This is a genomic window from Flagellimonas onchidii, assembly GCF_004804315.1.
Taxonomy (GTDB): domain Bacteria; phylum Bacteroidota; class Bacteroidia; order Flavobacteriales; family Flavobacteriaceae; genus Flagellimonas; species Flagellimonas onchidii.
In genome coordinates, this window is the sequence record NZ_SRXX01000018.1 from 1 (window position 1) to 57,671 (window position 57,671).

General features: G+C 39.4%; 45 protein-coding genes, 2 tRNA genes and 1 pseudogene (1 of these 48 running past the window's edge). 22 read left to right on the forward strand and 26 right to left on the reverse strand.

What is annotated here, in order from left to right; genetic code table 11:
- Positions 1 to 139: 139 nt before the first annotated feature.
- The 4 genes from E4661_RS16010 to mce form a co-directional block, all read right to left on the reverse strand.
- The gene (locus E4661_RS16010; RefSeq protein WP_136468474.1) at positions 140 to 814 is read right to left on the reverse strand and encodes a hypothetical protein; all 675 of its coding nucleotides are present in this window, start codon (positions 812 to 814) and stop codon (positions 140 to 142) included.
- 2 nt (positions 815 to 816) lie between these two features.
- Positions 817 to 1,830, reverse strand: coding sequence for a hypothetical protein (locus E4661_RS16015; RefSeq protein ID WP_136468475.1), 1,014 nt, complete (start codon positions 1,828 to 1,830; stop codon positions 817 to 819).
- Positions 1,831 to 2,000: 170 nt separating this feature from the next.
- Positions 2,001 to 2,074 (reverse strand) — tRNA-Ile (locus E4661_RS16020).
- 59 nt (positions 2,075 to 2,133) lie between these two features.
- Positions 2,134 to 2,541: a methylmalonyl-CoA epimerase gene (mce, locus tag E4661_RS16025; protein WP_136468476.1), complete on the reverse strand. Its 408-nt coding sequence runs from the start codon at positions 2,539 to 2,541 to the stop codon at positions 2,134 to 2,136.
- 101 nt (positions 2,542 to 2,642) lie between these two features.
- Between mce and rbfA the strand changes: the two genes are divergently transcribed.
- On the forward strand, positions 2,643 to 3,035 hold the full coding sequence (gene rbfA / locus E4661_RS16030) for a 30S ribosome-binding factor RbfA (RefSeq protein ID WP_136468477.1): 393 nt from the start codon (positions 2,643 to 2,645) through the stop codon (positions 3,033 to 3,035).
- 2 nt (positions 3,036 to 3,037) lie between these two features.
- Positions 3,038 to 4,249 (forward strand): ABC transporter permease, encoded by a 1,212-nt coding sequence (locus E4661_RS16035; RefSeq protein WP_136468478.1) that lies wholly within the window; start codon positions 3,038 to 3,040, stop codon positions 4,247 to 4,249.
- On the opposite strand, the gene dusB is transcribed toward E4661_RS16035, so the two are convergent.
- Positions 4,246 to 5,238, reverse strand: coding sequence for a tRNA dihydrouridine synthase DusB (dusB, locus tag E4661_RS16040; RefSeq protein WP_136468479.1), 993 nt, complete (start codon positions 5,236 to 5,238; stop codon positions 4,246 to 4,248). The two genes, E4661_RS16035 and dusB, sit on opposite strands and share 4 nt — an antisense overlap.
- 50 nt (positions 5,239 to 5,288) lie before the next feature.
- A complete protein-coding gene (locus E4661_RS16045; RefSeq protein ID WP_136468480.1) occupies positions 5,289 to 7,706 on the reverse strand; it encodes an outer membrane beta-barrel family protein in 2,418 nt (805 codons plus the stop codon).
- 154 nt (positions 7,707 to 7,860) lie between these two features.
- On the opposite strand from E4661_RS16045, the gene lepA reads away from it, so the two are divergent.
- The gene (gene lepA, locus E4661_RS16050) at positions 7,861 to 9,657 is read left to right on the forward strand and encodes a translation elongation factor 4 (protein WP_136468481.1); all 1,797 of its coding nucleotides are present in this window, start codon (positions 7,861 to 7,863) and stop codon (positions 9,655 to 9,657) included.
- Between the two features lie 109 nt (positions 9,658 to 9,766).
- Here lepA and E4661_RS16055 read toward each other — a convergent pair whose 3' ends face one another.
- Together E4661_RS16055 and E4661_RS16060 are read right to left on the reverse strand one after the other, a co-directional pair.
- Positions 9,767 to 10,027 (reverse strand): hypothetical protein, encoded by a 261-nt coding sequence (locus E4661_RS16055; RefSeq protein ID WP_136468482.1) that lies wholly within the window; start codon positions 10,025 to 10,027, stop codon positions 9,767 to 9,769.
- A 125-nt stretch (positions 10,028 to 10,152) separates the two neighbouring features.
- Positions 10,153 to 11,979, reverse strand: coding sequence for a cation:proton antiporter (locus tag E4661_RS16060; RefSeq protein WP_136468483.1), 1,827 nt, complete (start codon positions 11,977 to 11,979; stop codon positions 10,153 to 10,155).
- Positions 11,980 to 12,164: 185 nt separating this feature from the next.
- Between E4661_RS16060 and E4661_RS16065 the strand changes: the two genes are divergently transcribed.
- The 14 genes and pseudogenes from E4661_RS16065 to E4661_RS16135 all read left to right on the forward strand — a co-directional run bounded on the left by E4661_RS16065 (position 12,165) and on the right by E4661_RS16135 (position 29,661).
- Complete coding sequence (locus E4661_RS16065) at positions 12,165 to 12,953, forward strand: universal stress protein (RefSeq protein ID WP_136468484.1); 789 nt, start codon at positions 12,165 to 12,167, stop codon at positions 12,951 to 12,953.
- A gap of 29 nt (positions 12,954 to 12,982) precedes the next feature.
- Entirely contained in the window at positions 12,983 to 15,187 is a 2,205-nt protein-coding gene (locus E4661_RS16070; RefSeq protein WP_136468485.1) for a SulP family inorganic anion transporter, read from the forward strand.
- A 71-nt stretch (positions 15,188 to 15,258) separates the two neighbouring features.
- Complete coding sequence (locus E4661_RS16075; RefSeq protein WP_136468486.1) at positions 15,259 to 16,125, forward strand: MBL fold metallo-hydrolase; 867 nt, start codon at positions 15,259 to 15,261, stop codon at positions 16,123 to 16,125.
- Positions 16,126 to 16,152: 27 nt separating this feature from the next.
- Positions 16,153 to 17,799: a S8 family peptidase gene (locus E4661_RS16080; protein ID WP_136468487.1), complete on the forward strand. Its 1,647-nt coding sequence runs from the start codon at positions 16,153 to 16,155 to the stop codon at positions 17,797 to 17,799.
- 1 nt (position 17,800) lies between these two features.
- Complete coding sequence (locus E4661_RS16085; RefSeq protein ID WP_136468488.1) at positions 17,801 to 19,657, forward strand: M1 family metallopeptidase; 1,857 nt, start codon at positions 17,801 to 17,803, stop codon at positions 19,655 to 19,657.
- A gap of 134 nt (positions 19,658 to 19,791) precedes the next feature.
- Positions 19,792 to 20,196 carry a ribonuclease P protein component gene (gene rnpA, locus E4661_RS16090; RefSeq protein ID WP_136468489.1) on the forward strand — a complete coding sequence of 135 codons (405 nt, stop codon included), beginning with the start codon at positions 19,792 to 19,794 and terminating at the stop codon, positions 20,194 to 20,196.
- Complete coding sequence (locus E4661_RS16095; RefSeq protein WP_136468490.1) at positions 20,174 to 21,802, forward strand: S41 family peptidase; 1,629 nt, start codon at positions 20,174 to 20,176, stop codon at positions 21,800 to 21,802. The genes rnpA and E4661_RS16095 overlap by 23 nt, the downstream gene beginning before the upstream one ends.
- A 115-nt stretch (positions 21,803 to 21,917) precedes the next feature.
- Positions 21,918 to 23,672 carry an arylsulfatase gene (locus E4661_RS16100; protein WP_136468491.1) on the forward strand — a complete coding sequence of 585 codons (1,755 nt, stop codon included), beginning with the start codon at positions 21,918 to 21,920 and terminating at the stop codon, positions 23,670 to 23,672.
- A gap of 116 nt (positions 23,673 to 23,788) precedes the next feature.
- Positions 23,789 to 25,234 (forward strand): sulfatase family protein, encoded by a 1,446-nt coding sequence (locus E4661_RS16105; protein WP_136468492.1) that lies wholly within the window; start codon positions 23,789 to 23,791, stop codon positions 25,232 to 25,234.
- Positions 25,235 to 25,320: 86 nt separating this feature from the next.
- Positions 25,321 to 26,271, forward strand: coding sequence for a DUF2157 domain-containing protein (locus E4661_RS16110; protein WP_136468493.1), 951 nt, complete (start codon positions 25,321 to 25,323; stop codon positions 26,269 to 26,271).
- A gap of 160 nt (positions 26,272 to 26,431) precedes the next feature.
- A pseudogene (locus tag E4661_RS16120) lies at positions 26,432 to 27,344 on the forward strand (DUF4401 domain-containing protein).
- On the forward strand, positions 27,331 to 27,819 hold the full coding sequence (locus tag E4661_RS16125) for a GDYXXLXY domain-containing protein (RefSeq protein ID WP_136468495.1): 489 nt from the start codon (positions 27,331 to 27,333) through the stop codon (positions 27,817 to 27,819). Before E4661_RS16120 ends, E4661_RS16125 begins: the two are co-directional and overlap by 14 nt.
- A 14-nt stretch (positions 27,820 to 27,833) precedes the next feature.
- Positions 27,834 to 29,075: a DNA (cytosine-5-)-methyltransferase gene (gene dcm / locus E4661_RS16130; RefSeq protein ID WP_136468496.1), complete on the forward strand. Its 1,242-nt coding sequence runs from the start codon at positions 27,834 to 27,836 to the stop codon at positions 29,073 to 29,075.
- Entirely contained in the window at positions 29,047 to 29,661 is a 615-nt protein-coding gene (locus E4661_RS16135) for a hypothetical protein (protein WP_136468497.1), read from the forward strand. The genes dcm and E4661_RS16135 overlap by 29 nt, the downstream gene beginning before the upstream one ends.
- A gap of 21 nt (positions 29,662 to 29,682) precedes the next feature.
- On the opposite strand, the gene E4661_RS16140 is transcribed toward E4661_RS16135, so the two are convergent.
- The 3 genes from E4661_RS16140 to E4661_RS16150 all read right to left on the reverse strand — a co-directional run bounded on the left by E4661_RS16140 (position 29,683) and on the right by E4661_RS16150 (position 32,000).
- On the reverse strand, positions 29,683 to 30,375 hold the full coding sequence (locus E4661_RS16140) for a nitroreductase family protein (protein WP_136468498.1): 693 nt from the start codon (positions 30,373 to 30,375) through the stop codon (positions 29,683 to 29,685).
- Positions 30,376 to 30,500: 125 nt separating this feature from the next.
- The gene (locus E4661_RS16145; RefSeq protein WP_136468499.1) at positions 30,501 to 31,109 is read right to left on the reverse strand and encodes a hypothetical protein; all 609 of its coding nucleotides are present in this window, start codon (positions 31,107 to 31,109) and stop codon (positions 30,501 to 30,503) included.
- Positions 31,110 to 31,142: 33 nt separating this feature from the next.
- On the reverse strand, positions 31,143 to 32,000 hold the full coding sequence (locus E4661_RS16150) for a HEPN domain-containing protein (RefSeq protein ID WP_205728970.1): 858 nt from the start codon (positions 31,998 to 32,000) through the stop codon (positions 31,143 to 31,145).
- A gap of 240 nt (positions 32,001 to 32,240) precedes the next feature.
- Here E4661_RS16150 and E4661_RS16155 point away from each other — a divergent pair, with 240 nt between their 5' ends.
- Positions 32,241 to 32,744, forward strand: coding sequence for a hypothetical protein (locus E4661_RS16155; RefSeq protein ID WP_136468500.1), 504 nt, complete (start codon positions 32,241 to 32,243; stop codon positions 32,742 to 32,744).
- Positions 32,734 to 33,126 carry a hypothetical protein gene (locus E4661_RS16160; protein ID WP_136468501.1) on the forward strand — a complete coding sequence of 131 codons (393 nt, stop codon included), beginning with the start codon at positions 32,734 to 32,736 and terminating at the stop codon, positions 33,124 to 33,126. The genes E4661_RS16155 and E4661_RS16160 overlap by 11 nt, the downstream gene beginning before the upstream one ends.
- 146 nt (positions 33,127 to 33,272) lie before the next feature.
- On the opposite strand, the gene E4661_RS16165 is transcribed toward E4661_RS16160, so the two are convergent.
- From E4661_RS16165 to rpiB, 11 genes are all read right to left on the reverse strand, one after another.
- Entirely contained in the window at positions 33,273 to 33,845 is a 573-nt protein-coding gene (locus tag E4661_RS16165; RefSeq protein WP_136468502.1) for a GrpB family protein, read from the reverse strand.
- A 75-nt stretch (positions 33,846 to 33,920) separates the two neighbouring features.
- Positions 33,921 to 34,418 (reverse strand): VOC family protein, encoded by a 498-nt coding sequence (locus E4661_RS16170; protein ID WP_205728971.1) that lies wholly within the window; start codon positions 34,416 to 34,418, stop codon positions 33,921 to 33,923.
- Positions 34,419 to 34,491: 73 nt separating this feature from the next.
- Positions 34,492 to 35,307 (reverse strand): AraC family transcriptional regulator, encoded by an 816-nt coding sequence (locus E4661_RS16175; RefSeq protein ID WP_136468503.1) that lies wholly within the window; start codon positions 35,305 to 35,307, stop codon positions 34,492 to 34,494.
- Entirely contained in the window at positions 35,304 to 35,693 is a 390-nt protein-coding gene (locus E4661_RS16180; RefSeq protein WP_313779662.1) for a GNAT family N-acetyltransferase, read from the reverse strand. Before E4661_RS16180 ends, E4661_RS16175 begins: the two co-directional genes overlap by 4 nt.
- Positions 35,694 to 35,855 carry a GNAT family N-acetyltransferase gene (locus E4661_RS19640; RefSeq protein ID WP_313779661.1) on the reverse strand — a complete coding sequence of 54 codons (162 nt, stop codon included), beginning with the start codon at positions 35,853 to 35,855 and terminating at the stop codon, positions 35,694 to 35,696.
- A 51-nt stretch (positions 35,856 to 35,906) separates the two neighbouring features.
- Positions 35,907 to 36,302, reverse strand: a complete 396-nt coding sequence (locus E4661_RS16185) for a VOC family protein (protein WP_136468504.1) — start codon at positions 36,300 to 36,302, stop codon at positions 35,907 to 35,909.
- 44 nt (positions 36,303 to 36,346) lie between these two features.
- On the reverse strand, positions 36,347 to 36,739 hold the full coding sequence (locus tag E4661_RS16190) for a helix-turn-helix domain-containing protein (protein ID WP_136468505.1): 393 nt from the start codon (positions 36,737 to 36,739) through the stop codon (positions 36,347 to 36,349).
- A 92-nt stretch (positions 36,740 to 36,831) separates the two neighbouring features.
- Positions 36,832 to 37,593, reverse strand: a complete 762-nt coding sequence (locus tag E4661_RS16195) for a nuclear transport factor 2 family protein (protein WP_136468506.1) — start codon at positions 37,591 to 37,593, stop codon at positions 36,832 to 36,834.
- A gap of 22 nt (positions 37,594 to 37,615) precedes the next feature.
- A complete protein-coding gene (locus tag E4661_RS16200) occupies positions 37,616 to 38,059 on the reverse strand; it encodes a GNAT family N-acetyltransferase (RefSeq protein WP_136468507.1) in 444 nt (147 codons plus the stop codon).
- Entirely contained in the window at positions 38,059 to 38,976 is a 918-nt protein-coding gene (locus tag E4661_RS16205) for a cation diffusion facilitator family transporter (protein ID WP_136468508.1), read from the reverse strand. Before E4661_RS16205 ends, E4661_RS16200 begins: the two co-directional genes overlap by 1 nt.
- 11 nt (positions 38,977 to 38,987) lie before the next feature.
- The gene (gene rpiB, locus E4661_RS16210) at positions 38,988 to 39,419 is read right to left on the reverse strand and encodes a ribose 5-phosphate isomerase B (protein WP_136468509.1); all 432 of its coding nucleotides are present in this window, start codon (positions 39,417 to 39,419) and stop codon (positions 38,988 to 38,990) included.
- Between the two features lie 593 nt (positions 39,420 to 40,012).
- Here rpiB and rnr point away from each other — a divergent pair.
- From rnr to E4661_RS16225, 3 genes are read left to right on the forward strand one after another with little or no spacing between them, the layout of a single operon-like run.
- Positions 40,013 to 42,211 (forward strand): ribonuclease R, encoded by a 2,199-nt coding sequence (gene rnr, locus E4661_RS16215; protein ID WP_136468510.1) that lies wholly within the window; start codon positions 40,013 to 40,015, stop codon positions 42,209 to 42,211.
- Between the two features lie 34 nt (positions 42,212 to 42,245).
- Positions 42,246 to 42,926, forward strand: a complete 681-nt coding sequence (locus E4661_RS16220) for a head GIN domain-containing protein (protein WP_136468511.1) — start codon at positions 42,246 to 42,248, stop codon at positions 42,924 to 42,926.
- Between the two features lie 3 nt (positions 42,927 to 42,929).
- Positions 42,930 to 43,604, forward strand: a complete 675-nt coding sequence (locus E4661_RS16225) for a LysE family translocator (protein WP_136468512.1) — start codon at positions 42,930 to 42,932, stop codon at positions 43,602 to 43,604.
- A 17-nt stretch (positions 43,605 to 43,621) separates the two neighbouring features.
- Here the strand turns inward: E4661_RS16225 and E4661_RS16230 are convergent.
- The 4 genes from E4661_RS16230 to E4661_RS16245 form a co-directional block, all read right to left on the reverse strand.
- A tRNA-Cys gene (locus tag E4661_RS16230) sits at positions 43,622 to 43,692 on the reverse strand.
- Between the two features lie 48 nt (positions 43,693 to 43,740).
- Complete coding sequence (gene folB, locus E4661_RS16235) at positions 43,741 to 44,100, reverse strand: dihydroneopterin aldolase (RefSeq protein WP_136468513.1); 360 nt, start codon at positions 44,098 to 44,100, stop codon at positions 43,741 to 43,743.
- 41 nt (positions 44,101 to 44,141) lie between these two features.
- Positions 44,142 to 45,092: a PorP/SprF family type IX secretion system membrane protein gene (locus E4661_RS16240; protein WP_136468514.1), complete on the reverse strand. Its 951-nt coding sequence runs from the start codon at positions 45,090 to 45,092 to the stop codon at positions 44,142 to 44,144.
- Between the two features lie 18 nt (positions 45,093 to 45,110).
- A protein-coding gene (locus E4661_RS16245) for a T9SS type B sorting domain-containing protein (RefSeq protein ID WP_136468515.1) crosses the window boundary here: on the reverse strand, positions 45,111 to 57,671 show its 3' portion. 1,803 nt of this gene lie beyond the right edge of the window; the window shows 12,561 of its 14,364 coding nt (coding positions 1,804–14,364); the start codon falls outside the window, past its right edge; the stop codon is at positions 45,111 to 45,113.

A 57,671-nucleotide genomic window follows, 5' to 3' on the forward strand; every position in this document is an offset into this window, starting at 1 on the left:
TGTTTGGCAAGTTCTAATAATCCTAACTTTGGTTTGATGATCTTTTCTTCTGTACTCATCTGACAAATCTAATTTAAGGGTTAAACTAATTTATTAAGATTGTCAGATTAAGTCTTAACTATTACAAATTATGCTAAGTTTATTTTATTGAGAGTATCTTTTTGATTCTAAGAATATCATCTTCTCCTTTTTCCGAATGGATATTTGCTTTCCAGTTAGAAAAACTTGATTCTAAAGTTCCTTTATTAATGGGGTTTCCGTTCATTAAAAAAGATTCATAAAGAAGCTCAAAGAAGTCTTTTTTACGCCTACCTATATATTGATCGATACCATTTTCAATAATCAAATGAAACAATGTAAAAAGCAATTTATAATTAGCGGCAGTTTTATTTTTATTAGGTAGTCTAAAATCAATTTTATCCTTTGGCTTTTTGTTCCTAATTAAAAGTTTTAGATTCAATGCCGAATCGCTATCAAGCATCAGTTCTTTGTAATCGACAGAATTAAAAAGTAGTCTCTTAAACTTAAAGCCATAAAGAGCATTTTTCTTTATTCTTTGAACTGAATAATATGCTGCTACAAAAATTAGAAGAATAAAACCCACCCCAACATAACCAGCAATAAAATAAGGCTTGTTTTCCATTGAGATAAATCTATTCGGCACAATCACCATTACAGATATAAGCAATACAACAAATAACAAAAAAGCTATCTTAGTTGTATCATTTTTTAAAATTTTAGATTGTATAAAATCATCAGTAATTAACTCAATTTTATATATAACCTTTCCTAAAAAATTGATTAGATGCTCCATAATTAATCAGTAAAAAATTGTTTTATTTCCTCCCGATTTAGGTCATCGACTTCATCCAAAATTAGACCACCTAGAACTTCTTCCTCAACTTCTATCTCAAACTTATCTATCTTAATCCCGTAAAGACAATTAATCTGTTCCAAAATAAAATTCAAAATCCAAGTATCGAGTAATTGACCTTGTTCTAAATAATGAATTTGTTTTTTTAGCCATTCTATTAGATGGACTTTTATCTTCTTGTTTTTTTCATCAACAATAGATTTTACAATCATTGCTAAATTATCAATAAACCTAACCTTTTCTTGTTTAGCTAAATTGCTAAAAGGATTTGAAATGTTGTCCAAAAGGGAATCACCTTTATAATTTGAATAAAGGTTAAAAGTTAAATACTGCGGAAAAAACCCTAAAACTAAATCCCTCTTTAATATCTTTATTGTTACATAGCCACCAACGGTATTGGCATTATTATTTAAAGGTAAAATATCTAAATCTCTTCCTTTTACAATTTCTCTAAGAATAATATTATTTATAACAAACAAATCATTTTCTATTTCACTAGAATTATTTCCTTTTGCATCTTTAATCAATTGGTTTTCTATGGATTCAATTCCTTTATGACTTAAGTTAGGTTCATTGAACCTATATTCTTTCCTATCTAAATAAACTTTTGACATTCCATCGGAAGAAGGGGGCATATGTTCAAAAAAAGATATTCCAAAAAAACCTCCTTTTACTCCAAAAACTAATACATCCTTATTTAAAGACTTTATCATTCTCTTCGAGACACTTATTTTATTGTAACTTTTTCGAAGTTTGATTTTAAATTCTTTCAAATTTTGCTCCCGTAAATCATCCCAATTTCCTAAAAAGGAAAACATCAAATTATTCTTAAAATGTTCTATTTTGTTATAAAGGGTTCTTTCACATATATTCCTGCTTCCATTAAAATGAGTAAGTTGTGAATCTGAACCTATTATTGCATATTTTTTTGTTTTTGATCCTATTATAAGTGTCATCTATAATTTTACTTGTAACCTTTAAAAAACAAGTTAAGGAAAAGTAAGCTTGAAGTTACTTCTATTTACATAAAATGAGAAAATAGAACGTTAGAAATGTTGTACCTATGTTGTACCCGTCCTAAAAAACAAAAGCTCCCGATTTCTCGGAAGCTTTGTCTTTACTAGTGTGGTCCCACATGGGCTCGAACCATGGACCCCCTGATTATGAGTCAGGTGCTCTAACCAACTGAGCTATAGGACCCGCAAAATTGCGGATGCAATATTACTACTTATTTTTCTTCACCGCAAGGTTTTACCCCGCTACTCTTCCTTTATTTCTTGGCAAAGTTCCACTAAAACGCCATTTGTGCCCTTTGGGTGCAAAAATGCCACCCATTTATTGTCCGCACCTTTTTTGGGTTTTTCGTTCAATAAAACAAAGCCCTCTTCTTGTAAACGGGCCATTTCTTTTTTAATATCCTCTACAGCAAAGGCAATATGGTGGATGCCCTCTCCTTTTTTCTCTAAAAATTTGGCAATAGGGCTTTCGGTCGTGGTAGCCTCCAACAACTCCACCTTGTTTGGACCAGATTTGAAAAAGGAGGTACGCACCCCTTCCGAAGCAACTTCTTCCATCTTATAGGGTTCCACTCCCATTAATTTGGTAAACAGTGCATTGGAATCTTTCAAGTTTTTGACCGCAATGCCTATGTGTTCTATCTTATCCATAACACTACTTTTTAACCGATTGGCTTCAGCTTTTCATCAAAAATAAGCACTGTTGTGGTTTCAAGTCATGAGGTTCGTCATTTATTCCGTTATTTTGCACTATGGAAACACAACGGCAAAGAAAAATAGCTGGAATCATTCAAAAGGACATGGCCGACATACTGCAGCGTGCGGCTACGGATGGAGGCCTTCAGGGGACTTTGATATCCGTTTCCAAAGTCTATATCACGACCGATCTTTCGATTGCCAAAGTGTACGTTAGCATTTTTCCGAACAAAAGTGCTTCAGAGTTACTTGAAGGGATTCAGTCCAACAAAAGTTTGATCAAGCACGAGTTGGCCCAACGTACCAAAAGCCAACTACGCCGAGTTCCCGAACTCAATTTTTATCTGGACGATTCGTTGGAATACATTGATAAGATTGAAAAATCCCTTAAAGGCGAAGAAAACCCGATTGAAAATAGGGACTTGCTTGACAAACGAAAGAAATCCTGATCTTGAATTTCCCTTTTTACATTGCCAAACGCTATATCCGTTCCAAAAGCAGCCAAAATGCTGTAAACATTATCAACTTTATTACGTTTTTGGTCATTGTCATTGGGTCAGCAGCTTTGTTCATCGTGCTCTCAGGTTTTGCAGGATTGAAGACCTTTAGTCTGTCGTTCACCAATGTTTTTGACCCAGATTTAAAGGCGCTGCCGACTACGGGAAAGCACTTTTCCATAACACCGAGTGAAGAAGAAGCGCTTCTGAATATTGAAGGTCTTGCCAATTATTCCAAAGAACTTGAGGAACGTGCCTATATGACCTTTCGTGAAAAAAGTTGTATCGCTTACATCAAGGGTGTTGATGAAAATTACAGATCGGTTACGGGCGTAGATAGCACCCTGTACTTTGGAAATTGGGGTGTGATGGAATATAACGGTGTTGCCGGAATCGGAATTTACAATCAGCTCAACGTTCCTATTGACAACTACCAAAACCCAATGACCATTTTGGTGCCAAAACCGGGCAAAGGTTCGTTTTCGCCACAAGGGCTGAACGCTCCAAAACCCTATAACGAACTTCCCATTGTCTTAAGTGGTGTCTATTCTATTGAAGAAAATCTGGATAAAAAATATGTTTTTGCCCAACTCCCATTGGTTCAGGCTTTGTTGGAAAAAGATAGCACTCAAGTTTCAGGTGTCAACTTTAAGTTGGACAATTCTGCGTCGGTCGATGATATTAAAGAGAGGGTTAGGACAGTTTTGGGCAATAAGGTAATCCTTTTGGACCGCCAAGAACAGAATGGTACTTTGTACCGAATGTTAAACACTGAAAATTTAGCTACATACCTCATATTTACCTTGGTATTGATCATTGCTCTTTTTAATGTCGTAGGGGCTATTATCATGATGATATTGGACAAGCAACAAAACTCGAAAACCTTATTTGGTCTAGGGGCCACTATCAAAGAGTTGCGAACTATTTATTTTACCCAAGGGGTTTTAGTGACTTCGCTAGGAGGACTTATCGGCGTTTTAATCGGATCTTTATTGATTGCTTCGCAATTGGCGTTTGGATGGTTGAAAATAACTCCTTCCCTTCCCTATCCGGTTGAATTTGATATCATGAATGTGCTAATCGTACTGGTCACCATAGTAGTACTTGGTTTTATCTCGTCCAAAATCGCTAGTAGCCGAATAAATAGAAGACTGGTCTCGGTCTAAACAAATTGATGGTCTCCGAACTTCTCCAAAACCTCATCAAAGGCAGCAAAAACATCTGCGGATTCATCGCTGGTCACCATTTTCATGCGGTACTCTTTAAAATGCGGAATACCTTTAAAGTAATTGGTGTAGTGTCTTCTAGTTTCAAAAACACCTAGTTTTTCCCCTTTCCAGTCAATGGACATTTGTAAATGCCTCCGGGCAGCATCTACCCGTTCCTCCATTGAAGGCGGCGCCAAGTGCTCCCCTGTTTCAAAAAAGTGTTTCACTTCTTTAAAAAACCACGGGTTTCCAATGCTTGCCCTGCCAATCATGGCCCCATCCAAGCCAAAATCATCACGCATTCTTACCGCTGCTTCGGGAGTGTCCACATCGCCATTGCCAAAAACAGGAATGTGCATTCTTGAATTGTTCTTGACCTCCGTAATCGGTTTCCAATCAGCATAGCCTTTATACATCTGCACCCTGGTACGACCATGAATGGAAATTGCTTTGATACCCACATCTTGCAGTCTTTCTGCAACCTCAACAATTTTAATGGAATCATTGTCCCATCCCAATCTGGTCTTAACGGTAACGGGTAGTTTGGTGCGCTTTACAATTTCCTCGGTCAACTTTACCATCAAGGGAATGTCCCTTAGTATGCCCGCTCCAGCATTTTTGCTGACCACTTTTTTTACAGGGCAACCAAAATTGATGTCTATAATATCTGGATTCGACTTTTCAACAATATCCACAGCTTGCAGCATAGAATCCAGCTCTGCTCCAAATATTTGGATGCCAACAGGTCTTTCCTTTTCGTAAATGTCCAGTTTGATGACACTTTTGGCCGCATCTCGAATCAATCCTTCGGAAGAAATGAATTCTGTATATACCACATCGGCCCCTTGCTCTTTGCACAAAGCACGAAAAGGTGGGTCGCTAACATCTTCCATTGGAGCCAGAAGCAACGGAAAATCAGGAAGTTCTATGTTTCCAATTTTTGGCAAATCCTAAAATTTTTGGACTGCAAAAGTACAAAATGCCATAAAAACAGAAATTACTCGTCGGCTTCTAACCGTTCCCTTTCATTTTTATCAATTCCTCTTTGGTTGTCATCCAACTTGAAGTTTCCAAAATTATAGGTGAAGCCGAATCGAACGAATTGCGTTTCGGGACGTCTTCGGTAAAAATTATCTTGGTTCAAATATTGGGAAGTGTATGTAGGCACATATTTTTGAAGAACATCTTCCGCGGCGACGGAAACGGTTACCCTATCATTCCAAAGTGATTTTCTTAATCCCAATGACAGGTTCAACTGATCATCCACGAGATATGAACCAAACAAGGATTTGGAAATATAGGTCATGGTCGCCTCTCCTGTAAATGATCCATCTTTTGAGAGTGTCAGATAGTTGGCCAGATATAGGTAAACGCCATCTACGGCATTAGTGAACTCCTGATTATTGCTTTCTTCGGCCAAAAAGGTTTCCTCTTCATGAAAAAGTGAAGCATAAGCATACACAAACCAAGGTGGTAAAATACCTTTGCTAAGCGTTAAATCCAACCCATAAGACTTGCTTGCCAAAACATTCTGCTTTAATTCAACAAGGGTTTGGTCATCATTGTCCTGAAACACCAAATAGGCAATGTTTTTACCATTATCCCGATAGTAGAGATCTAAGAACAACTCGCTGTTGAATGAATAATTTAAGTTGAAGTTATTGCTAAAGCTGGGTCGAAGTCCGGGGTTTCCTTCTTCAAAATCATTTTCATTAAAGAACACCCTAAAGGGGTTTAGGTCATTGTACTTTGGTCTATCCACATTTCTCCCGTAGTCAAAAGTGAAACTATGTTTGTCCGAAGGCGAATATAATATAGAAGCCGAAGGAAATGGCTCAAAAAAATCAATGGTATTGACCTCTCCCGATGTAAGGGATGTTCCTATTGCCTTGGTCAATTCACCTCTCAACCCCAGTTTCATGGACCACTTTTCCCAACTTTTAACAAAGCTCAGGTACCCCGCATACACCTTCTCGTCATATTCGTAGTCATCTGATAGGGAGGTGTTGGCATTGTTGTCCGTTCCCGTAAAGTTTAAAAAATCGATAGTGTTTTTTGACGCTATGCTCGAAACCTTCAAACCAGTTTCAATGGAAGAAGTGCCAATGGGCGAAGCATAGTCGGCTTGACCAGTAAAAATATGAATGTCTTGTTGAGCATTCGTGTCGAATCCGAAGTCCCTCAAAAACGTCCCAGAATCATCTAAATAGGTAGAGAACAGGTTTTGCATGGAGGACCCATCAAAAAAGGTATAATGACCGTTTAAAGATACTTTTGCTCCTGGTTTTTTCAGTTTGTGAACATAAGTAAGATCAAAAGCCAAATTAGTGTTATCTGTATCCTCAAGGTTCCGGGTGGTAAATGTTGAATCTATCTGTCTTTGTCCGTTCCTAATTACTGCATCCAGATTCGTTATCCTTTCTCTGTTAGGGTTAATCGCTAAGTTTGAAGTGAAATTTAAGCTGTTTTGATCATCAAAATCATAGTCCAAAATCAGGTTTGCATTATGCGCTTTGGACCTTGTAATTTCGTCGTAATCCGAATTCCATCTAGAGAAAATAGACCGTGTATCATCAATAAAATTGATTCCTTTAATAGCTTTCCTGATTTCTTTCTTAGGGTTTATGCTATAATTGGTAAATATGTTCAGTTTATCCGTTTTAAAGAAATGGCTTGTGCCAAAAGCAAATTTTGGAAAGACCGCTTGGGTGTATGTCCCATTAATGCTGCCCTTGTACCCGGGAACAATATTTTTGTTGGTTACAATATTTAAAATCGCCCCGCTTTCTGCTTCAAACTCGGCTCCAGGATTATGAATGGCTTCAACAGATTTTATGGTTGTGCCAGACAAGCCTTCCAAAAGGTCTTTAATTTCATTATCCGATAATTGGACTTTTCTATTGTTGACATAAATTTCAGCTCCTCTACCGCGAATAAGAATATCTTCCCGGTTCACTATTATTCCAGGCATTTTCTTTATGATATCCCATGTATTGCCTTGTGAAACTACTGTGTTTTCAACTGAAAAGACCAGTCTGTCTGCCAATCTTTTGAGCTTTGGGCGCTGTGACGTCACCACAACCTCATCCAATAGGTTTTCGGCTAGCGGAATTACCAATGCTCCGAGGGAAATATCGTTTTTAATATCCAACGCCTGTGGTTTAGAACCTGTCCCCACATAGCTGGCCTGTAATAAGTATATATTCGGTTGAACCCCGTCCAGCTCAAATAATCCATTCTCGTTTGCAGAGGTTCCACTCACAAAAGTAGAATCAATGGCCTTAAGCAGTAAAATATTGGCAAAGGGAATAATATTGTTTTCGCTATCCACAACCTTTCCCTTGATCTGAAAAGTCTGGGCAGTTAAGTTTAAAGCCGTCAAAAACACCAATAAAAAAATACAGGTGATTCGCATTAGTTGAGTTTGGGGTTCGTTCCCAAATCTAAGAAAATATTTTAGAGGGGTAAATCCATTAGTTTTTCATATTTTAAAAAATGCAGTTCGCTGGCACTGAAAACAACTATATTTGCATTTGCTAACATCCCAGAATATTGGGTAATGGTTGTCAATGAAGAAGATTAGAAATTTTTGCATAATTGCCCATATCGATCACGGTAAAAGTACTTTGGCAGACCGCCTGCTCGATTTTACCGGTTCTGTCACCGAACGTGAGAAACAGGACCAGTTGCTCGATAATATGGATCTTGAGCGTGAGCGTGGTATCACTATTAAAAGCCATGCTATTCAAATGGAATATGAGCATAACGGCGAAACCTACATACTCAATCTAATTGATACTCCAGGGCACGTTGACTTCTCCTATGAAGTATCCCGCTCTATTGCGGCCTGCGAAGGCGCACTTTTGGTTGTAGATGCTGCACAAAGTATTCAAGCACAAACCATTTCCAATTTATACCTAGCACTGGAAAACGATTTGGAGATTATTCCCGTACTGAACAAGGTGGACCTTCCCAGCGCAAATCCTGAAGAAGTTACTGATGATATTGTTGACCTTTTAGGCTGTGATGCGGAAGAGGTGATTCCTGCAAGTGCGAAAACCGGGATTGGGATTGAAGATATCCTGACCGCGATTATTGAAAGGGTTCCGGCTCCCGAAGGAAACACAAACGAACCTCTCCAAGCCTTGGTCTTTGATTCTGTCTACAATCCTTTTAGGGGGGTAGAAACCTATTTTCGGGTTGTAAATGGGGAAATCAAAAAAGGCCAAAAGATAAAATTTGTCGCTACGGACAAAGACTATTTTGCTGATGAAATCGGAACCTTAAAGCTAACCCAGGTTCCTAAGAATACCATCTCAACGGGCGATGTGGGTTACCTCATCACCGGTATCAAAGATGCCCGAGAAGTCAAAGTGGGTGATACCATTACCGATGCCAATACACCCACCCAAAATGCCATTGAAGGTTTTGAAGACGTAAAACCTATGGTTTTTGCAGGGATATACCCTGTGGACACCGAAGATTTTGAAGAGCTTAGGTCTTCCATGGAAAAACTTCAGCTGAATGATGCTTCCTTGGTATTTACCCCAGAAAGCAGTGCCGCCTTGGGCTTCGGTTTTCGATGCGGGTTTTTGGGTATGTTGCATATGGAAATCATCCAGGAGCGATTGGAGCGGGAGTTTAACATGACCGTAATTACCACCGTTCCCAACGTAAGCTACCATGCCTATACAACCAAGGAAAAAGAAACTGCGCTTATCGTAAATAACCCTTCAGATTTGCCAGACCCTTCAACGGTTGACCGTGTAGAGGAACCTTATATTAAAGCCACAATCATTACCAAGTCAGATTTTGTCGGAAACGTGATGTCTTTATGTATTGAAAAACGGGGACAAATCACCAATCAGACCTATTTGACCACAGAGCGTGTGGAACTCACTTTCGATATGCCCTTGGCCGAAATCGTCTTTGATTTTTACGACCGGTTGAAAACCGTTTCAAAGGGGTACGCTTCTTTCGATTATGCGCCAATAGGCATGCGAACCTCCAAATTGGTCCGAGTAGATATTCTTTTGAATTCGCAACCTGTCGACGCTTTATCTGCATTGGTCCATTTTGATAATGCTCACACCATTGGTAAAAAGATGTGTGAAAAGTTAAAAGAGCTTATTCCAAGGCAGCAGTTTGATATTCCTATCCAAGCTGCCATCGGCTCCAAGATTATTTCTAGAGAAACCATAAAAGCCCTGCGTAAAGATGTTACCGCCAAATGTTATGGAGGTGATATTTCCCGAAAACGAAAGCTGCTCGAAAAGCAGAAAAAAGGGAAAAAACGTATGCGCCAAGTGGGCAATGTTGAAATTCCTCAGCAAGCTTTTATGGCCGTACTTAAATTGAATGATTAGTCACCATTTACTTCAACCTATGCTTCGAAAGTTGTAAATCCGGCATCATCCAATAAACCATGTTGGTGTTACTGCCAATGAAAGTGTTTTTTTCATCATTTTAGTTTTCCTAAAATTCCAGCCCCATATCTAATTCGCAATCGAGTTCAATGTACAGCTTTGGGGTAAGTTCAAGCGCATCTAGTTGATCTTGGGAAACTGTAATTGATTTATCCCTCGCTTCTGCAGTATATGTTCCATCTCCATTATTGCAGATTTCAAATTTGGCGCCTAGGTCTGATATACAAGATTCACAATTATATCCGTCATCTTTGGAACATCCCACAAAAAGCATGGTTAAAAGAACCACTGACAATACACTCCTTTCCATTTTAGAATTTTATAGTTAATACAGCGGAATGTAGCATCATCAGAGGGGTTTATTCCTTGCCAATTGATGAATGCCCTGTATGAATTGACGGATGAAGAGATTTGAAGAAAAGTATAGGCGTCCTATTATTCTATATCGAACGTTTTCCCCAAATAGACCAATTTGTACCCTTCCCCTTTAGGGGAAAAATCCTTGCTGTTGGGTGGAATAATATCTATGTTTCCATTTGGAGCCTTGGTAAAGACGGGAATAATGTCATTATCCTTTTGGGCAATGTTTATAAGGTTGTCGTAATGTGCTTTGTCTTTTAAATCAATTTCTTGGATAGATGGATATTTTCTAACGGCATCCGTCAATTTAATAAAGTCATCATTATAGGAAAACAGCCCCTCACCGAGGCCTATGTCCGGGTCGTTCATTTCTTCCGTATTTACCAAACGGAAGGCTCCGTTCTCTCCAAATTGATGCTGAAATTTTTCTATTGCAAATTTGTTGATGTCCGAATTCCCCGTCAATGCCATCAAATAACCCATATCGTTCAACTCAATGTTATCGGCTATAGAATCTGAAAAAATATTAGCTGTCATAGCCTCTAATCCTAATTTTTGGGCTTTTTCCACGTTGGTTTGATTATTATCGATAAGCACCACGTGCCTTTTGTTCTTTTTGAGATAGCTTCCGATAAGCCGCGAAACTTTCGAAGCGCCGATAATCAAAATCCCTTCAGATTTAGTTAAAAACACACCCACCAATTTGGCAAACAATCGTGCAGTTGTAGCATTCAATAGAACCGTTCCCAGCACGATCATAAATACCAAAGGGGTAATATATTCAGCTCCCGGCTCTCCTTTTGCCAGCAACTTTGACCCAAAAAGTGAAGCGATTCCTGCCGCAACAATCCCTCGTGGACCTACCCATCCAATAAATAACTTTTCATTCAACTTTAAATCTGATCCTTTTGCACTGAGAAACACGCCCAAGGGTCGAATCACAAAAACGACAACAGCAAAAAGAATGGCCGTGTTCCAATTGAAAATCAACTCCATGTCGCTCATATTTATATTGGCCGCCAAAAGAATAAAGAGAATCGAAATCAGGAGAACGCTCAACGACTCTTTAAAATAGAGCAATTCCTTAAAATTGGGCAGGTTCATATTGCCCAATGCCATACCCATGACCACAACCGCCAAAAGTCCCGATTCGTGGGCAAAAAGGTCGGATTCTACGAACACAAAAAGAACAACGGATAACGAAACCACATTTAGCAGATAATGCGGAATAAGATTTCTCTTAATGGCAAAAGCTAACGCATGGGCAAATGTGAATCCGAACGTAGTCCCAAATAACAAGATTTTTCCAAACTCAATAAGTGCTGTTTTGGTAAAGGCCTGCCCCTCCCCAACACTTATAAATTCAAACACCAATACGGCGACCAAGGCACCGATGGGGTCGATAAGGATTCCCTCCCATTTTAAAACTGCCGATACATCTTTTTTAAGCGGGATGTTTCGGAGTATGGGTGTAATAACCGTTGGACCGGTTACAATAATCAATGCGGAGAACAAAAAAGAAATCTGCCAAGTAAGTCCAAAAATATGATGCGCAGCTATACCAGCTCCAAAAAACGTGACAACAGAACCTAGTGTGATCAGCTTGGTAATCACAGGCCCCACATTTTTAATTTCAGCACGTTTTAAGGTCAGTCCTCCCTCGAACAGAATAATGCTAATGGCCAGTGAAACAAAATAATACAACCCATCACCAGGGAAAAGACCTTTTGTACCATTCCATACCGGTTCAATTAACTTAGACCCATCCTCAGTGTACAATGTGGCTATGGGCCCCACCAACAAACCAATCAAAATCAACGGTAAAATAGCCGGTAATTTGAAGCGCCATGCCGTCCATTGGGCAACAATTCCTAATATTATGATTCCTGCAAGCTCTAGCATTGTTCCACTTTTGTTGAAATTTACAGTTTTTCGTTCAAAAATGTAAACAATCCTACAAAGCAGTTTTATCTCTTTTGACATTAAGTGTTATATTGGCCCCCGATCCGTAAAAAAAATCCTTGAACCAGCCCTTTAAAACCGTCTTATTTGGATTTGCGTTTTCTCCTTCGCTAAAAATCAATATCATGGAGACCTCAAGGATTGCGCATTTTTTCAATGCGAAGCTTCTTTTGTTGCATGTAGGAGAAAAAACAACAGAAAAAGAGCAGCAAATACATCAGATTATCTCGCAAATAGACTATAAAGACCTAGACATTTCCATTGAATGGAAGCCAGGAAAGCCTGATAAGGTTTTATTGGAAACCTGTGAAAGATTGAATGTAGACTTGTTGATTCTTGGCGCGCTCCAGCATGAAAATCTATATCAATTTTATGTGGGCTCCATTGCCCGAAAATTGACACGAAAAGTTTGTTGTTCCGTATTGTTGCTCATAAAACCTTCTGAGAAACGAGTGCCCTGCGAACATGTTGTTGTAAATGGATTGGAAGATGACGATACCCCATTTGCCATTTCCAATGCCTGTTATGTTTCCCATTCTCTTGGAGCAAAACAGTTGACCATTGTTGAAGAAATAAGACAAAAAGAAATTGCTGTAAGTGTTGAAGATGATAAATCCCTTAAAAAAGCGACGATTTTAAAGGAACGCTTACGACATCGTGAAGATTCACGAGTTCGAAAAATCTTGAAATCCATTCCTGTTGAGTTTCTAGAAAACCTTAAGATAAAAACACAAAGTATTTTTGGAAAAAGAGGCTATTCTATTGGTCATTATGCCGAAGTGGTACGTGCTGACCTTTTGGTAATGAACGCCCCAAAAAAAACAGGATTATTAGATCGTATTTTTCCCCATGATATTGAATATATTTTATCCGATTTACCAACCGACCTACTGATTGTTAGAAAAAGAAATTGACCGCTAAGACCGACCATACAAAGCTGTTTATGAAAAACCTGCCCAAAAACCTTTTTTCGGGCTTTGTGGTTTCGCTTATTGCACTGCCTTTGGGTCTTGGATTGGCCATAGCCAGTGATGCTCCTCCAATATCGGGTATCATCGCAGCCATTGTAGGCGGTTCAGTTGTTGCATTATTAGGTGGTTCAAATGTTACCATTACGGGCCCTGGAAATGGATTGGTCATTGTGCTTTTGAGTGCTATAACCACATTAGGTGCCGGTGATTTGTACCAGGGGTATCTTTACACGCTTGCGGCCATAGTTGTTTCTGGTGTTTTAATGCTGCTTTTGGGCTTTTTGAAAATGGGTCGTTTGGCCGATTTCTTTCCCGCTTCGGCAATCGAAGGAATGCTTGCTGCTATTGGTTGGGGCATTTTTGCCAAACAGTTTCATATTATGATAGGCCATAACAACGAACATGGAAGCATCGTAAAGTTGTTGGCGCAAATCCCTAATGGTTTAATTGATCTATTCCAAAATGGATCCATTGAAGAACTTATTGCGGCGGGAGTAGGCATCGTGAGCTTGGGAATTATGGTGTTCTATGGCAAAATTAGAAATCAATATTTTCAACTTATTCCTGCACCCATGTGGATTTTAATCCTGTCCATTGGCTTCACTTATTCCTTTGGATGGCTAAATATTCCTTTTCCCCTTGATGCTAATTATTTGATTTCGATTCCAGAGAATGTATTGTCCAATTTAGCCTTTCCCGATTTCTCGAAATCGCTTCAAAAAGATTTTATCCTCAGTGTATTCGCCATTACGCTCATAGCAAGTATTGAATCCCTATTGAGTATTAAAGCAGTTGATAAGCTTGATCCTGAAAGTAGGCGTTCCAATGTGAACAAAGATTTGAAGGCTCTTGGACTGGCAACTTCCTTGAGCGGACTCGTGGGGGGGTTGAATGTGGTCACGGTGATAGCACGAAGCTCTGTAAATGTAAACAATGGCGCCACTAACAGGTCCGCAAACTTCTTCCACGCAACTTTTTTGGTCATTTTTATCCTTTTGTTCCAACAACAGATCAAGCAAATACCGTTGGCTGCATTGGCTGCAATTTTGGTGTATACCGGCTACAAGTTGGCGACCCCTAAGACTTTCAGTAAAGTGGCTAAAATTGGAAAAGAGCAGATTGTCATCTTTTTGGCCACCTTGCTTACGACACTATTTACCAACCTGATAACGGGCATTGGTGTGGGTATTCTCACAACCTTGGTCATTCATATGTTCCTGAATAAGAGTATTTTTCTTTTTCTTGGAAATGTTTTTAAACCGAATGTACTCTTGTTTCAAGAACATGAGGAAAAAACTTATTATGTAAGTGTAAAATACTTCTGCAGCTTTTTAAATTTTTCAAGGCTCAAAAACAAATTGGATGTTATCCCCGAAGACCAAAATGTGATTGTTGATTTTTCCATGTGCGGATTTGTAGATCATACTGTGATGGAAGGATTAGAGGCTTATATGCATGTTTTCTTAAAAAAGGGAGGAAGCATTGAAATTGTCGGTCTAGATAAACATGACGCAGATTCCAAACACCCTTTTGCCATTAGAAAAATACTTCCATTAGGTTCGCTAAAACCTATCGAAAAATACTTTACGCGAAGACAGGTACATTTGGAAGAAACATCCAACGAATTGGGTTGGACGTATGAGCCCAAAAAAAATACACAGGCCTCATTTTTATCGGACTTCATCTTTTTCCGAACTAGGGAGGTAAGTTATTTGTACAATCAACTTTTCACTGGTGAAAAAGGCTGTGCTGTTTTTGATCTTGAGTTCACCGAAGGTGCCTTTGTTGCCAAAGAAGTCGTAAAAACGACTGTTTTCTATATTGATCTACCGCAAGAGATTCCGGTTTTCTCGTTGGATAAGGAAGGACTATTGGAACGATTGTACAAACTAGCTGGGTTTAAAGATATTATGATTGACAATCATTCGGATTTCAACCGCAGGTTCTTTTTAAGTGGTGAGAAGACGGCTGAAATCCAAGACCTTTTCCATGATGAACTTATTTTATTCCTGGAGAGCAATCCATATTACCATATTGAATCAAATGGGCATTCCTTGCTCATTCTCAAAAAAGAGCGCTTATTGAGCGTTCAAGAAATTAAGGCCATGATTTACTTTGGTCAACAGTTGCAAAAACTGCTCAAGCCTTCTTACACAGCCCAATATTTGTTAAAATAGGGCCAATAAACCCATGTTTTTTAACAATTTGCGTGCGGGTTTTCTTATTTTGCACGGCATTTGTTTTCTGAATGACGATTTATCCCATTGAAACTGGTAATTTTAAGTTGGACGGAGGTGCCATGTTCGGCGTGGTTCCAAAATCTATTTGGCAAAGGACCAACCCTGCCGATGCCAACAATATGATTGACCTTGCGGCCAGATGCCTCCTGATAGAAGATGGCAATAGACTTATCTTGATTGATAATGGGATGGGAGACAAACAATCTGAAAAGTTTTTTGGCCATTATTATCGTTGGGGTGACCATTCGCTGGATAAATCCTTAAAAAAATTGGGTTTTCGTAGGGACGATATCACCGATGTGTTTTTGACCCACTTGCATTTTGATCATTGTGGTGGAAGCATTCAATGGAACAAGGATAAAACAGGATACGAACCCGCTTTTAAAAATGCGCATTTTTGGTCCAATCAAAATCACTGGGACTGGGCAACAAATCCAAATGCCCGCGAGAAGGCCTCTTTTTTGAGGGAAAATCTTCTTCCGATGCAAGAAAGCGGCCAACTTCACTTTGTGAAGAAAAATGACCATTCGTTTCTCGAAAATTCAGAACTGGGATTTGGTATCCTTTTTGTTGATGGACATACCGAAAAACAGATGCTGCCACATATAAGCTATCAAGGGAGAACTATAGTCTTTGTTGCGGATTTACTTCCAACAGTAGGACATATTCCCCTTCCATATATAATGGGGTATGATACTAGGCCTTTACTGACTCTGGAAGAAAAAGCCCGGTTTTTGAACAACGCAGCTGAAAATAACTGGCTTTTGTTCTTTGAGCACGATGCACATAATCATTTGTGTTCCTTAAAACAAACCGAAAAAGGTGTACGGTTGAACGAGACCTTCTCCTTTAATGAAATATTTAAAACACAATAAAGTTTTACATTTTATAAAATATCAAATATGAATATCAAATACCTTAAGTTTCCGTTTGCCCTGTTTTCTATTTCTATTCTAATGGGTTGCGGTGCCACTACTTTGGTCTCCACTCCAGTGGAAAACATAGATGCCGTTCCACTTAAAATCTCAGAGCTTTCAGAATCCCAGAAAAAAACATGGGGGCATGCCGACCTTGTTTCCGATACGATACCTGGAATGAGCGTTGATAAGGCTTATAGGGAAATCATTAAAAACAGGCATGGAAAGACTGTTATTGTTGCTGTGGTGGATTCGGGAATGGACTTGGAACATGAGGATTTGGACGATGTGCTATGGACCAATAAAGGCGAACGACCAAACAACGGTAAAGACGACGATGGCAATGGCTATATTGATGATATTCATGGGTACAATTTTTTAGGTGAGGCGTACAACGAGCAATTGGAATATGTTCGTATGCTTCGTTTAAATGTGGGTGACGCTTCGGCCAGAGCCAAAGCCAGATTGAAACTTGATGAAGAATATCCCAAAGCCCTTCAAAACAAACAGCAATACGAGCAAATCTACCAAGTAGTCAAAAATGCGGATGAGGCTGTTAAAAAAGAACTAGGCAAAAACTCCTACACCAAAAAGGAACTTATGGGCATTGAGGCCAAAACCGAGCAAATGAAGCAAAACATAGCCGTCCTCAATCAAATGTTCTCGTATGGAGAAAGCATTCAAAGTGTTATGGAAGAGCTTTCTGATGGAATTAATTATTTCACCGAGCAGGTCAACTATAATCTCAACAAAGATTTTGATGGAAGAAAACCTGTTGGTGACAATCCATATGACGTAAAAGATATGTCCTACGGCAACGGAAATCCAAAAAACAGGGTAGATACTGAAAGTCATGGTACCCACGTTGCCGGAATAATCGCCGCAGAACGAAATAATGGAAAAGGTGTCAACGGGGTGGCCAAAAATGTAAAATTGATGAGCGTTAGAGCCGTTCCCAATGGCGATGAATATGATAAAGATATCGCCAATGCCATCCGCTATGCTGTGGACAACGGTGCAAAAATTATCAATTGTAGCTTCGGAAAGTCATTTTCACCCAATGCCCAATGGGTATACGATGCTATAAAATATGCGGCTTCCAAAGATGTTTTAATTGTGCACGCGGCTGGAAATGATGGAAATAACTTGGACAACCCTGAAAACCCAAACTTCCCAAATGATCATAATTTCGGTAATTCAGAATTTACCAATAATGTTATAACCGTTGGTGCTTTGACAAGTAATTATGGGTCAAAAATGGTTGCCAATTTCTCCAACTATGGAAAACAAAATGTTGATGTTTTTGCTCCTGGAGATGCCATTTATTCCACCTTGCCCAACAACACATACGACTTTCAAGGAGGTACTTCAATGGCCGCTCCTGCCGTATCGGGAGTTGCTGCATTGATTCGGTCATATTACCCACAGCTTTCGGCATCTCAGGTAAAACAAATTATTATCGAATCTGGCTTGCGATCAAAAGCATCGGTAATCGTTTCGGGTGACCCAGAAAAGGCAACAACTTTTGATAATATTTCAAAATCAGGAACCATGGTCAATGCCTATAACGCCTTGCTTTTGGCTGACAACATTTCCAAAGGAAAAACGACCTTGTCCAAAAACACAAAATAAAATGGCAAGAACCTTTTTTACGTTAGTTGGCTTCATCGCAGGCATCGTGCTTCTTAGCGCCCAGAACAATTCATCCTATTGGCAACAACATGCGGACTATACCATGGATGTTAAAATGGATGTCAAGACCTTTCAATATGGAGGTACCCAAAAATTGGTCTATACCAATAATTCGCCTGATGAATTGAATAGGGTATATTATCACTTATACTTTAATGCTTTTCAACCGGGCAGCGAAATGGACGCTCGCCTACAAAATGTAAAAGACCCAGATAAACGTATGATGTCGGATGACAAAAGTAGAATTGCGTCTCTGTCCGAAACTGAAATGGGTTACCTTCATGTGCAGTCCTTGACCCAAGACGGTAAGCCGGTTAAATTTAATGAGGAAGGGACCATTCTGGTTGTCAATCTGGCAAAACCAATTCCATCCGGTGGTAAGACCGTGCTGGAAATGGAGTTTAAAGGCCAAGTTCCGCTTCAAATTCGAAGATCTGGAAGAAACAGTAGCGAAGGTGTGGCGCTTTCCATGAGCCAATGGTATCCAAAGCTTTCCGAATATGACTTCGAAGGCTGGCACCCAAACCCATATATTGGCAGAGAATTTCATGGGGTATGGGGCAATTTTGATGTAAAGTTGACCATCGACAAAGACTATACCGTTGGAGGGTCTGGATATCTACAAAACCCTCAAGAAATCGGTCATGGATATCAAGCCCTGGGAACCATTGTCAAAACCAAAGGGAAAACCTTGACTTGGCATTTTAAGGCTCCTAACGTGCACGACTTTATGTGGGCGGCAGATCCAAACTATATCCATGATGTGGTTGAAATGAAAGATGGGCCAACGCTACATTTTTTATATAAAAACGACCCGGAGATTCTTGAAAATTGGAAAAAACTACAGCCAAAGACGGAAGAGACCATGCGTTTTTTCAGTAAAAACATTGGGAAGTATCCATACAAGCAATATTCGGTGATTCAAGGAGGAGACGGCGGTATGGAATATGCCATGAGCACCTTGATCACAGGAAAAAGAAGCTTTGGAAGCCTTGTTGGCGTAATGGTTCATGAAATGGCACACTCTTGGTTCCAACACATTTTGGCTACTAACGAGTCAAAATATGAATGGATGGATGAAGGTTTTACTTCATTTATTAGCAGTTTGTGTATGAACGAGATTATGAATGAGGGAAAAGAAAACCCATTCGAAGGGTCATATAAAGGCTATTACGCACTTGTAAATTCAGGTCTTGAAAAACCTCAGACCACACACGCAGATCGTTTTGCCACCAATTTTGCCTACGGAATAGCTGCTTATAGCAAAGGATCAATATTCCTTTCGCAACTGGGTTATGTAATTGGTCAGGACAAATTGATGGAAACCATTCAAAAATACTATGAAGATTTCAAGTTTAAACATCCCGTACCCAACGATATCAAAAGGACTGCTGAAAAGGTTTCGGGAATGGAGCTTGATTGGTATTTGACAGACTGGACCCAAACCACCAACACCATTGATTATGGTATAAAAAGTGTTGAGTCCGAAGGCGGAAAAACCAAGGTACAATTAGAACGTATTGGCGAAATGCCAATGCCCTTGGATATTTTGGCGGTATATTCAGATGGCACTCAGGAAACCTTTTATGTTCCTTTGCGTATGATGCGTGGGGAAAAAGATAATCCTTACCCCAGTTTAAAAAGAACCGTTTTGGAAGATTGGGCTTGGGCTCACCCCACATATGGTTTTGTTATTGATCGGCCTGTAGAAGAAATTAAAGCAATTGTAATTGATCCTTCGCAGCTAATGGCTGATGTCGATGGAGAGAACAATGTGCATCAAAAATTACTGGATTAAGAGAACTATTTAGTGTCATCCTGAGCTTGTCAAAGTATATCCTCTTAAGGAGACCTTAGGGGTGTTAATTGTAATTTACTTGTACCTTGCAAAATAAAATGTCCCCTTAAGGGAACAAGGCTCCTCCCTTTCATATGGAAAAGACTAAATCATTCACCTTTCCAAAAAAAGAAAAACTCAAAAGCAAAAAGATTTTTGAGCAGCTTTTTATGGAAGGGAACAGTATCAAAGCTTTTCCAATAAAACTGATATACAGCAAGGCAAATTTTGATGACGATACAAGTTTTAAAGTTGGTGTGGTCGCTCCAAAGAAAAAATTTAGAAGCGCGGTAAAGCGCAATCGTATAAAAAGGTTGTTGCGAGAAGCCTACCGGCTGAACAAGCACATTGTTTTTAACAAGATAGAGGGAAATTTTGCGTTTCTATTTTTATACCTTGGTAATAAAGCTCCATCCTTTGATGAGGTTGACCATACAATGCAGAAGCTTTTGGAAGCTTTTCTAAACAAAGAGTCCTATGAAAAAAATAATACGCAGTAAAAAGGTTCTTATTCCGGTTGTTGCTGTTGCGTTTTTGGTAATGAGCAGCAGCTTTAAAAGTGACTTCTTCGAAATTGCAAAGCAAATAGAAATATTCACTACCCTTTTTAAAGAGCTCAACATGAATTATGTGGATGAGACCAATCCTGCAGAGCTTATGGATTCTGCCATTAAAAACATGTTGGATGAATTGGATCCCTATACGCGATTTTTGAACGAGCAAGATGTTGAAGCGTATAAAATCAACAATGCAGGTGAATATTCCGGAATTGGGGCTTTGGTCCGTTCCTTCGAAAGCAAATTGGTGATTGTTGAACCCTATAAAGGTTATCCCGCGGACAAGGCCGGATTAAAAGCTGGTGATGAGATTATTAAAATTGGGGATATTAAGGTCGCTGATTTCGACGATAACGCTAGTGAACTCTTAAAAGGAGCGAACAACACCAGTGTAGACGTAACTTTCGTTAGACAAGGAGAAACCAAAACAGCTACGCTCAATCGTGAAGGTGTTGAGGTCGATGCGGTCCCGTTTTACGATATGATCGATGCTAAAACCGGATATATTGTACTTTCCAAATTTAATAGAAAAGCATCAAGCCAGACCAAATCAGCATTGCAGGACCTAAAAGGCAGGGGAGCCGAAAAACTGGTCTTGGACCTTCGAGGAAATCCTGGTGGACTTCTTTCGGAAGCCATAAATGTAACGAACCTTTTTGTTCCTAAAGGAGAACTCATTGTAACCACCAAATCCAAGGTCAAAAAATTCAACCAGGAGTACAAGACCAAAAATCAACCTGAAGATTTAAAAATACCCTTAGTGGTTTTAGTCAATGGCAGAAGCGCCTCTGCAAGTGAAATAGTCTCCGGAGGGCTTCAAGATTTGGACCGTGCCGTTGTTATGGGGGCAAGAAGTTTTGGAAAAGGCTTGGTACAACGCCCCTTAAAACTCACCTATGGCACACAACTAAAAGTGACCATTTCTCGATACTATACCCCTTCGGGGCGCTGCATACAATCCTTGGATTATTGGAATCGAGACGAGGAAGGTAATGCCATCCGAAATACAAACTATAAAGAATTTACCACAAGAAATGGACGTAAAGTGCAAGATGGTGGTGGCGTAATGCCAGATATTGAAATTTCCTCGCAAAAGACCAACACGCTTATTGACGCTTTACAGCAAAATAATATTGTGTTTGATTTTGCAACGGACTTTTATTATGACAATAGCTTCGGGTCTGTTGATGATTTTGTTTTTTCCGACGCAAATTATGATAGCTTTAAACGCTATGCGCAAAACCAAAATTTCTCTTTTCAGACTGAAACAGAAGAACTTTTGGAAAACGCCATTAATAACGATGAACATTTGTTGGGGCCAGTGGTTCAAGAAAAATACAAGGATTTGCTTCTGGCTGTCAATAAGGGAAAAATCTCAGCCTTGGATTCTTATCGCAGTGAAATCAAGAAGAATTTAGAAGACGAGATCATAAAAAGGTATTTCTATCGTGAAGGACTTTATCAATATTATTTGAAGCACGATGAAGCCATTTTGGCCGCAACAGAATTGTTAAGCAACAATTCAAAATACAATAGCATCCTAAACTAGGAATCTGTTTTTCAATAAAATCCTTACACTTTCAAAAAAGTATGTGATATAGCTTCTGTATGCTATGATGTGCTGGTTAAATTTTGCTATCTTTTAATCCAAACACATCAAACATATGTATCTCAAAACAAAGGGGTTGCTACTCTCTTTCATCTTTGCCGTAACATTTTCTGTTGTGGCCCAAGAAAACAAACACCCAAATGTCATTTTAATTATCACGGACGATCAAGGGTATGGGGATTTGGGGATTACCGGAAATGACCAAATCAAAACGCCAGTTCTAGACCAATTTGCCAAGGAAAGTGTTCGGTTCAACAATTTTTACGTTTCTCCTGTGTGTGCTCCCACGCGGTCAAGCTTGATGACGGGTCGTTACTCACTTCGAACGGGCGTAAGAGACACATACAACGGCGGGGCCATAATGGCACCAAGTGAAGTTACCATCGCTGAAATGCTGAAACAGGGAGGGTACGAAACTGGCATTTTTGGAAAATGGCATTTAGGGGACAATCACCCGAGCAGACCAAATGACCAAGGTTTTGATGAGTCTTTGATACATCTTTCTGGCGGAATGGGTCAGGTTGGAGATTTTACCACTTATTTTCAAGGTAATCGAAGCTATTTTGACCCTATTCTCTGGCATAATGGAGAAAAAGAAAAATATTCGGGCTATTGTTCCGATATCTTCGCGGACAATGCCATTCAATTTATTGAAAAGAATAAAGACAATCCTTTTTTCTGTTACCTCTCTTTCAACGCACCACATACCCCTTTGCAAGTACCAGAAAGCTATTATCAACAATATGCGGACATAGACCCATCCATCTCTTTTGAGAAAAACAATTCCGCTACTCGGCAAATGAGTGAAAAAGACAAGGAAGATGCACGTAGGGTCTACGCCATGGTGACCAATATTGATGATAACATTGGGAAAATGTTGCAGAAACTTGATGACCTTGGAATTTCCGAGAACACCATTGTAATCTTCATGACAGACAACGGACCTCAACAACTGAGATATGTTGGAGGAATGAGAGGCCGCAAAGGAAGTGTATATAGAGGCGGTGTCCGCGTTCCTTTCTTCTTTAGATATCCATCTCGGTTTAAAGATGACAAAGACATCGAAACAACTTCGGCCCATATCGACATCTTGCCAACGCTTGCGCAATTGTGCAATGTAAAAGTGCCTTCGGATAGAAAAATCGATGGTAAAACCCTTTTGCCTCTTCTGGAAGGTAAAAAGGTTGATTGGGCAGACCGGCCCTTATTTTTCTGTTGGGCAAGAAGGTATCCTGAGCTTTATAACAACATCGCCCTACAGCAAGGTGATTTTAAATTAGTGGGTCAGACCAATTACAATGCTGGTCTTAATGGTTTTGAACTCTTCAATGTTAAAAATGACCCTAACGAGCAAGAAAACCTCGTAAAGCAAAACCATGACTTGGCAAGTAATCTTAAAGGTCAATTGGATGCTCTGTACAAAGAACTTATAACTTCCGAAAACATCACGAATCAACCTTTAATTTCAGTTGGAAATGTTGCTGAAAATCCCATAATACTGAATAGAAATGACGCTTCGGGCCAGCGGGGTATATGGGATCAAGAAGAAATTTATGGTAAATGGGAGGTTGATATTTCAGAGGGCACTTATAACGTCACGTTTAAGTTCATAAAACCTGTAGCCGCTTCTGGCCGAATGTTTTTGGAAACTGGAGCTGTGGTCAATCAAATGAAAAATAACACCGCTACCGATGTCATTGAAATGAAAAATGTGCAACTTCCAGAGATAGAAGGTTCACTTGTTCCATTTTATATGGTTGATCGCAAAAGAGTTTTCCCATTTTGGGTGGAACTTGAAAAAATCAATTAATGCTCCGTGCATATTTCATTTTGTTATATTTTCAAATTATCTAATCATTCAATTAATAGGTTTATTAACTTCATTGCTGCTTTGTTGAAATATTAAATAACCCAAGCCATTAAAATATGACCACGTACCGTTTGCTTTTTTTTATCTCTTTAGTGTTATCCTTGCTAATTTCAGGGTGCAAGCAAAAAGAGCCTAAGCCTTCTCAACCGAACAAACCCAACATAGTTTTCATTTTTGCCGATGATCAAGCATACAATACCATCCGAGCTTTGGGCAATGATGAAGTATACACCCCCAACCTTGATAAGCTAACTAAAAGAGGTGTGACCTTTACACACTCTTATAATATGGGTGGATGGAATGGCGCCATATGTGTGGCTTCAAGGGCTATGTTGTTGACAGGACAATATATTTGGAACGCCCACAGAGCGGATTCCCTGATGCGCGCAAAAAGTTACCAAAATCCATTATGGGGCAACCTTATGTCCCAAGCAGGATATGACACTTATATGACAGGTAAATGGCACGTGACAAAGCCTGCGCAAGAAGTTTTTGATAATGTGGTTCATGTAAGGCCAGGGATGCCAAATCAGACAGAATCAGGTTACAACAGGCCTTTAAGCGAAAATGATACGTTATGGAGACCTTGGGATAAATCTAAAGACGGTTTCTGGAAAAGAGGCAAGCACTGGAGCGAAGTTGTTGCGGATGATGCTTCTTCATTTATCAATCAAGCAGCCCAAAAGGACAATCCTTTTTTCATGTATTTAGCGTTCAACGCGCCACATGATCCTAGACAATCTCCAGAAGAGTTTGTAAACATGTTTCCTTTAGACAGTGTTGAACTCCCCGAAAGCTTTTTAACTGAGTATCCGTACAACGAAGAAATGGGAAGTGGAAGAAAGTTGCGAGATGAACGTTTGGCACCTTTCCCTCGCACGGAACATTCGGTAAAAGTGAACCGTCAAGAGTATTATGCCATTATTGCGCATATGGATGCCCAAATCGGGAAAATTCTCGATGCATTGGAGGCTTCAGGCAAAATGGATAACACCTATATTGTTTTCACAGCTGATCATGGATTGTCAGTAGGACAACACGGTCTTTTGGGTAAACAGAATATGTACGACCACAGCGTCCGTACACCTTTGTTTGTAGTAGGTCCAAACATCCCGGAAAACGAGAAAATCGATGGAGATGTTTATCTGCAAGATGTTATGCCCACAATTTTGGAAATGGCAGGCGCTGAAAAACCTGATTTTGTGCAGTTCAAAAGTCTCATGCCATTGATCAATGGAGAGCGGGCAAGTAATTACGAGTCCATCTACGGCTGTTATACCCAAAAACAGCGTATGGTGCGAAAAGACGGTTTTAAACTGATTGCTTATCCCAATGCTGGAAAATTAAGATTGTTCGATTTGGAAAACGACCCTCTTGAAATGAACGATTTGGCTGAAAATACAGATTACGCTACTACCAAAAATGAGCTTTGGAACGAATTGCTGGCGCTTCAAGAGTCTATGAACGATCCTTTGGATTTGAGGGAATTTGATTTTAACTGATTTTTAATCCATCGGTCAAGTTAAACGGTTTATACGTCAGATCATCTCGCTGTAGCTAGTTCTTTTTCGCTATATTTCGGTATACCATGACAAAAATTAGCCGAAAGGACATCCAGGTAATCAGCAGACACAGCAATTGGTCCGAAAGTGGTGTTGACCATGTTTTAAAAAAACATATTTATCACGGTCCCAGAGATTGGAAACGATTTTTATCGCTTTTCTTTCTAGGTCTTGGGGTTTCCTTCACCTTAGCTGGTATTATTTTCTTTTTTGCCTATAACTGGGACAACCTTCACAAATTTGTGAAAATAGGCCTTGTTGAGGGGTTGGTTCTTGCCCTCATGCTAACAGTCCTATTTTCCAAACTTGATCAGTTGATCAAAAACATTCTTGTAACCGCTTCGGCTGTACTGGTTGGTGTTCTTATGGCCATTTTTGGACAGGTCTACCAAACTGGGGCCAACGCCTACGACCTATTCCTTGGTTGGACCTTGTTGATAACCCTTTGGGTTATCGTTTCAAATTTTGCGCCCTTATGGCTCCTCTATATTGTTTTGGCAAATATTTCCATCATATTATATGACGAGCAAGTGGCTAACGACTGGCCTAATGGTGTTATGCACACTATTCTGTTTACAATAAACAGCGCATTTGCACTTTTCTTTATTCTATGCCATAGGTTTACCGATAAAATTAAACCTCCAAATTGGTTTACCTCAATCTTGGTCATAGCTTCCGTTAGTATTGGAACCATTGGCGTGGGCAGAGGAATAGAGGATAGTTTTCACCCTTCTTATGGGGTTTTGTTCATAATTGTATTCGCGCTTTACACATCTGGCTTTAGATATGGCATCCAAAACAAGCAAATCCTATATCTGTCCCTGATACCTTTTAGTGTTATCCTAATAGTTTCAAAATTGCTGATGAAAATATTAGATGGTGCTACCATGTATCTTACGGTGAGCCTTTTTATCGTATTTAGCGTCAGCCTATTGATTAAAACTCTAATCAATCTTCAAAAAAAATGGAGAAACTAGTCACGATCAAAAACATACTGGAACAAGTCAAATCCTCACAAGAGGGGAGAACTTCCATTATGATGAAAGTGCCATTATCGAAACTATTGAAAAACAGGAAAGTGAAAAATCGAACTTAGCGATAAAATTGCTTTCTGCGGCCGGGGGTTATTTAGCAGCTTTGGCCTTTAGTGGTTTCCTAGGCATTATGGGAATTTTTGACACGGATTCAGGGTACTTACTGATTGGTGTTGCCTCTATAATCATTGCGCTGGTGCTAAATAGATTTGTCGACAATTTGCTCATTGATACTTTTAATGTTTCCATATATTACAGGCCTTGGTTGTCTGACATTTGGTTTGCTCCAGCTGAATCTTGATGAAAGCCTCGTAGCGGTTTTAGTATTGCTTGTGGCACTTTTGGGCTTGTTCGTTTCCCAAAACTATTTGCTGTCATTTATCGGAACGCTCACCATAGCCTGTTGTTTAATGGCTTTAATCTTTATCAATGACAGTTACAACCTAATTCATTTATACATCTCCTTTTATGCATTATTATTGGTGTTTTGGTGTTTGAATGAGGCAAAATTTTTGGTCCAAAACTCATTTTTAATGCGGTTATATAATCCCATTCGCATAGGCCTTGTGTTTTCATTACTATTTGGTCTGATTACCATCGGGATAAAGGGGATAAGGGGTCTTTTTGAAATTTCTGAACATTACCTTTGGATTTCTTCCGTAGTGATTTTAGCAGCTATCATTTCGCTGATTCCCCGAATTTTGAAAGTAGTGGGCCTGCAAAACCCAAAACAAAAAAATGTGGTTTATCTGCTCAGTGTGCTGACTTTGTTGCCCACGCTTTTTTGTCCCTCCATTTCAGTTGCGGTTTTAATTGTGCTAATCGGTTTTTACATCAACCATAGGGCCATTTTGGTTATTGGGATTGCGGCCCTGGTTTATTTTGTTTCTCAGTATTATTACGATCTAAGTTTTACCCTGCTCACCAAATCAATTATCCTTTTCTCATCCGGATTGGTCTTTATCATCTTTTATCTATTTACCCGAAAAATGCCGAAGGAAGATGAAAAAGGTTAAATGGATCATATTATTGCTGAACCTGGTGGTTCTGCTGGTTGTTTTCAATAACAGTGTGGTGAAAAAGGAAGCACTCTTGTCCGATGGCCAGCTTATTTTGCTGGAATTAGCCCCGATAGATCCCCGGTCTTTGATTCAAGGAGATTATATGCGATTACGCTATGCCATTTCCGAAGACATAGATAACGACACTATTTCCAAACGAGGGTTTTGTGTGGTAAAATTGTTGCCCAACGGCACCGCGGAAAGGGTACGATTACAGGAAAACACAACTCCCCTGAATGAAAACGAACATCTTATTGAATACTCTGCTAAAAATTGGTGGGGTATCAACATTGGGGCGGAATCCTTTTTCTTTCAGGAAGGAATGGGTGAAAAATATGAAGATGCGAAGTACGGAGGCGTCAAGGTCGATGCAAAGGGAAACAGTCTTTTGGTAGGCCTTTTTGATGAAGACTTAAAACTAATAGAATAGCACTACTTTTGAACATGCAGAAACTTAAGGTGTGCGAACTTTTTGCCGGTGTGGGCGGTTTCCGATTAGGATTGGAAAATACAGGCAGCTACGAAGTTGTTTGGAGCAACCAATGGGAGCCCTCTACCAAAACACAGCATGCCTCTATGGTTTATGAAGCCCGTTTTGGATCCGAAAATCATTCTAACACCAATATTGAGGAAGTACCCACTTTGGAGATTCCGAATCATGACATTTTGGTCGGTGGATTCCCTTGCCAAGATTATTCGGTTGCGACAACACTAAAAAACTCCAAAGGACTCATCGGAAAAAAGGGAGTATTATGGTGGTCCATCCATCGGATTCTTTCTGAAAAAGAAAACAAACCTAAATATCTCTTTTTTGAAAATGTTGACCGTTTGTTGAAATCGCCTTCTTCACAACGAGGGCGTGATTTTGCGGTGATGCTCAAAAGCTTGAACAATTTGGGTTATGCCGTAGAATGGCGGGTAATTAATGCGGCTGAATATGGCATGCCCCAGCGCCGAAGGCGCGTTTTTTTTCTGGGATATCACAAATCAACGGAAATTTACAAAACACTTCAAAGGACTTCGCCCGCTAAATGGATTTTGGAACAGGGAACTATCGCTTCATCTTTTCCTGTTAAAAAACAAAGCACTAGCACTTCTTTTTCTTTAGAAAAAGATTTGGTCTCCTTATCCAATTCGTTCAATTTGGAGAAGGGGCATTCCCCTTTCCTAAACTCCGGAATCTGTCTAGAAAATGATGTGCACACTATTAAAACTGCTGCAGATTTTTATGGATCCAGAGCGGTTCTTTCAGATGTTTTAGAGGACACTTCAGAAGCTGAATTTTATATTTCTGAGTCAGACATTCCAAAATGGGAATATCTCAAAGGAGCAAAAAAAGAAATACGCAAGACCAAAGCTGGTTTTGAATATAATTATAGCGAGGGGAGCATGGTTTTCCCTGACGCACTTGATCAACCTTCCAGAACAATTATAACCGGCGAGGGCGGTAAATCCCCTTCTCGGTTTAAGCACGTAGTCCAAACCTCAACGGGACTGCGAAGACTTTCTCCTGTTGAATTGGAACGGTTGAACATGTTTCCAGAAAATCACACCAAATTGGACGGTATATCCGATACCAAAAGAGCCTTTTTTATGGGCAACGCACTGGTGGTGGGCATAGTGGAACAAATGGGCAATGCCTTGTTCCAGAAAATAAATGCCCTTGAAGAGCAACTTCAAAATTGATCTGACCAAAGAAAAGCACCTTTCTTCTTTATTGGATTCGTATTATCAAAAACATTTACGGTTTTATAATTTTAAACGCATGCACGCCCTAAAACAGCAATTGACGGGTATTGACCTTGTGCTAAAACACAAAACAAGTCCACAGACCTTCTTTCTGGACGAAAAAGCACAATTGGACTATATAAACGAATCCCTCCCCACTTTTGCTTTTGAACTTTTCTATCAAAAAAATGGCATGGACAAACCCGGTTGGTTATTTGATTCAAACAAAGTCACCCATTTTTATGCTTTGGTTACCAGTATTTTTTCGGATGAAGCTGGAAAGTATACCTCTTGCAACATCACCTTTGTAAATCGGAGAAAATTGATTTCCTACTTGACCAAAAGAGGTCTGACCCAATTATTCTTAAAAGAAGTTATTACCAACAACAAAGATTTTCATGGAAAACTGATTCTCGAAAACCTAAACCCTAAAACAGAAGGCTATTTGTTCTTTTCCAGAAAAAATAAAGTGGAAAGCCCAATAAACCTCGTTTTAAAGTTGGAGTTTTTATGTCGGGTCGGAGTGGCTAGGAAATTTGTTTAGTCCGCGTTCAATGAAGTCTTGCTATTCATAGAAAACAGCGACCTCGTCCAACGCTTTCCTTTTTATGTCGGGGACATATGCTGGATTCTTGGGGTAGCCCACTGGAAGCAACAAAAAAGCCCTCTCGTTACTTGGTCGGTCTAGAAGTTTAGTCAGAAAATTCATTGGGCTTGGGGTATGCGTAAGGGTGACCAGACCAGCATTGTGAATCGCTGATATCAACATGCCACAAGCTATGCCTATAGATTCATTTACATAGTAATTGTTATGTTTTACCCCATTTTCATCAAAAGTGTAAGCCTTTTTAAAAGCAATGATTAGCCAGGGCGCTATCTCCAAAAAGGGTTTGTGCATATCCGTACCCAGAGGTTCCAAGTCCTTTTTCCAGCGTTCACTCATCCGGTGTTCGTAGGTTTCTTTTTCCTCTATTTCTGCCGCTTTTCTGATTTCGGTTTTTAAAGCTGGGTTTGAAACGGCACAAAACGTCCAAGGTTGTTTGTGGGCTCCGGATGGTGCCGTGGAGGCACTCTTAATCAGATTGTCGATAATCTGTTTGGGCACGGGCCTATCTGAAAACTCTCTTACTGATCTTCTTTTGTTCAGCCAATCATGGAATGCCGCGCTTCTTTGAATCGATTCACTTTGTGAAAATGTCTCCGTCTCAAAGGAAACGTGTTTGTATCCATTGATCAAGATATGGTCTTGTGGTTTCATAGGGTCTTTTTTGTAAAATATAGGTCGTGTCGAGGATGGAAGTTACATAAAAACTGAACGTTGTTTTGAAGTGACTTTATCCAATCGACACTCATTTCACCTTTATTGGGACGATAGTTATATCCTTATCTTATTGGTTTGGCCGCAACTTTATATGGTGTTTCCGGAAATCCAAATAGCACTGCTTTTTCTTCATCGATTTCTTTGATTCCAATCAGTGTTTGCCGATTACCATTGTCATAAATTGAGGCAAAATACGTGCCTTGAAGCTGCTCCAGTACAAATTTTTGTCCTTTCCGCTTTAAGCGCTTGTTCACTTCTTGAATTGCAGGGCTGTCCAAACATGTGTTAAAAACCAATGGTCCAAATTCTCCATTCCATTCGATGTTAAATCTCAATTTTTCGATTTCTTTATCGGTTAAATTGGTTTTAGTCGGCTCAATCCTCTCATAATCGGTTAAGAATTCGATGTCTTCTGAAATGGATTCTGTATCGCTGATAACGGTCAGCTTTTTGCCCATTCTATACATTCGAATCCGGCTCTTACTTACAAATTTATGTTTGGTTTCAGATAGTTTTTCGATGAAGTGTTGTTTTTTCTCCAGCAGTCCGTTGTTGGTTTTTTCCAGTAGTTCAAAATGGATGATCTCGTCGTTTTGAAACTCGATAAACTCAGGACTGCAATATGTGTTTGCATCCCTAATCATTAACCAAGTGCCCTGGTATCTATCCATTTTAAATTATATTATCTATTTACATTAACCTGTCTAGCTATCTCCTATCTCCCCAATCTTAGCCGTGCAAATCTCCTCCGTAAGCCGTTTAAGTTCGTTTACCCGTTGGGCCAACTCCTCCAGTTCACCTTTAGTGATCTCGTACTCGTCCATCTTGTAGCGGGCATCGATATAGGCGCGTTTTAGGAGTTCAAAAAGGTGTTTTTCGGTGTCGGTGGTCTTGAGAAAAACGGCAAAACGCTTGTCGCACATTTCCACTTTTATGCCCAGGTTCTCCAGATTATGGTCTTTGGGGCGGTAATCGGTAAAAACGAGCAAAATGGTGGTGTAGTAACGCTCCACAGCTTGATGAAGTTCAAAGGCTGCTTTTAGAAATCTTTTTTTACTCATTTCAAATTCAAACGTTTCCAAAAACTCATTTGCACTCTCAAACCACTGGTCAAAATGGCCCTGTGCTTTTTGTTTGTACTGCGCAGCAGTCAGTTTTTTGGGGTGGGCGAGCTTAATCTTTTGGGAATCGTACAGGACCAAACCTTCTTCTTTTATGTCCTTAAAAAAGTAGTTGCCCATGGTCAAAGAGGCGTTCAATTGTTTTATACCATGAAAAATAAGGCTTACGGGTGTAGTGACTTTTCCAGTAGTAATGAGTTCGGCCTTAATCTTGTCCTCTATTCGAAACTTTTGTTTGAGGTCTTCGTGGGTAATTACCACGAGAATGTCAAAATCGCTGCGGTATTCGTAGGTGATGCCTTTTTCCACATATTGATCCTCTACCCAGTTGCCCCGGGCGTAGCTGCCAAAAAGGATGATCATTTCCACCAATTTATGCGCGGAAAGCTGCTCGGTGAGCAGTGTAAGTTCTTCTTGTTTGGATTTGGGCAAATGGTTCACAAACGCAAAGTAAGGAATTATTTGGGTTGGTGAGGTTATGATATCTTTCTTTGGCAACCTATGTAGAAGGCACCTCTTAATACAAATGCACTTTTTCAACTAATTTGACGTTCTAACTGTACGTTTTGGCCTTGTTTTATAAATATTTTATATACATTGTGGGGCTAAGTTTTTTATTATTTTAATTTATAATACTTTTGTCAACAGTTATTATATTGGTTAATAACTCTTTCCGAACAGATGGCAGCAACTAAAATTAAAAATCAAAACGAAAAAAGTCAGGAAACTTGGAGTTTGTCCGTTGACAAAAATTCTATTTTCACAAATGACGATGTTATTGATGCGTACTTAAAAGGAAAGGAAGATGGTGTAAAAGAGAAAAAACAGATTTTTATTGATAAGCTCAATGAGAATTTAACCAAATCTGCTACCCATACTGAAAGAATGCTTTCTTTTCTAAGAAAGCGAAAGCTAAATCCTGTTTCTGCCCATTTAAAAATCAATGCATACGACGATTTTGTTATTTTGATAACTCTCCCCGAAGATCAGTTTATAGGAGAGGATTTTTTAGTTTCTTATGACTTTGCTGCAACCATTGAAGAAGAAGTTCAATCTGACAGGTATTATAATGTAATGTTCATGTTTTCCGACAGAGAGGAAGACGATAAGTTATTTAATAAAAACTTACTTGTCAGTGATGGTTTTTTTATGGATTATAAAATGAATAAACCTATTGAAGCATAAGACCCATTCTGAACATAATTATCAAGTTTGTGAATTTTTATTGGAAGATGGTAGATTTTATGACTGGGTCATAACTACATCTTTTTATTCAGCTCTTCATTTAGTTCAAGAAGAAATTTTCCCATTTACAGATGACGAGCAATTTACTTATTCCAGTTTTGAACAATATTTTTCAAAGTCTATACACGACGGACAAAAAATATCAAAACACCAATCTACCATAAAGCTAGTTGAACAACGAATTAATGGTGCGGGGACTTTATATCGTCAATTACATGACATGTGCAAAACATGTCGATATAAAAATTACAACGTAAGTTCTAAAAAGGCCAAGGTAGCAAAATCTTATTTGGATAAGATAAGACTTTTGGTTAACAAATAATATTAAACTTGCTCTTCTATCCCATAAGTATTATACCCAACCTTCACCTTCCTCATATAGAGAATACTATATTCCAAATATTCTTCATCTTGGGTAACAAAATCAAGGTATGGAATTACTGGAATAAGCCTGTTTATGCAAAATTTTTACTCTACTATTAATTTCAAAGTTTCTTTGACAAACTCCGTTTTACCTAGCACATAGGCTCCACGGTCATTCTTATATTTTAAGGCCAAATCACGTTTTAAGTTTTCATATTCCTTGGCCCTTTTTTCATTGGCGTTCAAATAATCGCGGAAGTCAATCTGTTTCCACATTACATTGTCTTTTGGACACATATGAATGTGAAAAATCTGTTCTTTTGTTCCGTCTAGGTTATATCCCTTTCCAAAGGTTGAGTATGCCTCAATGTCCTCCCTTTCCGGCACCACAAAATGCGAATAGCCCAATTCGGAAAACTGAGCAATGAGCTTGTCATCAAACAATTTTTCCTTTGGAATTTCAATCATTAGGTCAATGTACGGTTTTGATTTAATACTTGGAATGGAGGAGCTCCCGAAGTGTTCAACTCGTAGAATTGTTTCGTTTCCAACCTTTTGAAGTATTTGTTCTTTTTCTTTTTTAAAGATGTTTATCCATTCAGGATTGTGGTCGACCAATTCAATAGGAAAAAGGGTATTCCAGTCCTCTTTGGTGAGGTCATTCAGGGTTTTCTTCATTGTTGGATGTAGCAAATGGTTAGAAAACGCAAAGTAAATGCTTTTTTCATCCTTTTAAAGCAAATACGCCACTGTTTAATTCGGAGAATGTAGTCCAATTTTATTGCCTTCAGAATCAATAAAAATCGCAAAGAAACCTACCTCATCTGCATGTGGCGTTTTGGGGATTAGGATCTTTCCGCCACTGCTTTCAACTTTATCCAAAATTACCTTAAGGTCGTTACCCCCGTTCAAGTAAACAGTAACACCATCTGGTGATGGGGTGTATCCTTCGCCTTTCATAATCACTCCAACTACCATTTGATCTTCCATGGGTAAAAGGCCCATTTCCACTTCTGGAAACTCCATTTTCTCTATGTCAATTGCTAAAATGGTTTCGTAAAACTTAATGGCCCTTGAGATGTCAGAGGCAGGAATTTCGAAAATGGATACATAACTTTTCATAAGCGTTGTTTTTTGCGTTTCTGGTTTTGGTGCTGGCTGCTTTTCGAGCTCAGGTTTAGGCTTGTTTTGGCAAGCGGTATAGCCCAAGATAATAAGGGCTGCCGATAGGCCGTATAGGATTCTTTTCATGTTCTTTGGTTGAAATGAATCACAAATCTAAAGCGACTTTAATCCGTGTAATTGTAAAAATGCGACACCCTTTCTATTTATAGAAAGCAGCGGAAAGTGCCATGTTTTCGTTCCCTAAAAATTCCTTTGGGCTAATACCTGTAAACTCCTTAAAGTCCTTGATAAAATGTGCCTGGTCGTAGTACTCATTTTCGTAAGCAATATTGGTAAGGCTTTCCCCTTCTTTGTTCAACAACATTTTTAAAGCACTCTGTAATCGAATTACCTTGCCCAATTGTTTTGGACTCATGCCTATTTGCTTGGCGAAGTTTCTTTCCAGTTGTCTTCTTTTGGACGGATTTTCTTTTAGGATGGCATTTATAGAGGTGTTGCCCCTGGTTTCCAAGAGCGCATCTACGGTAGATTTTACAATAGTGTCCACGGTGGCCGTTTCATTCAGTCTTTTTAGCAGAAACTCTTCAACAATTGCTATCCGTTGTTGGGTGTCCGTGCCTCTAATGATTTTCTGTTCAAATTTTGTAGCTACTTCTTCTCCAAACAAGGCTTTAATAGGTGTTTCCTTATTGGCTAAGGTTTTAATGGGCACCGAAACAAAATTGGCAAAACCGTAGGGATAAAAACTGACGGAAAAAGAGTTAACATACCCAGTGGGTTCTACATAAAAAGGCTCAAGCGTCTGCCCCAGAACAAATGCTCGGGGTTGAAGGATAAAATTGCTTCCCGTGGTGTAGCGTTTGATGTCGTCCCCAAAGATAAATGCCATTTCAATTTTACCATCCGGGATTATCCGTTGTCTTTGAGCCTCGTCAGCCGCAGGGACTTCCAAGGTCCAATAGCAACTGACTAGGGATTCTAAATCGGGATGGGGTTGATAGGTTTGGTAGTTCATTCTTCGTTGTTCAAATCCGTTGCTAAAATAGCGTAATGAAAATTATCCGACCAGCCATCTTTTAAGGGCAACACTTTTCTTTTTCTGCCCTCTCGGGTCATTCCCGCTTTTTCCAAGACACGGATACTGCCCAGGTTTTCCACTGCACAGCCTGCTTCAATACGGTGCAAACCAAGTTCACCAAAACCAAACTCCAAAATTCGGTTCAGGCACTCCGTAGCATAGCCCTTGCCCCAAAAATTGGAATGTAGCTTATACCATACCTCCGCAATTCTAAATTTGGGCATCCCTAAATTTAAGGCGACAAGACCAATAAAGTCTTCGCTTTCGGCTTGTTCAATTTTGAAGGTGAAGTTTGTGTTGTTTCCTGAATTGTTTTTTTCGATTCACCCAGTAATAATGTTTTTAGTCTCGTCAATGTTTTTTGGAATGCCCAACGTATTGAATTTGTCCGTCTCGGGCAGCGAATGCAGTTCATGAATGTTCTCTAAATCGTCCAAAGTAATTGGACCAATCAAGAGTCTTTCTGTTTCAAGTCTTAAGTTCATTAATTCTGCAACTTGCTATAAAGTTACAGTAATGTTTTTAAGACTCTACTTTTATAGTTCCTGTACCAACTGGATATTATTACCGCAGGTATCATTAAAAACTGCAACTTTTACCGTTCCCATTGCAGTTGGCTTTACACTAAACTGTACTTCAAGATCAATAAGTCGCTCATACTCTTTTTGAACATCATCAACATTAAACTGGGTATATGGAATTCCTGCTTCCATTAATGCGTCTTGATACACTTTTGAGGGTTCAAAATGATTTGGGGCCGGCTCTAACAAAACTTCAGGTCCGTCTTGCGCTTCTTTGGATACAAGGGTCAACCATCGATTGCCCTCTCCCAAGGGAACATCACGCTTTTTGATAAAGCCTAATTTTTCAGTGTAGAATTCTAGCGCTTTTTGCTGATCTCTTACAGGAATGCTTAATACGGATACTTTCATGCTGTTATTTGTTAGAAATGAAGCGCCAAAGTTCTAAAATCCAACTATTGCATACTTCTTGAAAGTTGCTCTTTTTGATATTTGTATGGTGACTTACCTGTTTTTCTTTTGAACAAGGTGCTAAAAGACCCAAGACTTTCAAACCCAACAGCAAAGCAGGTTTCGGTAACAGACATTCCATCTACTAAATGTTCTTTCGCCTTTTCAATTCGCTTATCAATAACATATTGGGCAGGGGTTAGTCCGTAATATTTTTTGAACAAGCGCAACAAATGATATTTTGATATGGATTGAGCGTTGGCCAGCACATCTAAATTCAAATCGGATTCATAATTGTTGTCCAAATATTGCCGCGTTCTTATAATTGCGTTGATTTGCGGTTGGTTAGCATAAACAATCCGGCCGATTCTATGTATTTCCTTTTCGTAAAATGTCATTCTTTACTACTTCGAGATTTATAAAGTTAACCATAATACGCGTTTGAACACTTTATTTGTTTTTCATCATCCGAATATTATTCATCAGAGATTTATTTTTCCCTTATAACTTCCTCTATTGGTTTTCCATTTTCATAAACAACCAATTTCTCAACTTTCCCTTTATTTTTTATAAACCTGATTTGAATATTATTCTGGTTCAAATAGAAAGTATTCTCGGTTTCAGCAAGCATTTCGGAACTCCACACTTCTTTTTTGTCCACTAAATCGGTCATCCTAAGAATTTCTCCTTCTTTTTTTATGTTAACTATTCTATCAGGGGCTTTGTAATTTCCTTCATATAACCTCAAGGTTTCATCATCCAACTGAATTTTCCCGTATGGAATGTGATCATAACTTATTGTTCTTGCCAGTTTCCATTCCTTGTTGTCCAATCTCCAAATACTTGTGAATTTAGCTTTTGAAATAGGTTTAGTTGTATTGTCATCCATTACCAAATGAAAAATATGTTCTCCACTTTCAATAGCCCCATAATTATGGATTGGATATACTTCAAGGCTTCCATTTATAAGCTTTCTTTTTATTTGCTGTCTTTCTCGTTGTTCCCCACAAAACAGGTTCATGGATTTCATTTCGTTCCCTTTGGAAACAGTTAAGCCTTGTTTGTCATGATAAAACTCATAATCAAAAGCTAAAAAGGATTCATACTTTTCAAGGTCGCAATCATTTAGTGCTTTAAAAAAAGTGCTATCGAGTTTTGAAATGGTGTTATAAAGCTCTCCGCTTTTTTGAGCATAGCTCTTTGTACACAAAAAACTTAAAATACATAGGCAGCCTAAACGTGTTATTTTCATTTGCTTCTTTACTAGGGTTGTTTTATCCTTTTTTCACCATCCGAATATGCGGAATGTCGTCCTCCAAATACTCCTTACCCTGAACAACAAAGCCCAGATTTGTATAAAACTTTAAAAGATAGGTTTGTCCGGAAAGTTCTATGGTGCTTTTTGGGAAGCTTTTTCGGATTTCATCCATAGAAGTCTGCATTATTATTTTGCCATAACCGTATTTACGTTCTTCTTTGGCAACCACTACTCTTCCGATACTGGCATTTTCAAAATAATCCCCTGGCTTAAAAATGCGGGTGTAGGCCGCCACTTTTCCATTTTTGGTGCCTACTACATGTATTGCTTTTTCATCTTTGCCATCCAAATCCTGATATACACAGTCTTGCTCTACTACAAAAACTTCGCTTCGCAACTGCAAGATTTGGTACAGTTCTTTTGTGGTCAGTTTATCAAAAGTTTTTATTGAAATTTCCATTAATCTTGAACTATTACACTTTTGGAATCACATTTATCAAACTCCGGTTGAATGTTCACATGGTTGATTCCGTGCTTATGGTACACATGTTCTTCAATATCTACAAGAATCTTATCGAACTCGGATAGTTTGATATCCTCCTTAAAATCGATATGCGCTTCCAAATGGATTTCTTCTTCATTCAATTGCCAAATATGTACATGGTGAACATTCTTTACTGGTTTCAACGTACAAATGGATTCAACAATTTCTTTTACTTCAATGGATTTAGGTGTAAATAACATGAGAACCTTTGTGGATTCCTTTAGTAAATCGTAACCCATATAAATCAGGTATACCCCTATAGCCATGGTCAAAGCAGCATCAACCCAATAAATCTGGAAGAATTTCATCAATAGGCCCCCTACCAACACCGCTACGGAAGCCATCATATCTGTAAGTAGATGCAAATAGGCAGATTTCATATTCATATTGTCTTCAGAATCCTTTTTTAACAACAGAACACTGAACCCATTGCCCAAAATGGCTATCAATGATAACCAAATTACCAAATTGGAACCTATTTCCTGCGGGTCAAAAAATCGTTCCACCGCCTCAATCATCAAAATAACAGCTACAACCATTAAAGTTGCTGCATTTATAAATGCAGCCAAAATTTCGGCTCGTTTGTATCCAAATGTTTTGTTCTTCGAGGCTTTCTTTTTTCCCAACAATGCGGCCACATAACTTATAATCAAGGAGAGTACATCACTAAAGTTGTGAAGCGCATCTGATAACAGCGCAAGACTGCCAGAAATAAGTCCACCGATTACCTGAGAAACGGTAATGGCTATATTAAGAACAATGGAGATGAGAAGATTTCTTCCCTTTAAATCATTATGGGAGTGTTGGTGGCCATGATGATGATGGTGACCCATACGCCATTGAATTATCTACACGCAACTTTTTCAACCCTTCTTTCATGTCTGCCACCTTCAAATTGAGTTTTCAAAAATGTTTCAACCATATCCAATGCCTGTGGCAAAGCAATAAAACGAGCAGGAAGGCTTAGAATATTGGCATTGTTATGTTCTCTTGCCAAAACAGTGATTTCTTTGTTCCAACATAATGCGCTTCTTACCTTTTGATATTTGTTAGTGGTCATGTTGGCACCATTACCTGTTCCACAAATTACAATTCCCATATCGACATTTCCATTTTCAATGTCTTTTGCAACGGGATGCGCAAAATCAGGGTAATCTACACTGTCAGTGCCATCAGTGCCGTAGTTTACAACCTCAATTCCCTTAGATTTCAATAATCCCATAATAGCCAATTTATAATCGGTTCCTGCGTGATCATTGCCTATTGCTATTTTCATGGTTTCAAATTTGATTTTACATTTTACAAAGGTACAATTCTTTTGATGGAGCAATGTTGATAATAATCAGTAAAAAATTATATAAAACTAGTTATCAGATACTTACAAATTCATATAAATTGTTGATCAATTCTTTAAAAGTTGAATAAACTAAATTTTGATTTTTTAAGTTATTCTAGTAATGCAGATAATTTTTATACGATAGCATAGCAATCAATAAAAAATTAATCAACCTTAATCACCGATTTATCGAAGGTAATTAACATTAAATCCATATTAAGTTTTCAAAAAAATCATGTTGAAAACAGTTATTAAAAATCGTTCATAAAAAATCTAATGTTCTGATTTATACTTTTCTTACGTCTGGAAAAATTGTGGACAAAATCTTCTTCTTGTTCAAGGCAAATTTTTCAGGAAAAAATTATTCCACATTTCAACATACCATCATCATAACCATTTTTATAAATTTTAAAAAAGAAGAAAAAAGTATATATGATATAAATGTTGATAAAGTTGACTCCTTTTGATAATAGATTTAATTCTTGCATACCTCAAGGAGATTAATTTGTATTTTTCAGCAAACTAAGATGTAAATGTCTAGGAAAAAGAAGCGAGCCAGAAGTCAACGGAAGAATGAGATTACCAAAGGCATTTTTACGATTCTCGAAAAAGAACCTTCTAAATCTTTCAACTACAAACAAATAGCTGCCAAACTTGGTATAAAGGAGACTAAGGATAGAAATGATCTTATAAAACGTTTAGGGCAGCTTAAAGCAAGTGATCGGATTTTGGAAGTGGAAAGAGGGAGGTATAAAAAGAAACCTTCACTCCACACTTATTTTACAGGCACGGTAGATTTGACTACAAGTGGAAACGCTTATGTCATTATCGAGGATATGGAAGATGATGTGTTTGTCCCATATAATAAGTTGAACAAGGCTTTTCACGGTGACAGTGTAGAGGTATTTTTAAAACCTAAAAGAAATGGTAAACGGCCTGAAGGGGAAATTGCCAAAGTTCTGGAAAGAAGAAAGAAATCCTATGTTGGTATTGTTGAGAAGCAAAAAACCTTTGCTTTTGTAAGACCTTCTGACCCAAAAATGTATACGGATATTTTTGTTCCCATTGAAAAACTGAAAAAAGCGAAAGATGGGGATAAGGTATTGGTAGATTTGGGTGATTGGCCCACAGATGCTGATTCTCCATATGGTGAGGTTACTCAGATTTTAGGAAAGCCAGGAGAGCATGATACGGAAATACATTCCATTCTGGCTGAGTATGGACTCCCTTATGAATTTCCGTATGAGGTAGAACAGTTTGCGCAAAAATTGGATACTTCAATTAAAGAATCTGAGATTGCCAACAGAAGGGATATGCGTGAGATACTTACCTTCACCATAGATCCAAAAGATGCCAAGGATTTTGATGATGCCCTTTCTTTTCAAAAATTGGAAAATGGCAACTACGAAGTTGGAATTCATATCGCTGATGTATCCCATTATGTGCAGCCGAACACTATTCTTGAAGATGAAGCCTACGAACGGGCAACCTCTGTTTATTTGGTGGATAGGGTAGTTCCTATGTTACCTGAAATCTTGTCGAACAATGCCTGTTCCCTTCGACCGAATGAAGAGAAGTACACTTTTTCGGCGATTTTTGAGATGGATGAAAAGGCCCAATTGGTAAATCAATGGTTTGGAAGAACAGCAATAAATTCCGACGAACGATTTGCCTATGAAGAAGCACAACATATTATTGAAACAGGGGAAAAGAAAATACCTGAAGAAATTTCGATAAGAGATGGTGCTTATGTGGTTTCCGATGATGTGGTTGAAGCCATTTTGATTTTTGACAGGCTTGCCAAAATTATGCGCCAGCAAAGAATGGATGAAGGCGCCATTTCTTTTGATAAAATTGAGGTTAGATTTAATTTGAATGAAGCAAACGAACCTGAGAGTGTATATTTCAAAGAAGCAAAGGATGCCAATAAGCTTATTGAAGAATTTATGCTGTTGGCCAATAGAAAGGTGGCTGAATTCATTGGGAAGCAGAAAAAGACCTTTGTGTATCGAATACACGACGAACCGGATGAAGAAAAATTAATAGCCTTAAATGGGGTTATTTCCAGATTTGGTCATAGTATAAACCTTAAGGATAGAAAGAGCATTAATACTTCCCTGAACAAGCTTCTGGAAGATGTAAAAGGCAAGAAAGAACAGAATTTGGTGGATACCTTGGCCATAAGAAGTATGAGCAAAGCTATTTATACTACTGAAAATATTGGCCATTATGGTCTTGGTTTTGAGTATTATACCCATTTTACATCACCTATACGAAGGTATCCTGATGTAATGGTGCACCGTTTGCTCCAACATTATTTGGATGGCGGAAAACTTCCCAAACCAGTTCAGTATGAAGAAAAGTGTAAACATTCTTCCGATATGGAATTATTGACGGCCAATGCAGAAAGAGATTCGACCAAATATATGCAGATTAAGTTCATGGAGGACCATAGGGACAAAAAGTTTCTTGGCGTAATATCTGGAGTTACCGAATGGGGTATTTATGTGGAAATTTTGGAGAACAAATGTGAAGGTATGGTAAGGATTCGCGATATTCGAGATGATTATTATGTTTTTGATGAACGCCAGTTTGCAATAGTTGGGGAACGATATAATCGTATGTATCAATTAGGTGATGAGGTGTATGTAATAGTAAAGGATACGGATTTAGTAAAACGCCATTTAGATTTTTCTTTATTGGGCAAAAAAGAGAAGGTTACTTTGGAATAAAATTTGTTATCAATTGATTTTCAATTTATAACCAATGAAAACAAAATATTTTTTTCTTGTATTTCTTTCGCTTCAAGTTGTTATATCGCAAAGCGATAAGATAACTCATGAGTTAGATAATTTTATCGAGGTTAAAGGTTTTGATGGACTTTCGATTAACCTAGTAAAGTCCAATACAAATAGGGCGGTAATTACAGGAGCCAACACAAATAAAGTTGCCGTAGTGAACAATGATGGGGTGTTAAAACTCCGAATGGAAATTGATAAAATGTTCAGTGGATATAGAACTTTTATTGATTTGTTTTATACGGAAGAACTAAAAGTTATAGATGTAAACGAGGATGCACGAATAGCTTCTGAAGATGTTTTTGAACAAGAGATTTTGGATGTTAGAGCTCAAGAAGGAGGGGAATTGGTGCTAAAATGCCAAACCGAGCAACTTCTGGTCAAAAGTGTAACTGGAGGAGAAATTGAGGTTAGTGGATTTTCTGATAATCAAGACATCATTATCAATACCGGTGGTTCTTATAATGGAAAAGCATTTAAAACAAAATTTACCACTATTGCAGTGAATGCTGGAGGAAATGCCGAAATATATGCCACAGATTATGTGAAGGCCAATGTAAAGGCAGGAGGAGAGGTTTTGGTATATGGAAATCCGATAAAAATGGATGAAAAGAAAGTTTTTGGTGGAAAAATCAAACGCATGGAATAAGATATGATTGAAGATGTTCAGGCAGCGATTCCCTTAGGCTTGGTCCTGAGTATTATGATTGGTCCAGTTTTTTTTGTTTTGCTCGAGACCAGTGCAACAAAAGGCTTTAGAGCCGGTGTTAGTTTCAATATCGGGGTGATTGTAGCTGATATTGTTTTTTTGTTGATAGCTTATTTCAGTAGTTTTCAGCTATTGGAAAACCTCAGCAACCAACCAGGTCTTTTTGTATTTGGAGGTACAATCTTGTTGATTTATGGCGTAGTTATTTTTGTCAAAAAACCGGCAAAAAAAGAAAATGTAAAGGCCTCAAAGGGGACATATCTTGGGCTGATGATAAAGGGTTTTTTACTGAATTTTATAAATATAGGGGTCTTGGTTTTTTGGCTTGGACTTATTGTTATTGTGGGTCCAAGTCTCGAGAATAGTCCAAATCGGATACTGGTTTTCTTTAGTTCAGTAATACTTGTCTATTTTATCACCGATTTATTTAAAATTTTGCTAGCTAAACAATTAAAGAGGTATTTGACGCAAGAAAAGATTGTATTGATTAAAAAAGGACTTGGAGTAATATTAATTGTTTGCGGGATAGTATTAATTACCAAAGGATTTTTACCTAAAGAAAAATTTAATATTAAAGATGGTATTGAACGGATAAGTGAACAAAAAAACCCAACATAAATGCTGGGTTTTTTTAGAGGCATCGAGCGGATTCGAACCGCTGTACAAGCTTTTGCAGAGCTGTGCCTAGCCACTCGGCCACGATGCCGTTTCAGGGTGCAAATGTACTACTTTTTTTAGCTTACCCAAAGATACTTCAAGGTCTTTGGTGCTTTAAGGAAACTGCTACGCTTTCAACATCTCCTCCCATTGGTGGGTTAATTTTAGCAACTTCCACCTGAGCTTTGTTAACAGTGGGAATTTCCAAGAAAATACGGTCGATAATACGTTTGGCAACATGTTCCAATAAATTAGAACGAATAGCCATTTCCTCTTGTACTATTTTATTTAAATGAACATAATCAACAGTTTCACTAAGCTTATCAGATTGGGAAGGTTTAGCCAAGTCAGCAAAGACATCCAAGTCTACACGATAATCACTACCGATTAACATTTCTTCTTTCAAACATCCATGGTTGGAATGTACTCTAATATTATTTATCCTGATCCTGCCCACAATTCGAAAAATTAAGTGGGACAAAAATAAGTTAAACCAATCTAATACATGCACCTACAATTGCTGATACCTTGAAAGAGGTCCATGCCAACAGTAAGAACATGTGTTCCTGTACTGTATCCTAAAATTTCATTGGTGATGACCTGGTACGAATATCCAAAATAGAAGTTGTTCTTCTTTAAGCCTGCAATAGGAGCAATGTAAAGCGGTTTACCCAATTGATCGTTTAAGAATCTGTAGGTAGCGCCTACGTAATAATAATCCTCAAAATCGTGAAATCGGAATTTAGCATTTAAATCAGTCACGGATCGGCCATCATTTTCAAACCATTGAAAGAAAACAGAAGGTTCTATTTCCAACTTACTGTTTTTGCTCTTTGAAATACTATAACCAGTGTATAAATAATAATTTCTTAGTGTATTGGGCTCAAAAACCGGATTAAACTGCTCAAGGTTTTTGGGTAAAATATTGGAAGCATTGAGACTTATATAGAATTTATCGTACCGATACAGCACGCCTAAGTCAAAATTATGGTTTGTGGTCGCTTTGTCGTCCGTAGGACGCTGACCGTTAAAATCCGTAAAATTTTCTACGTCTATTCTAAACTGGTTGAAATTGTATGAAATACCAAAAGAAAGAAAAATATCGTCATATCTATCCAAAATAAGATGGTGGGCAAAAGAAACCCTTGCTCCTCTTTGTTTGGTTTCACCATTGCTGTCATTGTACATAAGCATTCCCAAACCAGATCTATTCCCAAGGCGAGCGTCAGCGGCCAGGGTCTGGGTATCTGGGGCATCTTCAATACCAACCCATTGAGTTAAACCATTTAAACGAACTTTAATATGATCTCCAATACCGGCATATGTAGGCGACATCAGAAATGGGTTATCAGCAATATATTGTGAAAGCTGTGGTATAGTCAACTCCTGAGCTCTAGCATTAACTGCCAGCAGTAGTATAAAAAACAGTAAACAACTTTTTTTCAACATGGTTCAATAGGTTAAGTGTCATTGTCGATATAGGGTAAAATGTCCTACCATTTCTCGGTCATCATTTTCACCTTGGAGTTTTATGATGTACCAATAATCTCCTGTAGGAAGCTCGCTGTTGTTATAAATTCCATCCCAACCAGCATCGCCATATCCCATGCGATAGAGCTCTCTACCATAACGATCAAAAATGATCATTAGTACATTTGGGAAGGCCTCCAGATTGTCTGGTAGCCAAGTATCATTGCGCCCATCACCATCTGGAGTGAAGAAAGGTGGAATTTCAATATCAATGAATTCCATTTCTATTTCTGCAACAACCTCACATCCATTTTGATCAACAACTCTTACGACATAAGTGTCAGTTCTATTAATGATATAGGTGTTGTCAGTTCCATTGTTTACATCATCAAAGAAGATGGTATAGTCTTCTAATCCTCCGGTTACATGGGCAGTAATTTCATTGATGTTGCTATTTTCCAACACTAGGGACAATGGTTCAAAACCTATGATATTGAAGTCAATAGTGTTAGGACATCCATTTGAGTGCAGAATGGTCAGACTATGATGACCTGGAGCGATGTTTGTGAAATCTGGGGTCAATTGCATCATTGCAGGATCTGTAGTGTCAAGACCGTAGAGCACATCCGCTACCACAGTTTGATCTTCAAATACAATATCCAACCGGTTTGTAGGCAAATCACCATCACATTCATAAACTGGTGTTACCGTAGCATTAAGGTTGACACCTGGGTTGATTTCAACAAACACATTGGTTTCACAACCTTGGGCATCTCTTATAAATGCTACATGCGTACCAGCTGGTAAATTCTGGAACAATACTTGATCCTGAACAAAATCTGCAGCTGCATTGGAATTTAAAGCTGTTGAATATGGGGCTGTTCCACCAGTAATGTCCAATTCGAAAGAACCATCTTCACTACCAAAACAAACTTCATGTAATATGTTTATAGCTTGAGCCTGAACAGCAGTAGGTTGTTCAATTTCGAACTGGAATACTTCGAAACATCCATTTCTATCCTGAGCGATTACATCATATATTCCTGGGGCTAAATCGGTAAAGTGGTTTTCCGTATCGAACAGGTTCAGATTTGGTGTAATAGCGTATAGAATTTCACCAGTACCTCCAGAAACCTCAACGGTAATGGTACCATTATTTTGACCTTCACAGGTGACATCTGTAAATTCGGCTGTATCTACCTGTAAAGGAAGAGGGTCAACAATTGGAATAAGAGCACTGGTCACATCGCAATCCATACTGGTCACATGCACATAATAGTCTCCGGCAACCAAACCATTGAATTCACCATTGGTTTGTGGACCAGCTACAGAAGTGGTCAAACCAGGATCAGAGAATAATTCGTAGGAATAATTGCCCAACCCTCCTATTGCCGTGGCATAAATAGTTGCAGAAGCTTCTCCTGTACAATTGATAAATGCAGCGCTATCATCAATAATAACATCCAAAGGAACAATAGGGTCAACGGTGACTTGGTTAGATATGGTAGCTTCACAACCAAAATTATCCCTGACATAATACTGATACGGTCCAGCGGGAACGGGGAATACATGTGTATTACCGCCTGACATGGATGTATAGGAAATGCCATCTGTACTATATTCATATGGTCCTGTTCCTCCTGAAGCGGTAAGTTCAATTTGAGCAGGGTTCGTACAGGTAAGTTGAGTTAATTGTATAAGGTTGGCCTGTACTTCTGTTGGCTCTGAAATGGTAACCTGCACGGTTTCTGTGCCGCATGACCATCCATCAGAAACTGTAATACTGTAGATTCCAGCACCAAGATTGTCAAATGTTTGACTGCTTTGTGCACCGCTAGTGGAAACAATAGTTGTTCCGGTAGCATCGTATACGTTCAATTGATATTGGTACACACCCTCTCCGTTCAACACGTTGATTGCAGATACCGTGGCATTAGTGTCTCCATAACAAACTAGGGTTGTTGGGGTGGCATCTATGTCGGCGGTAATTGGAATTGGCGCAACTAAAGGTGGTACAGCAGGAGTTATCCGGCATCCGGCATCGTCAATAATTTCTATATCAAAGGAACCTGCAGACAGTCCTGAGAATACAAAACTAACTACATCGGTAGCATTATATATTTGTCCTGTTGTGGTGTTGGTCAATTGAATATCATAAGGAGCAAATCCTCCAGTCGGTGATACCTCGATTTCACCTTGATCATTAGTACAGGTTACATCGGCCACTTGAACAGGAGTCGCATTTAGCATCATATCTGGAGAAGCGATGGTAATTGTGTTGGAATCTTCTGTACAGAGAGGATTTCCAGTTTGTGTAACCCTTACATAGTAATTTCCTCCTGAAAGCCCTGTAATTGGTCGTGGATTAACACTGGTATTTGTGTTAACTAGAGGACCTATCGGATTGTTTGAACTATCAAAAACCTGATAGTTATAAGTTCCTGTATAGCCTGTGATATTGATTTCCATTGCTCCGTTTGTATCTCCAAAACAAATAGCAGGGGCAGTAGGAGTTGCCACAACATCAATTATATCATAAGGAGCGATGTTATGAGGGGCAGTATCAACATAACAGCCAGTAGTGTTATCAGTCACTCTAAAGGTGTAGCTTCCTGGAGCTGTCAAATCAAAGGTGGCCGTGGTTGGCGTTGGAGTGGAGGTCAAACCACCTGATGGATTACCTACCGGCAATAACTCAAATGTGTATGTATTTGTAGGATTCCCATCGTCGGTCACCGTAATCAACACTTCTTCTGGATTGGCACAACTGATAGCAGCGTTTTGTGTAACAATAGCAGTAAATGTATTGATTGGTTGAATCGGTGGAAGAGCTACTGTTTGAGGACATGAATTACCATCCGTAACATAAACAGTTATATTCTGTGTCGCTCCGGTATCAACAATATCAAAAGTATTTGATGTTTGGAAATTAACATTGTCAATACTATACAAATAAGGAGCAGTTCCATTTGTGGCAGTTACCGTTATGGTAGAGGTGTTCACCGTATTGTTTGCATTACAAGCAAATGGTGTAGCCGTTGCGGAAACATTCAACGCAGTAGGTTCTGTTACCGTTTGATCAAAGAAGCCTTCGCAAGACCTTGCAGAAATTACCCTCACTCTATAATCGCCTTGAGGCAAGTTGTCGAAAATGTTGCTTGTCTGCGCAGCTCTGTAAGGCACAGCCAGGTTAGCCATTTCATAAAGTTCATAGTTGTAAACTGGATTAACGGCCGTAGCAGCGTCCAATTCTACAGTAAGAACACCATCGGAACCTCCATTACAACTTACGGGGTCCATAGCAACATTGGAGATAACAGGGTCAACTTTGTCATCTAAATCCTGTGTAATTATCACGGTACAAGGAGTAACTGTGTCTCCATCAGTAACCGTAAAAGTGTAGGTTCCTGGCTGAGTCAGTCCTGTAAATATTCCTGTTGCGTTATTGGCTGTTGTGACAGCATCAGGGAACAATACACTATAGGTTAGGTTGGCAGAACCACCATTAACAGTAATGGTAATATGCCCACCAGGATCAATAGTACAATCTATTGGTTTCACCACAGTTGCGGTAGCCACCATTTCATCGAGTAGAACAACTGGACCAATAGTAGTGGTACAAGACCACTGATCAGCAATCAACACCTGATAAGAACCAGCGCCCAATCCAGAGAAGATGGGGCTAGTTTGAGGAGAGCCTACGTTGCTTCCACCTCTAATCAATTGATAGGTGTAATTGCTTCCTTGACCACCAGCGGTTCCAACCACTTCTATTTCACCTTGAAGCGCAGTACAGTTGTCCTGATTGATACGTAATTCGGTAGCGGTAATACCTGTTGGGTCTACAAGATTTACATTAGGTAATTGGAATTCACATCCATTAGTATCTGCTACCCAAACTTGATAGTCAGTGCCAGCTCCAGGTCCACCAGCAAGCCCTGTAAATTGTGGTGAAGCTTGGTAACTTCCTGGGAAAACAGGTGCAGGATTAGACACTAGATCAACAAAATAGGTGTAACCACCCCATCCGCCAGCAGCGTTGATAACCTCTATAACACCATCGTTTAAAGCACAGGTCACTTGTGTGACTTGAGTATTGGCAGAAATTCCAACATTAGGCCCGGCAATAGTGAATGCTTCACCATATGTACATGCAAAACCTGGAGGGTTGGTATCAGTTACCTCAACATAGTAGTTTCCGGCAGCCAATCCGCTTATTGTAAAACTTCCATCAGCATCACCACCAGCAGAAGTGACATCATCTGCTAGATTTCCTGGTGTGTTGTTAATATCGTAATAGAGGGTATAAGTTGTAGCGCTTGGATAGGTTACACTTCCAGCATCAACAAGATTTAGGTCAACAGAACCATCTGAGTCGCCAAAACAAGTGATGTTGCTAGTGCTTACTACATCCAAATCCAACACCTCGGGGTCAACAACGATGTGCGTTGTTGTAATGACACAACCGGTTACTGTATTTCGTATTTCGAAATTATGAGGCCCAATCGCCAAACCAGTAAAGCTTCCTGATGGCTGGAAAGCATTAGGCAACAATCTAAACTCATAATTGGCCGGAGTAGTCGTTGAGTTGGTCAATGAACCTGTTGCTGTGATAGTGATGTTCTCTCCGGTAACACAAGTTGCCGCAGCATCAATGGCAATACTTGTGGACTGCAATTCATCAAATGGATTAATTGTAGCAGTTGTTGTTCCCACACAACCGTTATCGTCATAAACGTTGATGGTGTACACGCCTCCAGCAGTATCGGTTTCAATAAATGTTGGATTGTTTCCTGATTGAACAACAACAGGGGCCTCAACAGGAACTGTATTTGGATCGTCTTCTTCTATGAATTCATATGTTACATACGTTCCAGACCCTCCTGTAATTCCAGGTTGAACGGTTATTGAAGCATTATTCATATTGTTTCCTGAAGTACATCCAAACTCAACAACACTTGTGTTGATATTGGCCAACACGTCTGGCTGCGTTATAGCCTGAGTTTGTGTTGAAGTACAACCATTGGCTGCGGTTACTTCAATGGTATAAGTAATACCGGCAGCTAAACCTTCAAGTCCGGTAAAGGATGCAGTTGTTGCATTGCTTGAGGTCGGAGCAATAGGGAAAGTAGCCGAACCACCCGTAGCTGAGATAATCTCAAAGGTATATGGTCCAGTACCATTATCGACGGCACTTACATTGATGGTTCCATCATCTGTGCCATTACAGGTCACATTGGTGAAGGACGCTACGCTAAATGATGGCATAATTGCAGCTGGAACTGCAATATTGAACACTCTGGAGCATGTTGGTCCAGTTGTGTTGTTGTCATAAACTGTTATGGTATAGTTTTCTACCGTAGTTGTGCTGAACACAAATGAATTGCTAGGCAGCACAGTTCTAGCGACAACTGTTCCTGAACCATCTGCGATTTCATAATCATAACTACCAGCAAATCCAAGATTATCACCAGATCCTGAAAGAATTTCTATGGTAATTTCTGCATCTGGACTTACGGAGCAATCCAAAAGCTTTGTCAAGGTCGCTGTGGCCTGCAAAACAGGATGCACGGTTACGGTGCTTGTATCTGAACATCCATTACTATCTAAAATGGCAATATTGTATGTACCTGCAGAGATGTTGTTGAAAACACCACTATTATCCAAATAGGTGGTACCACCATCCAGAGAATAGAATATCTGGGCTGCTCCACTAGACGCAGTAATGGTTACAGTTGATGGATCGCTACAATTGTCAACAGCGATTGCATCGATTGTTGGGTTAGGCGTCAATGTCAGAGCAACATTACCAAGTGGCGCTGAACAACTGTACTGATCTTCCATAGTAACATGATAGTTTCCAGCGGGAGAATTCGCAGGTATCTCAATGGGGTTGTCAGAGGTTGAGGTAATGGTCACAAATGGAGCGGGGCCAGTTACCGTATAGGTATAGGTTCCACCACCTCCAAGGGGATTTTGAACTTGGATAAGACCAGGAGTATCACAGCTAATATTCTGTAATACAACCGGAGTACCTGTTAATGGATCTAATTCCTCCAACAGTTCATTTTCCGTTGCTCCAACACAACTATCGACGTTTAAGGCATCCACCTCAACAACTTCGATGAAATAATTTCCTGCACCAAGCCCATTTACAGTAACATTCTGGGGAGAGGAATACGGCACGTTTCCTCCACTGTTTGCGACTGAAACAGGGGAGCCAGAGGTCATATCATAAACAGTCCATCTAAATTGTGGTCCAAAAGGAGCTTGATTATCGGTAACCGTATAGGTGATACTTCCGTTGTTTGAACCATTACAAGATGGTGTTATTGAAGAAGTGATTTCCAAAGGAACGGTTATCAGGTCATTCACATTGACACTACTCTGTCTAACGCATCCTCCGCTATCCCTTACATAGAAAACATATGTCCTTCCAGGAACCAAACCTGTCCAGATGTATTCGCCATGTCCTGGGGTAACAGGATTTCCAAGATTGTCAAAACTTCCACCAGCAAACCAAGTAGCTGCAGCTGGATTAAAGTTGGCTGGATCATCGGAATAAGCATATTCATATCCAGGAGCACCTTGCGAACCTTGAACAGTCACCTGCAGCTCGTTACAATTTACAACCAAAGCAGAGATGGTAATGTCCAAATCATCCAAAGGATAAGGAATGATAAATGGAGGAAAATCTGTTTGACATACAGTATTGCCTAAACCATCTACTGTTCTCATGGACGGGTTTACAATATCGCCAGAATTGTATCCCGTAAGAACATCGGTGGTTCCTGGAATGCTGTTATCACCAATCCAGGTTGCACCTCCATCAGCACTAAACTCAATAGTCCCTAAAGTTGTTGGGTATCCTGTAAAATCAAACCCAAATTCACTTGGAGGGCCGGTACAATCAGCCGCTGTTCTACCAGAAATGATTGCGGTAAGCTCATCAGGATTAGCAATGTTTACAGGGGTCTCTGACACAACGCAACCTGTAGCATCGGTAACATTAATGGTGTAATCACCAGGTATTAGATTATAATACGTTCTGCTTGTAACAAGAACATTGGTGTCTGTCGAATTACCTGCTCCTCCATTATCCAAATCAATAATTTGAATGGTAAAGGGACTTATTCCTGATGTGATATCAACCTGAATCGAACCTGTTCCATCATGACATAAAGGATCTGTTGGAGTGTTTGTAACGGTCAACGGAGTCGCCGGATTTACTGTCACGGTTTCTACATACTCACAGTAGGGAGAAGTAGCTGAATTATCTCGAACATAAACATCGTAGTCTCCGTCGTTTCCGGTCGTTACGGCAAAAGTATTAGTTGTGGAGAACAGACCCGTTGGGCTTGTGGTTGTTGGAACAAAGGCATATTCTAAGTTTGGAACACCACCAGAAGCGGTTACGGTAATGCTTCCATCAGCACATGTACTGATATCAACAACGTCTACGGTAGCAACAAGAGCATCTATTATATCGACAGGTTGCAGCGTACCGACACAACCAAAACCATCCCTTACATTTATGGTATAGTTTCCTGCTGCTAAACCAACAAAAGTATGTGTTGTTGCAGTTGCGGGAGTCGGAGTAATCCAAGCTCCACCATTTAAACTGAACTGATAGTCACCATTACCTCCGGTAACATCGACTTGAATTGTGCCATCATTATTACCACTATAACATGCAGTTGGAGTTGAAGTAAAGGCCAACGTTGCTGGGGCAACCACAGTCAAAGCAACATCAATGGCATCTTCACAAAGATTGGCATCCCTCGCGCGAACCACATAATCACCAGCAGTAAGCCCTGAGAAGATTGTGTTGTTTCCATTTGTAGCATAATCAAAACCAGCGATAATACCACCTACTCCATCTTCCAATTGATATTCATAGGCCGGTGTTCCGTCCGTTGCAGAAGCGGTAATGGTTGCACCCCCATTGGTACAGGTCATCACTGAAGTGATTGAAGCAGTGGCAACCAGAGCGTTAGGCTCGGACAGGGTTTGGTTTAAGGTAATCGAACAAGCTGCGTCTCTTACATCTTGTACCTCTATGACATAATTTCCTGCAGTAAGATTGTTTAACGTAATTGGGCTAGCCGTCTGGGGGGCAGAAAAACCACCTCCATTAACTTGATAAATAAATCCACTTCCAGAATCAAAATTTTCAGCATCAAAAGTTATGGACCCATCGTTTCCGGCATTACATGAAATGTCTGAAAAAGCAGTTATTGCAGCATCAAACGCATGTCCATCTTCAATATTAACATCAACGGTAAGTGAGCCTGAACAAACCTCAGGATATTGTAAAGCCTGAATGTCATCTATGGCAATATCGTTACCATTATTTCCTGACGCAATGGTTCTTATTACGATGTCAATATTGGTATTAGCTCCGGGGTTCAATGAAATTGGAGGAGGGCGATACCAGTCATTGGCACCAGTGTTTTTTGGAATTATACCTGTGGTTGCACTTGCAATTACTGCATTTGAACCATCTACCAATTCTACTAGAATATCGGGGTCTAAACCAGATGTTCCTTGCCTTAACAGATTGAAAACTGCGAGAGAAACTTCAATATCTAAATTTGGTACTACCTCAATATTTCTTTTAGCATAAACAATGGTGTTTACACCGGGGTCTCCAACATTAACTGCTAAAAATCGTCCATTTGGGGTTAATGAAGCATCATTGGGGCTTCTCCATGTTCCAAAAGGATTCGCTACGGCCTGAGTAACAGAATATTCCAAATCGTTTATCTGCCCGTTTGCAGAATTACTTGTTCTGCCATTCAATGGACTACATGCGGTTGCACTGCCATCTTGAGGCTCATAACAATAGTAATCTCCATCAATTTCTGTGATGCTCGTATTTGGCCCTGTTCCAAAGTTTTCTAACAAGATAACACTTGGTGTTGGCGCAACATTGCTAGTATAATTTACTGTAATGGTATGGCTTCCAACCGAGACGTTGTTAAACACGTTTGAGGCAGTTGGAGCGTTTCCATCAATTGCGTAGGTGTAATCAAAAGTTGCGGTATCTGGAGTAACGGTTACTGTGCCCTCGCCATCACATTCGTAGTCGATAGCTGTTGTGATGCCAGGAGGTGTAGGCTCAGGGTCAATGGTTACATTCATTGGGAACGTACAATTATTAGCGTCTCTAATAAAAACAGTGTGAGTTCCTGGCAATAAATATCCAATAGGCGTAACGGCATAGTTAGTCCCTCCATCAAAGCTATATTCATATGGAGCTGTACCACCGATTGCATTTGTAATTCTTACTTCAGCACCAATTCCTGGGTTACATTCCGCAAGTTGAGTAACCGCGGCAGATGCGGACAAAGTTAAGGGTTCGGTAATGGTGTAGATTTGTGAAATATCACAATTGTTGGCATCACGGACCCTGATGTTATAACTGCCTGCGAGTTGATTTACAAAGGTGTTTGAGGCTTGGTATGTAACACCGTTGTTGATACTGTACTGATAGGGAGCTTCACCGCCAGAAGCAGTAATGGTAATGGTTGCTTGGGCCTCTCCACTACATAGAATTCCTGTATCCGCAATTGAGAGTGATAATGCTGTGTCTTGAACAATGGTTAAGTCATATGAAGCTTCACAATAACCTGCCCCACCGTTGTTGTCTCGGACATAAACATCATAGTCTCCGGCCCCAGTCACGTTGACGGGATTGGTAGTGGCAAAATTACCGGGAACAGGAGTCACCCCGTCCGCTACAATGGCATAAACATAACTTCCATCACCGCCGGCGGCAGTGATATTAACATTTGTGCTCGTTGTACATGCTGTAATGTTGGGAGCCGATGCAATTACGGATAACTCTGGATTTATAGTTATGGATGCAGAATCTGTACAGTTGTTACCATCCCTAACATCTATGGTATAAGTTCCAGAAGTTAATCCGGCGAAAACATTATTCGTTCCGAAGGCACCTCCATTGAGGCTGTATTCAAAGTTACCGTCACCACCTGAAGTTACATTTGCCGTAAGGGTTAGACCGACGGCATCGTCAAAACAAGTATCATTTGGGACTATGGCAAGTACAGGAGGAACCGCAGCATTTAGTGTGAATGTTGTGCCTATGGCGCAACCATTCGCATCGGTTACTGTTGCGTTATAGGTTCCTGTTTGTGTCAACCCTGTAAAAGACCCTGTGCTATTTGTTCCAAAAGTGGTTGCATCAGGATTGGTCAATGTAAAGGTGTTGCCTCCCCACCCACCGGTTGAAGTCAATATGACACTTCCATCTATAATACATGTGGGTTGTGTTTCTGCAGCACTTATTGTCAAAGCGGCAGCTGGCGCGTTAACAGTTACATCTGTTGTAGCCGTACAATTGGTTAAGTTGTCGGTTACAATAATTGTATAAGTTCCATCAGCCAGACCGGCCAATGGGATTGTTGCAGCTGTTTGATTGTTTCCGTTAAAGTTGGCAGGCCCGGTTACCGAATAATCATAATCTGTGTTGAAATCGGCAACAGTAAAAGAGATTTCTCCATCGTTGCTTCCCAAACAAGAAATATTGCTGACCAAACCGCCGGAGACATTGATTTGTGAAACAGGACTTATGGTGAAGGATTCGTCGTAGGTACATCCTTTATCGTCTGTTACTCTAAAGGTATAGGTTCCAGGGTTGAGTCCATCAAAATCAGCAGAACCACCGGTAGTTGAAGTAGCAGCTACAGGAGCTGGAGCTATAATTTCGAATACAAATGGAGTGTTTCCATCTACCACTGTTACGGTAACATCTGACGTCAATGCAGGACAATTTGGGGTCGTAGCAGAAAAGGTTAAGTCCGATGGTGGATTTAGCGGATCTAATGTTATTGTATTGGTTACGAAAGTACAGTTGTTGGCATCTCTAATGGTAATATTGTAATCTCCATTGGTTAGGTTGGAGAAACGTTCGGCTCCTACACCATTCACAAAATTCACACCATCAATACTATATTCGTAAGGAGCGGTTCCACCCACTACATTTTGCGCTTCAATGATTCCGTTTTGCAAACATGTATAGTCTTGAATCAGTATGGCATCTCCACTTACTCCTGATGTTGGTCCACCAATTGTAAATGTCTCTGTAAAATCACAGGATATTGCTCCTTGGGTTTGAGTAATATCTAACGAATAGGACCCCTGTGGCAACCCAGTAAATGAGCCAGAGGTGTTTGCTGCAGTAGAGGTGTCCGGATAGGTTAACGTGTAAGATAAGCTGTATCCGTTGGAGTTTGTGACATTTACGGTAAATGTACCATCAGCAATACCAAAACAAGTTTCGTCAGTAAATGATGTAGTGTATTCTACTGAAGAAGCAACAACAATTGAAACACTGTTTGAAACAAATGAACAATTATTACCATCCACCACTATAAACTCATAATCTCCTTCTTCTCCATTGGTAAAGGTAAACTGGTTGGTGACTTGGTAGGCACCGGCAGGAATATCACCAACACTGGCATACAAATCAGCCCCATTGTAGCTCCAAATAGCATAGTTATAATCTGGATTTGGAAATCCACCGGTTCCCGTGACGGTAATTATTCCATCTACACAATCAATATTTTTTGTGGTAATGGCCGTAAGGGCCAAATCTGTAACATCATTAATTGTTACTTGCTCATTGTGCAGACATCCGTCATCGGTAGTAACCTCAACATCATAAACACCATCATTAAGGTTTTCAAAGGTGTAGTTATTATCTGTTGTTGGTCCAAAAGTATCAACAACGGTTCCTCCTTGGGAGATTTCATAATAATATTGTGGTTCTACATTTAAAACAGAAATAGCAATTTCCCCAAGACCATTACAATCTGTATCTCTGGTGGTTACATCAACTTGAAAGTCACGAGTAAGAATACCGATGTTATCCAACACAAAAACACAACCATCGGTTACGCCTTGTTGTCTCATTTCCACAGTGTAAGCTCCATTTGTGGTGATGTCAAAACTTGGATTAGAATTGTATGCAACAAGTTCGTTTCCAGAAGTTTGGTCTATCAATCGATATTCGTAATCTAAAGGCATATTGGTAACGGTGATGTTCCCATCGGTATTACAAATAATGTCCCTTGAAGTATATTGTGGATTTAATGGATTCTTAAAAACATTGAAATAAAAACGACTGAAGCATCCATTCAAATAGTTGATCACTACACGATATTGACCTGCATCCGAGGCTAAGAAATCACCTCCAGTATCTACGGTGTTCCAAGTACATGAGTTGTTTATATTCGGACAATCTGGAGTGGCCGCGGCACAACTTGTTTCATCCAATTGTTCCCAAACAATGCTATTTGCATCAGGAATGTTTATTTGAATCAGTTCAGTATCGTTCAAACCACACAAAAAGATTTGTGGAAGCTCACTACCGTCGTTGGGACACGTTAAGATTTCCCCCTCAACCGTGTTGGAAGTATCGTTGATCAAGGCAGTGATCGGGTTGGATTGTGTTGTTCCAGAGAGTTCAACTGTTATGATTTCCTGAAAGCCCTTACATGGATCGGCAACTTGTTTGTCTACAATATAAATTCC

Bases quoted from the DNA above. Each gene is read 5' to 3' on its own strand.
- E4661_RS16240 (WP_136468514.1), bottom strand. From the start codon at position 45,092: ATGTTGAAAAAAAGTTGTTTACTGTTTTTTATACTACTGCTGGCAGTT.
- E4661_RS16175 (WP_136468503.1), bottom strand. From the start codon at position 35,307: ATGAACTACCAAACCTATCAACCCCATCCCGATTTAGAATCCCTAGTC.
- E4661_RS16140 (WP_136468498.1), bottom strand. From the start codon at position 30,375: ATGAAACCACAAGACCATATCTTGATCAATGGATACAAACACGTTTCC.
- E4661_RS16165 (WP_136468502.1), bottom strand. From the start codon at position 33,845: ATGAAGAAAACCCTGAATGACCTCACCAAAGAGGACTGGAATACCCTT.
- E4661_RS16060 (WP_136468483.1), bottom strand. From the start codon at position 11,979: ATGCTAGAGCTTGCAGGAATCATAATATTAGGAATTGTTGCCCAATGG.
- E4661_RS16065 (WP_136468484.1), top strand. From the start codon at position 12,165: ATGGAGACCTCAAGGATTGCGCATTTTTTCAATGCGAAGCTTCTTTTG.
- E4661_RS16010 (WP_136468474.1), bottom strand. From the start codon at position 814: ATGGAGCATCTAATCAATTTTTTAGGAAAGGTTATATATAAAATTGAG.
- E4661_RS16220 (WP_136468511.1), top strand. From the start codon at position 42,246: ATGAAAACAAAATATTTTTTTCTTGTATTTCTTTCGCTTCAAGTTGTT.
- E4661_RS16110 (WP_136468493.1), top strand. From the start codon at position 25,321: ATGACAAAAATTAGCCGAAAGGACATCCAGGTAATCAGCAGACACAGC.
- E4661_RS16070 (WP_136468485.1), top strand. From the start codon at position 12,983: ATGAAAAACCTGCCCAAAAACCTTTTTTCGGGCTTTGTGGTTTCGCTT.
- E4661_RS16015 (WP_136468475.1), bottom strand. From the start codon at position 1,830: ATGACACTTATAATAGGATCAAAAACAAAAAAATATGCAATAATAGGT.
- E4661_RS16075 (WP_136468486.1), top strand. From the start codon at position 15,259: ATGACGATTTATCCCATTGAAACTGGTAATTTTAAGTTGGACGGAGGT.
- rnpA (WP_136468489.1), top strand. From the start codon at position 19,792: ATGGAAAAGACTAAATCATTCACCTTTCCAAAAAAAGAAAAACTCAAA.
- lepA (WP_136468481.1), top strand. From the start codon at position 7,861: ATGAAGAAGATTAGAAATTTTTGCATAATTGCCCATATCGATCACGGT.
- E4661_RS16105 (WP_136468492.1), top strand. From the start codon at position 23,789: ATGACCACGTACCGTTTGCTTTTTTTTATCTCTTTAGTGTTATCCTTG.
- E4661_RS16135 (WP_136468497.1), top strand. From the start codon at position 29,047: ATGCCCTTGAAGAGCAACTTCAAAATTGATCTGACCAAAGAAAAGCAC.
- dcm (WP_136468496.1), top strand. From the start codon at position 27,834: ATGCAGAAACTTAAGGTGTGCGAACTTTTTGCCGGTGTGGGCGGTTTC.
- E4661_RS16155 (WP_136468500.1), top strand. From the start codon at position 32,241: ATGGCAGCAACTAAAATTAAAAATCAAAACGAAAAAAGTCAGGAAACT.
- rnr (WP_136468510.1), top strand. From the start codon at position 40,013: ATGTCTAGGAAAAAGAAGCGAGCCAGAAGTCAACGGAAGAATGAGATT.
- rpiB (WP_136468509.1), bottom strand. From the start codon at position 39,419: ATGAAAATAGCAATAGGCAATGATCACGCAGGAACCGATTATAAATTG.
- mce (WP_136468476.1), bottom strand. From the start codon at position 2,541: ATGGATAAGATAGAACACATAGGCATTGCGGTCAAAAACTTGAAAGAT.
- E4661_RS16085 (WP_136468488.1), top strand. From the start codon at position 17,801: ATGGCAAGAACCTTTTTTACGTTAGTTGGCTTCATCGCAGGCATCGTG.
- rbfA (WP_136468477.1), top strand. From the start codon at position 2,643: ATGGAAACACAACGGCAAAGAAAAATAGCTGGAATCATTCAAAAGGAC.
- E4661_RS16190 (WP_136468505.1), bottom strand. From the start codon at position 36,739: ATGACATTTTACGAAAAGGAAATACATAGAATCGGCCGGATTGTTTAT.
- E4661_RS16045 (WP_136468480.1), bottom strand. From the start codon at position 7,706: ATGCGAATCACCTGTATTTTTTTATTGGTGTTTTTGACGGCTTTAAAC.
- E4661_RS19640 (WP_313779661.1), bottom strand. From the start codon at position 35,855: ATGAACTTAAGACTTGAAACAGAAAGACTCTTGATTGGTCCAATTACT.
- E4661_RS16100 (WP_136468491.1), top strand. From the start codon at position 21,918: ATGTATCTCAAAACAAAGGGGTTGCTACTCTCTTTCATCTTTGCCGTA.
- E4661_RS16095 (WP_136468490.1), top strand. From the start codon at position 20,174: ATGAAAAAAATAATACGCAGTAAAAAGGTTCTTATTCCGGTTGTTGCT.
- E4661_RS16125 (WP_136468495.1), top strand. From the start codon at position 27,331: ATGAAAAAGGTTAAATGGATCATATTATTGCTGAACCTGGTGGTTCTG.
- E4661_RS16195 (WP_136468506.1), bottom strand. From the start codon at position 37,593: ATGAAAATAACACGTTTAGGCTGCCTATGTATTTTAAGTTTTTTGTGT.
- E4661_RS16205 (WP_136468508.1), bottom strand. From the start codon at position 38,976: ATGGGTCACCATCATCATCATGGCCACCAACACTCCCATAATGATTTA.
- E4661_RS16080 (WP_136468487.1), top strand. From the start codon at position 16,153: ATGAATATCAAATACCTTAAGTTTCCGTTTGCCCTGTTTTCTATTTCT.
- E4661_RS16170 (WP_205728971.1), bottom strand. From the start codon at position 34,418: ATGAAAAGAATCCTATACGGCCTATCGGCAGCCCTTATTATCTTGGGC.
- E4661_RS16055 (WP_136468482.1), bottom strand. From the start codon at position 10,027: ATGGAAAGGAGTGTATTGTCAGTGGTTCTTTTAACCATGCTTTTTGTG.
- E4661_RS16200 (WP_136468507.1), bottom strand. From the start codon at position 38,059: ATGGAAATTTCAATAAAAACTTTTGATAAACTGACCACAAAAGAACTG.
- E4661_RS16225 (WP_136468512.1), top strand. From the start codon at position 42,930: ATGATTGAAGATGTTCAGGCAGCGATTCCCTTAGGCTTGGTCCTGAGT.
- E4661_RS16185 (WP_136468504.1), bottom strand. From the start codon at position 36,302: ATGAAAGTATCCGTATTAAGCATTCCTGTAAGAGATCAGCAAAAAGCG.
- E4661_RS16145 (WP_136468499.1), bottom strand. From the start codon at position 31,109: ATGGATAGATACCAGGGCACTTGGTTAATGATTAGGGATGCAAACACA.